52 protein-coding genes, 1 tRNA gene and 3 pseudogenes (1 of these 56 only partly in view) are annotated in these 56,835 nt (G+C 56.3%); 25 read left to right on the forward strand and 31 right to left on the reverse strand.

Annotated elements, in window-relative coordinates; all coding sequences use genetic code 11:
* Positions 1-235: 235 nt before the first annotated feature.
* The 3 genes from adk (at position 236) to IM314_RS10010 (ending at position 3,334) form a co-directional block, all read left to right on the forward strand.
* Entirely contained in the window at positions 236-880 is a 645-nt protein-coding gene (gene adk / locus IM314_RS10000) for an adenylate kinase (protein WP_006809841.1), read from the forward strand.
* A 124-nt stretch (positions 881-1,004) separates the two neighbouring features.
* Positions 1,005-1,967: a ferrochelatase gene (hemH, locus tag IM314_RS10005; protein ID WP_041911054.1), complete on the forward strand. Its 963-nt coding sequence runs from the start codon at positions 1,005-1,007 to the stop codon at positions 1,965-1,967.
* A 62-nt stretch (positions 1,968-2,029) separates the two neighbouring features.
* Positions 2,030-3,334: an inosine/guanosine kinase gene (locus IM314_RS10010; protein WP_045260696.1), complete on the forward strand. Its 1,305-nt coding sequence runs from the start codon at positions 2,030-2,032 to the stop codon at positions 3,332-3,334.
* Between the two features lie 92 nt (positions 3,335-3,426).
* On the opposite strand, the gene ybaL is transcribed toward IM314_RS10010, so the two are convergent.
* Positions 3,427-5,103 carry a YbaL family putative K(+) efflux transporter gene (gene ybaL / locus IM314_RS10015; protein WP_041911052.1) on the reverse strand — a complete coding sequence of 559 codons (1,677 nt, stop codon included), beginning with the start codon at positions 5,101-5,103 and terminating at the stop codon, positions 3,427-3,429.
* A 232-nt stretch (positions 5,104-5,335) separates the two neighbouring features.
* Positions 5,336-6,544: an MFS transporter gene (locus tag IM314_RS10020; protein ID WP_028012201.1), complete on the reverse strand. Its 1,209-nt coding sequence runs from the start codon at positions 6,542-6,544 to the stop codon at positions 5,336-5,338.
* Between the two features lie 164 nt (positions 6,545-6,708).
* Here IM314_RS10020 and ushA point away from each other — a divergent pair, with 164 nt between their 5' ends.
* Positions 6,709-8,361, forward strand: coding sequence for a bifunctional UDP-sugar hydrolase/5'-nucleotidase UshA (gene ushA, locus IM314_RS10025; protein WP_060573171.1), 1,653 nt, complete (start codon positions 6,709-6,711; stop codon positions 8,359-8,361).
* Positions 8,362-8,480: 119 nt separating this feature from the next.
* On the opposite strand, the gene ybaK is transcribed toward ushA, so the two are convergent.
* The 3 genes from ybaK to copA form a co-directional block, all read right to left on the reverse strand.
* On the reverse strand, positions 8,481-8,960 hold the full coding sequence (gene ybaK / locus IM314_RS10030; protein ID WP_008499307.1) for a Cys-tRNA(Pro)/Cys-tRNA(Cys) deacylase YbaK: 480 nt from the start codon (positions 8,958-8,960) through the stop codon (positions 8,481-8,483).
* A 198-nt stretch (positions 8,961-9,158) separates the two neighbouring features.
* Positions 9,159-9,953: a TraB/GumN family protein gene (locus IM314_RS10035; RefSeq protein ID WP_193359302.1), complete on the reverse strand. Its 795-nt coding sequence runs from the start codon at positions 9,951-9,953 to the stop codon at positions 9,159-9,161.
* Positions 9,954-10,003: 50 nt separating this feature from the next.
* On the reverse strand, positions 10,004-12,502 hold the full coding sequence (gene copA / locus IM314_RS10040; protein ID WP_041911049.1) for a copper-exporting P-type ATPase CopA: 2,499 nt from the start codon (positions 12,500-12,502) through the stop codon (positions 10,004-10,006).
* A 108-nt stretch (positions 12,503-12,610) separates the two neighbouring features.
* Between copA and cueR the strand changes: the two genes are divergently transcribed.
* Positions 12,611-13,021 carry a Cu(I)-responsive transcriptional regulator gene (cueR, locus tag IM314_RS10045; RefSeq protein WP_048957356.1) on the forward strand — a complete coding sequence of 137 codons (411 nt, stop codon included), beginning with the start codon at positions 12,611-12,613 and terminating at the stop codon, positions 13,019-13,021.
* On the opposite strand, the gene IM314_RS10050 is transcribed toward cueR, so the two are convergent.
* The 3 genes from IM314_RS10050 to IM314_RS10060 all read right to left on the reverse strand — a co-directional run bounded on the left by IM314_RS10050 (position 13,018) and on the right by IM314_RS10060 (position 15,349).
* A complete protein-coding gene (locus IM314_RS10050) occupies positions 13,018-13,470 on the reverse strand; it encodes an NfeD family protein (RefSeq protein ID WP_028012207.1) in 453 nt (150 codons plus the stop codon). The genes cueR and IM314_RS10050 overlap by 4 nt on opposite strands.
* A complete protein-coding gene (locus IM314_RS10055) occupies positions 13,467-14,381 on the reverse strand; it encodes an SPFH domain-containing protein (RefSeq protein ID WP_008499312.1) in 915 nt (304 codons plus the stop codon). The genes IM314_RS10050 and IM314_RS10055 overlap by 4 nt, the downstream gene beginning before the upstream one ends.
* A gap of 110 nt (positions 14,382-14,491) precedes the next feature.
* Positions 14,492-15,349 carry a hypothetical protein gene (locus IM314_RS10060; RefSeq protein ID WP_041911048.1) on the reverse strand — a complete coding sequence of 286 codons (858 nt, stop codon included), beginning with the start codon at positions 15,347-15,349 and terminating at the stop codon, positions 14,492-14,494.
* A 246-nt stretch (positions 15,350-15,595) separates the two neighbouring features.
* Between IM314_RS10060 and fetA the strand changes: the two genes are divergently transcribed.
* Together fetA and fetB are read left to right on the forward strand one after the other, a co-directional pair.
* The gene (gene fetA / locus IM314_RS10065) at positions 15,596-16,267 is read left to right on the forward strand and encodes an iron ABC transporter ATP-binding protein FetA (RefSeq protein ID WP_028012209.1); all 672 of its coding nucleotides are present in this window, start codon (positions 15,596-15,598) and stop codon (positions 16,265-16,267) included.
* Positions 16,260-17,042, forward strand: coding sequence for an iron export ABC transporter permease subunit FetB (gene fetB, locus IM314_RS10070; protein ID WP_045260704.1), 783 nt, complete (start codon positions 16,260-16,262; stop codon positions 17,040-17,042). Before fetA ends, fetB begins: the two co-directional genes overlap by 8 nt.
* Before the next feature lie 51 nt (positions 17,043-17,093).
* Here fetB and IM314_RS10075 read toward each other — a convergent pair whose 3' ends face one another.
* Genes IM314_RS10075 through tesA form a run of 3 tightly spaced genes read right to left on the reverse strand, consistent with a single transcriptional unit; the run spans position 17,094 to position 19,429 of the window.
* Entirely contained in the window at positions 17,094-17,948 is an 855-nt protein-coding gene (locus tag IM314_RS10075; protein WP_193359303.1) for a co-chaperone YbbN, read from the reverse strand.
* Between the two features lie 58 nt (positions 17,949-18,006).
* Positions 18,007-18,816, reverse strand: coding sequence for an SDR family oxidoreductase (locus IM314_RS10080; RefSeq protein WP_102863616.1), 810 nt, complete (start codon positions 18,814-18,816; stop codon positions 18,007-18,009).
* Positions 18,806-19,429, reverse strand: coding sequence for a multifunctional acyl-CoA thioesterase I/protease I/lysophospholipase L1 (gene tesA, locus IM314_RS10085; protein ID WP_048957352.1), 624 nt, complete (start codon positions 19,427-19,429; stop codon positions 18,806-18,808). Before tesA ends, IM314_RS10080 begins: the two co-directional genes overlap by 11 nt.
* Between tesA and ybbA the strand changes: the two genes are divergently transcribed.
* The 3 genes from ybbA to IM314_RS10100 all read left to right on the forward strand — a co-directional run bounded on the left by ybbA (position 19,400) and on the right by IM314_RS10100 (position 23,825).
* Entirely contained in the window at positions 19,400-20,086 is a 687-nt protein-coding gene (gene ybbA / locus IM314_RS10090; RefSeq protein WP_041912055.1) for a putative ABC transporter ATP-binding protein YbbA, read from the forward strand. The genes tesA and ybbA overlap by 30 nt on opposite strands.
* Positions 20,083-22,497 carry a putative ABC transporter permease subunit YbbP gene (gene ybbP, locus IM314_RS10095; protein WP_059357446.1) on the forward strand — a complete coding sequence of 805 codons (2,415 nt, stop codon included), beginning with the start codon at positions 20,083-20,085 and terminating at the stop codon, positions 22,495-22,497. Before ybbA ends, ybbP begins: the two co-directional genes overlap by 4 nt.
* Positions 22,498-22,679: 182 nt before the next feature.
* The gene (locus tag IM314_RS10100; protein ID WP_193359304.1) at positions 22,680-23,825 is read left to right on the forward strand and encodes a porin; all 1,146 of its coding nucleotides are present in this window, start codon (positions 22,680-22,682) and stop codon (positions 23,823-23,825) included.
* A 122-nt stretch (positions 23,826-23,947) separates the two neighbouring features.
* Here IM314_RS10100 and mnmH read toward each other — a convergent pair whose 3' ends face one another.
* From mnmH to ppiB, 5 genes are all read right to left on the reverse strand, one after another.
* Positions 23,948-25,018, reverse strand: coding sequence for a tRNA 2-selenouridine(34) synthase MnmH (gene mnmH / locus IM314_RS10105; RefSeq protein ID WP_193359305.1), 1,071 nt, complete (start codon positions 25,016-25,018; stop codon positions 23,948-23,950).
* 84 nt (positions 25,019-25,102) lie between these two features.
* Positions 25,103-26,170, reverse strand: a complete 1,068-nt coding sequence (gene purK, locus IM314_RS10110; protein ID WP_193359306.1) for a 5-(carboxyamino)imidazole ribonucleotide synthase — start codon at positions 26,168-26,170, stop codon at positions 25,103-25,105.
* Positions 26,167-26,676: a 5-(carboxyamino)imidazole ribonucleotide mutase gene (purE, locus tag IM314_RS10115; RefSeq protein WP_193359307.1), complete on the reverse strand. Its 510-nt coding sequence runs from the start codon at positions 26,674-26,676 to the stop codon at positions 26,167-26,169. The genes purK and purE overlap by 4 nt, the downstream gene beginning before the upstream one ends.
* A gap of 119 nt (positions 26,677-26,795) precedes the next feature.
* Positions 26,796-27,518, reverse strand: coding sequence for a UDP-2,3-diacylglucosamine diphosphatase (gene lpxH / locus IM314_RS10120; protein WP_041911038.1), 723 nt, complete (start codon positions 27,516-27,518; stop codon positions 26,796-26,798).
* A gap of 3 nt (positions 27,519-27,521) precedes the next feature.
* Complete coding sequence (gene ppiB / locus IM314_RS10125; RefSeq protein WP_000256009.1) at positions 27,522-28,016, reverse strand: peptidylprolyl isomerase B; 495 nt, start codon at positions 28,014-28,016, stop codon at positions 27,522-27,524.
* Between the two features lie 175 nt (positions 28,017-28,191).
* Here ppiB and cysS point away from each other — a divergent pair, with 175 nt between their 5' ends.
* Positions 28,192-29,577: a cysteine--tRNA ligase gene (cysS, locus tag IM314_RS10130; protein WP_041911037.1), complete on the forward strand. Its 1,386-nt coding sequence runs from the start codon at positions 28,192-28,194 to the stop codon at positions 29,575-29,577.
* Positions 29,578-29,662: 85 nt separating this feature from the next.
* Here cysS and IM314_RS10135 read toward each other — a convergent pair whose 3' ends face one another.
* The 5 genes from IM314_RS10135 to folD form a co-directional block, all read right to left on the reverse strand.
* Positions 29,663-30,184, reverse strand: coding sequence for a metal-dependent hydrolase (locus IM314_RS10135; RefSeq protein ID WP_041911036.1), 522 nt, complete (start codon positions 30,182-30,184; stop codon positions 29,663-29,665).
* Positions 30,185-30,257: 73 nt separating this feature from the next.
* Positions 30,258-31,274, reverse strand: a complete 1,017-nt coding sequence (gene malI, locus IM314_RS10140) for a Mal regulon transcriptional regulator MalI (protein WP_048957408.1) — start codon at positions 31,272-31,274, stop codon at positions 30,258-30,260.
* An 83-nt stretch (positions 31,275-31,357) separates the two neighbouring features.
* Positions 31,358-32,857: a PTS transporter subunit EIIC gene (locus tag IM314_RS10145; RefSeq protein ID WP_028012223.1), complete on the reverse strand. Its 1,500-nt coding sequence runs from the start codon at positions 32,855-32,857 to the stop codon at positions 31,358-31,360.
* A gap of 282 nt (positions 32,858-33,139) precedes the next feature.
* A complete protein-coding gene (ybcJ, locus tag IM314_RS10150; RefSeq protein ID WP_028012224.1) occupies positions 33,140-33,352 on the reverse strand; it encodes a ribosome-associated protein YbcJ in 213 nt (70 codons plus the stop codon).
* A gap of 1 nt (position 33,353) precedes the next feature.
* The gene (gene folD, locus IM314_RS10155; protein WP_028012225.1) at positions 33,354-34,220 is read right to left on the reverse strand and encodes a bifunctional methylenetetrahydrofolate dehydrogenase/methenyltetrahydrofolate cyclohydrolase FolD; all 867 of its coding nucleotides are present in this window, start codon (positions 34,218-34,220) and stop codon (positions 33,354-33,356) included.
* Between the two features lie 309 nt (positions 34,221-34,529).
* Here folD and fimA point away from each other — a divergent pair, with 309 nt between their 5' ends.
* The 6 genes from fimA (at position 34,530) to sfmF (ending at position 40,541) form a co-directional block, all read left to right on the forward strand.
* Positions 34,530-35,093 carry a type 1 fimbrial major subunit FimA gene (gene fimA / locus IM314_RS10160; RefSeq protein ID WP_028012226.1) on the forward strand — a complete coding sequence of 188 codons (564 nt, stop codon included), beginning with the start codon at positions 34,530-34,532 and terminating at the stop codon, positions 35,091-35,093.
* A gap of 68 nt (positions 35,094-35,161) precedes the next feature.
* A complete protein-coding gene (fimI, locus tag IM314_RS10165; RefSeq protein WP_028012227.1) occupies positions 35,162-35,707 on the forward strand; it encodes a type 1 fimbrial protein subunit FimI in 546 nt (181 codons plus the stop codon).
* A gap of 34 nt (positions 35,708-35,741) precedes the next feature.
* Positions 35,742-36,434 (forward strand): type 1 fimbria chaperone FimC, encoded by a 693-nt coding sequence (gene fimC, locus IM314_RS10170; protein WP_153656296.1) that lies wholly within the window; start codon positions 35,742-35,744, stop codon positions 36,432-36,434.
* Between the two features lie 14 nt (positions 36,435-36,448).
* Positions 36,449-39,010, forward strand: coding sequence for a fimbrial biogenesis usher protein (locus IM314_RS10175; RefSeq protein WP_041911034.1), 2,562 nt, complete (start codon positions 36,449-36,451; stop codon positions 39,008-39,010).
* A complete protein-coding gene (gene fimH / locus IM314_RS10180; RefSeq protein WP_041911033.1) occupies positions 39,003-40,010 on the forward strand; it encodes a type 1 fimbria D-mannose specific adhesin FimH in 1,008 nt (335 codons plus the stop codon). The genes IM314_RS10175 and fimH overlap by 8 nt, the downstream gene beginning before the upstream one ends.
* Before the next feature lie 9 nt (positions 40,011-40,019).
* Entirely contained in the window at positions 40,020-40,541 is a 522-nt protein-coding gene (gene sfmF, locus IM314_RS10185) for a fimbria assembly protein (RefSeq protein WP_028012231.1), read from the forward strand.
* A 51-nt stretch (positions 40,542-40,592) separates the two neighbouring features.
* Here sfmF and fimZ read toward each other — a convergent pair whose 3' ends face one another.
* The 3 genes from fimZ to IM314_RS10200 form a co-directional block, all read right to left on the reverse strand.
* Positions 40,593-41,225: a fimbria biosynthesis transcriptional regulator FimZ gene (fimZ, locus tag IM314_RS10190; RefSeq protein ID WP_028012232.1), complete on the reverse strand. Its 633-nt coding sequence runs from the start codon at positions 41,223-41,225 to the stop codon at positions 40,593-40,595.
* An 812-nt stretch (positions 41,226-42,037) separates the two neighbouring features.
* Positions 42,038-42,754, reverse strand: coding sequence for a response regulator transcription factor (locus tag IM314_RS10195; RefSeq protein WP_041911031.1), 717 nt, complete (start codon positions 42,752-42,754; stop codon positions 42,038-42,040).
* A gap of 24 nt (positions 42,755-42,778) precedes the next feature.
* Positions 42,779-43,477: an EAL domain-containing protein gene (locus tag IM314_RS10200; protein ID WP_047362396.1), complete on the reverse strand. Its 699-nt coding sequence runs from the start codon at positions 43,475-43,477 to the stop codon at positions 42,779-42,781.
* A 278-nt stretch (positions 43,478-43,755) separates the two neighbouring features.
* Between IM314_RS10200 and IM314_RS10205 the strand changes: the two genes are divergently transcribed.
* The 5 genes and pseudogenes from IM314_RS10205 to IM314_RS10230 form a co-directional block, all read left to right on the forward strand.
* Positions 43,756-43,832: transfer RNA gene (locus IM314_RS10205), tRNA-Arg, on the forward strand.
* 288 nt (positions 43,833-44,120) lie between these two features.
* On the forward strand, positions 44,121-46,304 hold the full coding sequence (locus IM314_RS10215) for a TonB-dependent siderophore receptor (RefSeq protein WP_193359308.1): 2,184 nt from the start codon (positions 44,121-44,123) through the stop codon (positions 46,302-46,304).
* A gap of 128 nt (positions 46,305-46,432) precedes the next feature.
* Positions 46,433-48,406 (forward strand): PhoX family phosphatase, encoded by a 1,974-nt coding sequence (locus IM314_RS10220; protein WP_028012236.1) that lies wholly within the window; start codon positions 46,433-46,435, stop codon positions 48,404-48,406.
* 102 nt (positions 48,407-48,508) lie between these two features.
* Positions 48,509-49,897: a phenylalanine transporter gene (gene pheP / locus IM314_RS10225; RefSeq protein WP_193359309.1), complete on the forward strand. Its 1,389-nt coding sequence runs from the start codon at positions 48,509-48,511 to the stop codon at positions 49,895-49,897.
* Positions 49,898-50,056: 159 nt separating this feature from the next.
* Positions 50,057-50,788, forward strand: a pseudogene (locus tag IM314_RS10230) (DDE-type integrase/transposase/recombinase); the annotation flags it as partial.
* A 442-nt stretch (positions 50,789-51,230) separates the two neighbouring features.
* On the opposite strand, the gene IM314_RS10235 reads toward IM314_RS10230, so the two are convergent.
* Positions 51,231-51,455, reverse strand: coding sequence for a hypothetical protein (locus tag IM314_RS10235; protein ID WP_193359297.1), 225 nt, complete (start codon positions 51,453-51,455; stop codon positions 51,231-51,233).
* Entirely contained in the window at positions 51,443-51,622 is a 180-nt protein-coding gene (locus IM314_RS10240) for a hypothetical protein (RefSeq protein ID WP_193359301.1), read from the reverse strand. Before IM314_RS10240 ends, IM314_RS10235 begins: the two co-directional genes overlap by 13 nt.
* Between IM314_RS10240 and IM314_RS10245 the strand changes: the two are divergent.
* A pseudogene (locus IM314_RS10245) lies at positions 51,612-51,797 on the forward strand (serine hydrolase); the annotation flags it as partial. The gene IM314_RS10240 and the pseudogene IM314_RS10245 sit on opposite strands and share 11 nt — an antisense overlap.
* Before the next feature lie 89 nt (positions 51,798-51,886).
* Here the strand turns inward: IM314_RS10245 and IM314_RS10250 are convergent.
* The 5 genes and pseudogenes from IM314_RS10250 to IM314_RS10265 all read right to left on the reverse strand — a co-directional run bounded on the left by IM314_RS10250 (position 51,887) and on the right by IM314_RS10265 (position 54,631).
* Positions 51,887-52,366 (reverse strand): type VI secretion system tube protein TssD, encoded by a 480-nt coding sequence (locus IM314_RS10250; RefSeq protein ID WP_193359296.1) that lies wholly within the window; start codon positions 52,364-52,366, stop codon positions 51,887-51,889.
* A gap of 203 nt (positions 52,367-52,569) precedes the next feature.
* Positions 52,570-53,277, reverse strand: a complete 708-nt coding sequence (locus IM314_RS10255) for a hypothetical protein (protein ID WP_060573752.1) — start codon at positions 53,275-53,277, stop codon at positions 52,570-52,572.
* A 179-nt stretch (positions 53,278-53,456) separates the two neighbouring features.
* A pseudogene (locus IM314_RS21980) lies at positions 53,457-53,633 on the reverse strand (integrase); the annotation flags it as partial.
* 227 nt (positions 53,634-53,860) lie between these two features.
* On the reverse strand, positions 53,861-54,163 hold the full coding sequence (locus tag IM314_RS10260) for a hypothetical protein (protein ID WP_060573750.1): 303 nt from the start codon (positions 54,161-54,163) through the stop codon (positions 53,861-53,863).
* Between the two features lie 9 nt (positions 54,164-54,172).
* Positions 54,173-54,631, reverse strand: a complete 459-nt coding sequence (locus IM314_RS10265; protein ID WP_193359295.1) for an Arm DNA-binding domain-containing protein — start codon at positions 54,629-54,631, stop codon at positions 54,173-54,175.
* 554 nt (positions 54,632-55,185) lie between these two features.
* Between IM314_RS10265 and IM314_RS10270 the strand changes: the two genes are divergently transcribed.
* Positions 55,186-56,421, forward strand: coding sequence for an MFS transporter (locus IM314_RS10270; RefSeq protein ID WP_193359294.1), 1,236 nt, complete (start codon positions 55,186-55,188; stop codon positions 56,419-56,421).
* 15 nt (positions 56,422-56,436) lie between these two features.
* Positions 56,437-56,835, forward strand: the beginning of a protein-coding gene (locus IM314_RS10275) for a sugar phosphate isomerase/epimerase (protein WP_193359293.1). The gene runs 627 nt beyond the window's last position; 399 of the gene's 1,026 nt are visible here — the first part of the coding sequence; the start codon lies at positions 56,437-56,439; its stop codon lies off the right edge, out of view.

Here is a 56,835-nt window from a genome sequence, read left to right on the forward strand (position 1 = left end):
CACCATGGGTAAAGGATGTTAAAAAGTGTTCACCATGTCCCCGAACACCTGTCTACCATGTCCCCGGACTGTACAGTGGGAGAGGGCCGGGGTGAGGGCACCAGACCGCACTCTCCCAAATTATCTCCCCCCATTAACCGTTTCAGCCTTCCCGCCTTCCTTGAGCCACGCCCGTTCTGGTGGTATTGTTTAGCGCTTTTGAAAAATTGAAACGACATTTGAGGGGATTTTCGCAATGCGTATTATTCTGCTTGGCGCTCCGGGCGCGGGTAAAGGAACTCAGGCTCAGTTCATCATGGAGAAATACGGTATTCCGCAAATCTCCACCGGTGACATGCTGCGCGCCGCTGTAAAATCTGGCTCCGAGCTGGGTAAACAAGCGAAAGACATCATGGACGCAGGCAAGCTGGTAACCGACGAGCTGGTTATCGCGCTGGTTAAAGAGCGCATTGCGCAGGAAGACTGCCGTAACGGTTTCCTGCTGGACGGCTTCCCGCGCACCATTCCTCAGGCTGACGCCATGAAAGAAGCGGGCATCAACGTGGACTACGTGCTGGAGTTCGACGTACCGGACGAGCTGATCGTTGACCGTATCGTTGGCCGTCGCGTGCACGCTGCCTCTGGCCGCGTTTACCACATCAAATTCAACCCGCCTAAGGTTGAAGGCAAAGACGACGTGACCGGCGAAGAGCTGACCACCCGTAAAGACGATCAGGAAGAGACCGTGCGTAAACGCCTGGTGGAATACCATCAGATGACCGCGCCGCTGATTGGCTACTACACCAAAGAAGCGCAGGCGGGTAACACCAAATACGCCAAAGTTGACGGCACCAAAGCCGTGGCTGACGTACGTGCAGAGCTGGAAAAAATCCTCGGCTAATCACGCGCCTCTCACCCGGGTTTCCGGGTGAGAAATATTCTCATCTTACCTATTACAGCAATGGGTTTCGTTTAAACGCATTTCCGCTACAATTGACAACCTATCAAATGGTTAAGAGGCGTGAATGAGTCAGGCGAAAACCGGCATCCTGCTTGCCAATCTGGGCACCCCAGAAGCACCCACTCCAGCGGCGGTAAAACGCTACCTGCGACAATTTTTAAGCGACACGCGCGTCGTGGATTTTCCGAGACTGCTGTGGTGGCCGCTGCTGCGTGGCGTCATTCTGCCGATTCGCTCTCCGCGCGTTGCCAAACTTTATCAGTCCGTCTGGATGGAAGAGGGCTCGCCGCTGATGGTGTACAGCCGTCGTCAGGAAAAAGCGCTGGCCGCCCGTCTGCCGGATATGCCCGTCGCACTCGGCATGAGCTACGGTAAACCTTCTCTGGAAAGCGCCGTCGACGCGCTGCTGGCACAGGGCGTGGATCATATCGTTGTGCTGGCCTTGTATCCGCAGTACTCCTGCTCGACGGTGGCCGCCGTCTGGGACGAGCTGGCGCGTATTCTGAAGACGCGTCGCCGCATTCCGGGCGTGACCTTTATTCGCGATTATGCGGATAACGATCTCTACATTAAGGCGCTTGCCAACAGCGCCCGAGCATCGTTTGAAAAGCACGGCGAACCGGATCTGCTGCTGCTCTCCTATCACGGTATTCCGCAACGTTTCGCCAATGAAGGGGATGATTACCCCCAGCGCTGCCGCGATACCACCCGCGAGCTGGTCTCCGCCCTTGGCCTGCCGCCGGAGAAGGTGATGATGACCTTCCAGTCGCGCTTTGGCCGCGAGCCGTGGCTGACGCCGTACACCGATGAAACCCTCAAAATGCTCGGCGAGAAGGGCGTGAAGCACATTCAGGTGATGTCGCCGGGCTTCTCGGCGGACTGTCTTGAAACGCTGGAGGAGATCGCGGTGCAAAACCGGGAATTTTTCCTTGAGGCCGGAGGCGAAAAGTATGAGTACATTCCGGCGCTTAACGACTCACCTGAGCATATCGACATGATGGTCTCGCTGGTGACGAACAGCCGCTGATCGCACTCCGGGCCGGGTTTGTGCTACCATTCCCGGCCCATATTCTTCGTACAGTTCAGACCATGAAATTTCCCGGTAAACGCAAATCCAAACACTACTTTCCCGTCGATGCCCGCGATCCGCTCCTGCAGCAAATCCAGCCTGAAAATGAAACCAGCGCGGCCTGGGTTGTCGGTATCGACCAGACGCTGGTGGACATTGAAGCGAAAGTGGATGATGAGTTTGTCGCCCGTTACGGTCTGAGCGCCGGTCACTCGCTGGTGATTGAGGACGACGTTGCCGAAGCGCTGTACCAGGAGCTGGTGCGCGAAAATCTGATTACCCATCAGTTCGCTGGCGGCACCATCGGCAACACCATGCACAACTACTCGGTGCTGGCAGATGACCGCTCGGTGCTGCTCGGCGTGATGTGCAGCAATATCGAAATCGGTGGCTACGCCTACCGCTACCTGTGTAACACCTCCAGCCGCACCGATCTTAACTATCTCCAGGGCGTAGACGGGCCGATTGGCCGCTGCTTTACGCTGATCGGCGAATCCGGCGAGCGTACCTTTGCCATCAGCCCGGGCCACATGAACAAGCTGCGCGCGGAAAGCATTCCCGAAGAGGTGATCGCGGGCGCGTCTGCGCTGGTGCTGACCTCCTACCTGGTGCGCTGCAAGCCGGGCGAGCCGATGCCTGAGGCGACCATGAAGGCGATTGAGTACGCGAAAAAGTACGACGTGCCCGTCGTTCTGACGCTGGGCACCAAATTCGTGATTGCCGATAACCCGGAGTGGTGGCAGACCTTCCTGAAAGAGCACGTCTCCATTCTGGCGATGAACGAAGAAGAGGCCGAGGCGCTTACCGGTGAAAGCGATCCGCTACTGGCGTCCGACAAAGCGTTGGATTGGGTGGATCTGGTGCTCTGCACCGCGGGTCCGGTTGGGCTGTATATGGCGGGGTTCACGGAAGAAGAGAGCAAGCGCAAAACCCAGCACCCGCTGCTGCCGGGGGCGATTGCGGAGTTCAACCAGTACGAGTTCAGCCGCGGCATGCGCCACAAAGACTGCGTGAATCCGCTGCGTATCTACTCCCACATTGCGCCGTATATGGGCGGGCCGGAGAAGATCATGAACACTAACGGCGCGGGCGACGGCGCGCTGGCCGCGCTGCTGCATGACATTACCGCGAACGCCTATCACAAAACTAACGTGCCGAACTCCAGCAAGCACAAGTTCAGCTGGCTGACCTATTCGTCGCTGGCGCAGGTGTGCAAGTACGCGAACCGCGTGAGCTACCAGGTGCTGAACCAGCATTCTCCACGCTTAACGCGTGGACTGCCGGAACGAGAAGACAGCCTCGAAGAGGCGTACTGGGACAGGTAAAAGCAAAACGGCAACCTGTGGTTGCCGTTTTTAGTATTTGTTCCCTCTCCCTGTGGAGAGGGCCAGGGTGAGGGCATCAGGCCGCAGCAAACTTACCCCGTAACCGCCTCTTCAACTGGCGGCTTCGTCAGCAGCGTCAGCATGGTGTTCGCAATCTCACGCTCGCCCATCACCACCTGATTCGCGCCGCGCTCGGTAATGTACTCCACCTCGTCGTCATAGTGCGCTCGGGCAATGATCTCAATACCGGGGCACTTCTCACGCGCGGAGGCCACAATCTCACCCGCTTCATAACCGTTTGGAATGGTCAGCAGCAGCCAGCGGGCGCAGTCCAGATGCGCCAGCTCCATGATCTCTTCGTTCGCCGCATTGCCCAGCACCGCACGAATCCCGCGCTCGCGAAGCTCATCCACGCGGGTGCGTGACGTCTCAATCACCACCAGCGGGATCCCCTGCGCCATCAGCTTCTCGCCGAGCAGGCTGCCGACGCGGCCAAAGCCCACCAGCAGGGCGTGATTACAAATATCCACCGGGATCTGCTTCTCTTCTTCCGTTGCCTCTTCCAGCGTCTGCTCTTCGAGGGTTTCGGTCTTCTCGAGGTATTTTTCCAGCAGGGCAAACAATACCGGGTTTAGCATGATGGAGAGGATTGCCCCCGCCAGCACCAGATTTTGCCCCGCCTGTGGCAGCAGGTTCAGGGCCATGCCCAGACCGGCCAGAATAAAGGCGAACTCGCCAATCTGCGCCAGGCTGGCGGCAATGGTCAGCGCCGTGCGCGGGGAGTGGCCGAACATTCGCACCAGGAAGAAAGCCGCGAGCGACTTACCAAAAATAATGATCGCCAGCGTGCCCAGCACGGCCAGCGGCTGCTGGATCAGTACCAGCGGATCGAACAGCATCCCGACGGAGACGAAGAACAGCACGGCAAACGCATCGCGCAGCGGCAGCGTGTCGTGCGCCGCACGGTGGCTCAGCTCGGATTCGTTCAGCACCATCCCGGCGAAGAACGCCCCCAGGGCAAAGGAGACATCAAACAGCTCAACGGCACCGAAGGCGATGCCCAGCGCCAGCGCCAGCACGGAGAGAGTAAACAGCTCGCGGGAGCCGGTCGCCGCGCTGCGGGACATGATCCACGGCACCAGACGGCGGCCCACCAGCATCATGATGGCGATAAAGGCCACCACCTTACCGATGGTGATGCTCATATCCAGCGCCAGCGAGGCGAAGCCGATGTTCTCTTTTTCCATCATCCCGGCGACGGCGGGCAGCAGCACCAGCGTCAACACCATCACCAGATCTTCTACAATCAGCCAGCCAATCGCGATTTGCCCGCGCTGGCTGTCTATCAACTGCCTCTCTTCAAGCGCGCGCAGCAGCACCACGGTACTGGCGGTGGAGAGGCACAGCCCAAAGACGATGCCGGTCATCAGCGACCAGCCCAGCACTGCCGAAAGCGCCATGCCCAGCAGCGTCGCCACCCCTATCTGGGCGATCGCTCCGGGTATGGCGATCGACTTTACCGCCATCAGGTCCTTCAGCGAAAAATGCAGACCGACGCCAAACATCAGCAGGATCACGCCCAGTTCCGCCAGCTCTGGCGCCAGTTTGGTATCCGCCACGAAGCCTGGCGTGAAAGGCCCCGCCAGTACACCCGCTAACAAATAGCCGACAAGAGGAGAAATACGCAGCTTATTGGCAATCATGCCAAGGATAAAAGCGAGCACAAGTCCACCAACAATGGTGGTAATAAGCGGTGTGGCGTGGTGCATTCCGTCTCCTTTCGTGGTGAGTGTTCCATTTTTGGCGTGAATACCAAAAAGCCAGGTAATAGTTTATGACAATTTTTGCCCTTATGTTTATGAATAATTGTTGAAGTTTGAATAAAACGGCAATATGCGATTAAAAAGGCGCATATTGATAAATTCAGAGTGGGGATGAAGAGGAAACCCTTATCGCATAAGGGGGGAGGGTAGCCAAAGCATAACTTTAGCTACCCGTAAATCACGCTTTATGACGATTATCAGGCAGGAATATGGTCAACATCCCAAGAAGCGGCAGGAAAGCGCAAATTTTGTAAACCAGGAAGATGCTGGTGTGATCCGCAACCATCCCTAATACGGCTGCGCCAAGGCCGCCCATCCCAAAGGCGAAACCGAAAAAGAGCCCGGAAACCATACCTATACGGCCCGGCAGCAGCTCCTGAGCATAGACCAGGATGGCGGAAAACGCGGAGGCGAGGATAAAACCGATTATCACGGTTAAAATCCCGGTCCATTCCAGACTTGCGTACGGCAAAATAAGGGTAAACGGCGCCACCCCGAGGATAGAGCCCCAAATGACATATTTACGGCCAATTTTATCCCCCACCGGCCCGCCAATGACCGTTCCTGCGGCCACCGCGAAGAGGAAAGCAAACAGGTGAAACTGCGCGTTTTGTACCGATAATCCGAATTTTTGCATTAGATAAAAGGTGTAATAGCTGCTAATGCTCGCCATATAGAAGTATTTGGAGAAAATCAGCACCAGCAGCACGGAAACCGCAAGAATGACCTTATTACGAGGCAGGGGATTGATAACCTTCGCTTTAGGTTTCCCCTTGTTCACGCGATGCTGGGCGGCGTACCAGCGGCTGATTTGTGCCAGCACGACAATGGCGAGCAGGGCGGCCAGCACAAACCAGGCCACATTGCCTTTGCCATACGGGGCGATAATCACCGCCGCCAGCAGCGGGCCGAGGGAGCTACCGAAGTTGCCCCCTACCTGGAAGAGTGACTGCGCCAGCCCGTGACGGCCACCGGAGGCCATACGCGCCACGCGGGACGATTCCGGATGGAAGACGGACGAGCCGGTTCCCACCAGCGCGGCGGCGAGCAGAACCGCTTCAAAACTGCCTGCCATGGCCAGCAGCACCAGCCCGCTTAAGGTAAAGCACATGCCTATCGGCAGCGACCACGGCATCGGGTATTTATCCGTCCAGTAACCCACCACCGGCTGCAGCAGCGACGAGGCCAGCTGGAAGGTCAGGGTGATCATCCCGATCTGTACGAAGGTTAACGAAAACTCGGACTGCAGCAGCGGGTAGATCGCCAGAATCAACGACTGGATCATGTCGTTGAGCAGGTGCGAGAGGCTGATTGCGCCTAAAACTTTAAAAGAGGTGCGCGACGCCGGCGCGCCCGGAGCGGGCTGGGTTGATTCACTGATTGCCATAAATTCCACGTCAATTTGTTATTAGAGATGCAGGGAGTAATTATTATCCGACTAACATACTCGTCCGTGACATTTGAAGAAAGTCGCAATTCTGAAAACTTATTTGTCTATTCTTGTTAGTCACTGTAATTTTTGCCTTTGTCTATTGGTCAGGGAGAGAGAAGATGAAGTTAATGAAGCGGGGCGTCGCGCTGGCGCTTATTGCCGCATGGGGCCTGGCAAGCCTGCCCGCGCAGGCGTATGAAAAAGATAAAACCTATAAAATCACCATTCTGCATACCAACGATCATCACGGTCATTTCTGGCGCAGTGAATACGGCGAGTATGGTCTGTCGGCGCAAAAAACGCTGGTGGACGGCATTCGCAAAGAGGTGGCGGCCCAGGGCGGCAGCGTGCTGTTGCTCTCAGGCGGGGATATTAATACCGGCGTGCCGGAATCGGATTTACAGGATGCTGAACCCGATTTCCGCGGCATGAATTTAATCGGTTACGACGCGATGGCCGTCGGCAACCACGAGTTTGATAATCCGCTGAGCGTGCTGCGCCAGCAGGAGAAATGGTCCAAATTCCCGTTCCTCTCCGCCAATATTTACCAGAAAAGCACCGGCGAACGTCTGTTTAAACCGTGGGCGCTGTTTAAGCGTCAGGATCTCAAAATTGCGGTCATCGGCTTAACCACCGACGATACGGCAAAAATCGGTAACCCTGAGTTCTTCACCGATATCGAATTCCGCAAACCGGCAGACGAAGCGAAGCTGGTGATTCAGGAGCTGCAGCAGAACGAAAAGCCGGACGTGATTATCGCCACTACCCACATGGGACACTACGATAACGGCGAGCACGGCTCCAATGCGCCCGGCGACGTGGAGATGGCGCGCAGCCTGCCAGCGGGCTCGCTGGCGATGATTGTGGGCGGTCACTCGCAGGATCCGGTGTGCATGGCGTCGGAGAACAAAAAGCAGGTGGACTACGTGCCGGGCACGCCGTGTGCGCCAGATCGTCAGAACGGGATCTGGATTGTGCAGGCCCACGAGTGGGGTAAATACGTGGGGCGGGCGGACTTTGAGTTTCGTAACGGTGAGATGAAGCTGGTGCGCTATCAGCTCATCCCGGTGAACCTGAAGAAGAAAGTCACCTACCCGGACGGGAAAAGCGAGCGCGTACTTTACACGCCAGAGATTGCTGAAAACCAGCAGATGCTCTCCCTGCTGACGCCGTTCCAGAACAAAGGCAAGGCGCAGCTGGAGGTGAAAATCGGCACGCTGAACGGTCGTCTGGAAGGGGACCGCAGTAAAGTCCGCTTCGTGCAGACCAACATGGGCCATCTGGTGCTGGCGGCGCAGATGGCGCGCACGAATGCGGACTTCGGCGTGATGAGCGGCGGCGGCATTCGTGACTCCATCGAAGGCGGAAACATCACCTATAAAGACGTGCTGAAGGTGCAGCCGTTCGGCAACGTGGTGGTGTATGCGGATATGAGCGGGAGAGAGGTCGTTGACTACCTGACCGCCGTGGCGCAGATGAAGCCGGACTCGGGTGCCTATCCGCAGTTTGCCAACGTCAGCTTTGTGGCGAAGGACGGCAAGCTCAACGATCTGAAAATCAAAGGCGAGCCGGTCGATCCGGCGAAAACCTACCGTCTGGCGACGTTAAGCTTTAACGCCACCGGCGGCGACGGCTATCCGCACATCGATAATAAACCGGGCTACGTAAACACCGGTTTTATTGATGCGGAAGTGCTGAAGCAGTACATCGAGCAGAATTCGCCGATTGACGTGAATGCCTATGAGCCGAAAGGTGAGGTGAGCTGGCAGTAGTGTTGTGCGGCCTGATGTCCTCACTCCAACCCTCTCCCACCGGGAGAGGGCGCGAACACAAAAAACGGTAACGCCTGTTACCGTTTTGCTTTTACCTCGTAGCCGCCACCCGGCTTTTTTTACTCCCGGCGGGCAATATCCGCAAACTTCGCATCCAGCATTTTCGCCAGATCGCCCGCGGCCAGTTCAATATCCAGCCCGCGTTTACCGCCCGAAATATAGATCGTCTCAAATTCCTGCGAAGGCGCATCGATCAGCGTCGGCAGGCGTTTTTTCTGTCCGAGCGGGCTGATCCCGCCCACCAGATAGCCCGTGGTGCGTTGCGCAACCATCGGGTCCGCCATATCGACCTTTTTCGCCCCCAGCGCTTTCGCTACCTTTTTGAGATCGAGCTGTCCGGCAACGGGCGTTACCGCCACGGCGAGGTGCTTCATATCGCCATTCACCGCGACCAGCAGCGTTTTATAGACCTGGTCAGCGTTCAGCCCCAGCTTGCGCACCACTTCATCACCAAAGTTGGTTTCGTTCGGATCGTGATCGTAGGTATGGATCCGGAAAGAAATATTGTTTTTTTCGAGTAATTTAACGGCGGGAGTCATAGCTATCCTTCTTACGACAGACAATTCATGCAGCCAGCATACGCCTGACGTTTGTCTAAAAAATAGCACCATCTTGCGCAATAGTGTTGGCAGTGATGGTCACTTTGAGCGACAATCGGCTCAGCCGAAGGTCACTTCGGTATAATAAAAACGATGAAATTCCTCTTTGACGGGCCAATAGAGATATTGGCCATTTTTTTATTTCAACAGCGACGGCAAATTCCCTTCGCCGTATAAATGCAGCGCCCCGACCGCGACCACGTACTCCCCCGCAGGTAAAGCATGCAGCGTCTCTCGCCAGGCTTTGTTGCGCGCATTCATCAGCACATCATAAAGCGATTCACTGAACGTCGACGGTAGCGCCAGCTTACCGTCCGCGGGCGGCGCATCCAGCCACCAGCCAATCATGGTTTGCAGCAGACGCGCGTTGGTGTGCCAGTGGGTCAGGGTATCATTCAGCAGCATCAGACCGTCGTCAGGAAGCTGGCGCAGGAGCGCAATCTGGCTGTCCGTCCCTTCAAGCTCGATGATGGGCATACGGCGCGCCCGCGCCACGTTCAGCAGCTGGTAATCAATGCCGTAGTCACCGCGCAGGCCCAGACGCTGCGCCTGCGTGGCCTGCAGCACCATTGCAATTTGCCACAGCGGCAGGGTGTCAATCATGGAGAGCGACACGCCGGTTTCTGCCGCCACGCGCCTCAGCTCCGCGAGCTGGTCGTCGTTCAGGCGCTCCGCCAGCGGGAGATCGCTTTCAAGCCCGGCAAACGGCGACTCGTGGCCGGAAATGTCCGCCTCGACGACCAGCGCGTCGGCGCGCTTCAGGCGTTTTATCAGACCGGATGGCAGAGGAGACATTCCCTGCGTGCCCATATGGATGCTGCCGACCAGGTGCAGGTGTTGCCCGCCGGGAAGCGAAATATTTAGGCCGGGCCAGGCATAGCGGCGGGGGAAGAGGGCGCGAAACGATGCTTTTATACGATTAAACAGACTCATACGCGCTCCATGACCGGAAAGGGTCATGCTAGCGCGTACGAGAACAAGGTTCAATCCTTCGGTTTAAACCGCAGCAGACGGTTGGCATTGCTCACCACGGTAATGGAGGAGAGTGCCATCGCCGCACCCGCAACCACCGGGTTCAGCAGGGTGCCGGTCAGCGGCCACAAAATGCCGGCAGCAACCGGAATACCGAGCGAGTTATAGACGAACGCCCCGAGCAGGTTCTGCTTCATGTTGCGCAACGTAGCTTTCGAAATGGCCAGGGCGTCGGCCACGCCCATCAGGCTGTGGCGCATCAGCGTGATGGCCGCGGTTTCGATGGCGACATCGCTCCCGCCACCCATGGCTATCCCTACGTCCGCCTGGGCCAGCGCCGGGGCGTCGTTGATGCCGTCGCCCACCATCGCCACCTGGCGACCCTGACTTTGCAGGTTCTTGATGGCATCCGCTTTGCCGTCCGGCAGCACGCCCGCAATCACCTCATCAATACCGGCCTCTTTTGCGATGGCGTTGGCGGTGGTCGGGTTATCCCCGGTCAGCATCACCAGGCGATAGCCCGCGCGGTGCAGGCGCTGTAAGGCATCCACGCTGTCCTGGCGAAGCGGATCGCGCACGGCCAGCAGCGCGGCGGCTTTGCCATCCACCGCCAGCAGAACCAGGGTGGCGCCCCGAGACGCCTGTGCTTTCAGCTCTTCTTCCAGCGCGGACGTATCAACACCGTTTTCATTCAGCAGCGCCTGGTTACCCAGCAGCAGCGCGTGGCCGTCGGCTTCACCGCTGACGCCAAGCCCGCGCAGGGTACGGAAATTGCTGACCTGCGGCAGGGCTGCATTGCCCGCTTTGTCGAGAATGGCGCGGGCCAGCGGGTGGCTGGAACCTTGCTCCAGCGCGGCGGCAAGGCGCAGCGCATCCTCTTGCGCAATGCCTGCGGTGCTCACGGCCACTACCTGCGGTTTGCCTTCGGTCAGCGTACCGGTTTTATCAAAGACAATCGTATCCAGGGTGCTCGCCCGCTGCAGGGCATCCGCATCACGGACCAGCACGCCAAACTCGGCGGCACGGCCCACGCCGGAGATAATCGACATCGGCGTCGCCAGGCCAAGAGCGCACGGACAGGCGATGATCAGCACCGTGGTGGCGATGACCAGGGTGTAGACAATCTGCGGTGCCGGGCCGAAGAAATACCAGATCGCCGCGCTCAGCAGAGCAATGCCGATCACTACCGGCACAAAAATGGCCGAGATTTTGTCAGCAAGCTGGCCAATCTCCGGCTTGCTGCTCTGGGCCTGGCGGACCATGCGGATAATACGCGACAGCGTGGTGTGGCTACCGACGGCACTGGCGCGGAACAGCACGCTGCCGTCCTGCACTACCGTACCGGCATGAACCGCATCGCCCTGTGATTTTTGCTGGGGGATCGGCTCCCCGGTCAACATCGCTTCATCCAGCCAGGCGTCGCCCTGATTGATTTCACCGTCGACGGGCACCCGGTCGCCGGTGGTCAGGCGCAGCGTCATGCCCGGCTGTACCTCAGCCAGCGGGACGCTTTTTTCCCCATCGTCCGTGACCACGCGGGCCGTCGGCGGGGTTAAATCGAGCAAGCGTTCCAGCGCTTTCGAGGAGCGCTGACGAGCGCGCGCTTCCAGCATGTGGCCCAGGTTAATCAGGCCGATAATCATGGCGCTGGCTTCATAATAGAGATGGCGGGCTTCCATCGGGAACCACTGGGGCCAGACGTTCACGCTCATGGAGTAAAGCCACGCCGCGCCGGTACCGAGCGCAACCAGCGTATCCATCGTCGCCGTGCGGTTTTTCAGGCTCTTCCAGGCGCTGGTATAAAAATGCCCACCCGCAAAGACCATGACCGCAAGGGTAACTAAACCAATCACCAGCCACAGCGTGCGGTTGTCTGCGGTGACCATCATGTTGTCACCCATCATGCCCCACACCATCACCGGAATACCGACCAGCAGGGCGACGATCGCCTGCCAGCGGAAGCGCTTCATGGTGGCAATAGCCGTTTCCTGCTGGCGTTCGCGGCGCTCGGCATCATCTTCGATGGCCTCCGCCCCGTAGCCCGCTTTTTCCACGGCCTGCACTAAATCTGCGGCGGAGGCACTGCCCATCACCAGCGCAGTACGCTCCGCAAGGTTGACCCGTGCCTGTGCGACGCCCGGTACCGCCTGCAGGGCGTTCTGCACGCGGGAGACGCAGCTGGCGCAGCTCATGCCGTTGATCAGCAGCTGTTGGCTGTCATCAATATCATCCGCTGCCGGAAGCTCAGGAGTGGCCGCTGTCAGTGCTTCCGACGGGGATGATGACTCTGCCAGCGGGTTAGCCTTTGGGTGGCTTAACTCCGCCCCATAACCGGCCTGTTTAATAGTATCAATCAGCGCGTCCGCGCTGGCGCTGCCGGTCACGGCGGCATGGTCGATAGTCACTTCAGCGCTTTCAACGTCAGGACGCTGTTCCAGGCTTTCTTTAACGCGTTTGACGCAGTGGCCGCAGGAGAGGCCGTCCAGCGTCAGGTCGATAGTGTGAGACATAACAAAACTCCCGTATAATATATTGGTCAGTTGTTGACCGGAGTAACGCTTTTCGCTAACTGTTATGAAGGTTAAACCTTCCATCAAGGGGAAGGTCAAGGGGGAAATGTGAATATCAGTGACGTGGCAAAAAAAACCGGCTTAACCAGCAAGGCGATCCGCTTTTATGAAGAGAAGGGGCTGGTAACGCCACCGCTGCGCAGTGAAAACGGCTACCGCAGCTACACGCAGCTGCATCTCGATGAACTGACGCTGCTGCGCCAGGCAAGACAGGTGGGGTTTAACCTGGAAGAGTGCGGCGAGCTGGTTAACCTGTTTAACAATCCGAAGCGCCACAGCGCGGACGTGAAAAAACGCACGCTGGAAAAAGTGGCGGAGATCGAGCGCCACATCATCGAGCTACAGGCGATGCGTGAACAGCTGCTGCAGCTGGCGGAATCCTGTCCGGGTGATGACAGCGCCGACTGCCCGATTATTGATAATCTTGCCGGCTGCTGCCATCGCAAAACCCACGTCTAGCAGGCTTTTACCCGCAGCGTAATCCCTTCCACCGCAATGACCTCAACCTGCGTTCCGGCGCTGAGGTCGTCGTCGGCCACCACCGGCCACGAGCTGTCGCCCACGCGCATGTGCCCGCGCCCGTTCACCAGCGCGGCGTCAAGCGTAAAGCGCTTGCCGACAATCTGCTGTCCGCGCTGGTTGAGATGCGCGTCCAGCGGTTTCTGCTCTTTGACCTGACGGTTAAGCCAGCGCCACCACAGCCAGGCGGCAACCAGCGTCAGCACGGCAAACAGCGCGCCCTGCCACGCCCAGCCCAGAGGAAGGATCCAGACCAGCAGGCCCGTAATGACAGCGGCAACACCGCTCCAGAGCAGGTAGCCGTTGCCGCCAAGCATCTCCGCCGCCAGCAATAAGCCACCGAGGCTTAGCCAGAAGGCATGAGGATGTGCAACGATGAGCTCAATCATTTTTTACGCTCGTTTCCGCTGTCTTTGATCAGTTCGGCGATCCCTGCGATAGAGCCCATCAGGCTGCTGGCGTCCAGGGGCATCATCACCACTTTGCTGTTGTTCGCGGAGCCGATCTCTTTCAGCGCATCGGTATATTTTTGCGCCACGAAGTAGTTCACGGCCTGGATATCACCGGCGGCAATCGCCTCGGAGACCATCTGCGTTGCGCGGGCTTCCGCTTCTGCGGAACGTTCACGCGCTTCAGCCTGTAAGAACGCGGACTGACGGTCGCCTTCGGCTTTCAGGATCTGCGACTGTTTTTCCCCTTCCGCTTTGAGGATCTCCGCCTGACGGACCCCTTCGGCTTCCAGAATATAGGCACGCTTGGTACGCTCGGCCTTCATCTGCGCGTTCATGGAGGCGATCAGCTCTGCCGGTGGGCGCACGTCGCGGATCTCAATACGGGTGACTTTGATCCCCCACGGGTTCGTTGCCTCGTCAACAATGTGCAGCAGGCGGGTATTGATGCTGTCGCGCTGGGAGAGCATTTCGTCCAGCTCCATCGAGCCGAGCACGGTACGGATATTGGTCATCGTCAGGTTGACGATCGCCAGCTCCAGGTTGCTCACCTCATAGGCCGCTTTCGGCGCATCAATCACCTGAATAAAGCAGACGGCATCAATGGTAACGTTGGCGTTATCTTTGGAGATCACTTCCTGAGAGGGGATATCCAGCACCTGCTCCATCATGTTGATCTTGCGACCAATCCGGTCCATGAACGGCACAATCAGGCTTAGGCCGGGCTGCAGCGTGTTGGTATAGCGGCCGAAGCGCTCGACGGTCCACTGGTAACCCTGAGGGACAATTTTGACACCTGCGCCCACGATAACCAGCGCGACGAATATAAGGACGGGAACAACGATGAGCATAAAAACCTCCTGTTTTGCATGCTTTGATGAGAAAAAGCGCGTGTTTGCTATTCGTAAGTATATCGGCTAATGGACTAAAATTCGCCCCGTCCGACGGGCGGGGCAGAGCGTTAGTGGTAGCTGTAGGTAAAGTCAGCGATCAGCGCATCGTCACCCGCATCGGCGATGGCTTTCGACAGGCCGTGATAGAAGGTCTCCAGCCCAATCTCTTCGACCTGGCGCAGCTGCTCGCGGATCGGCGCGCAGAACAGTTCCGCATTGCCCGCGCCCACGCGCTTGTTGTTCGGCGGAAGCTGACCGGTGATCCCTTTAAACCAGGTGCGTACCGCGCCCTTCAGAGAGGTGGGTGCGTCGTTGACGGCGTCGTGTCCCGTCAGAATTTGCAGCGTCGGGAACTGGTCTGCACAGACTGCCGTTTTCATACGCGCATAAAACTGGCTGAAGAGTTCGAAAGACTGCAGATCGGTGACTTTGGGTTTGGTCGTTTTGCCCTGAACGTTGCCGGTCTTTTTCGCCGCGGGCTGCGCGGGCGCCAGCTTATTGAGCTGCAGATCGAACAGCAGGTTCGCGTGTTCGCGTCGTTTGCTTACGTCCGGGAAGCGTTCGATAAACGCGCGGATAAATTCCGGCGTCATCAGGTCCGCAAAATCATGGTTGACCAGCCACTGGCCGCGGGCAAACTCACCGGGAGACTGGAACCAGGCCGGAACCTTGCCCGGCTCGAACTCTTTGACATTCCCTCTGCCGTCGATTTCAACGAAGCGAGTGCCGTTATCAAACGCAAAGCGGCAATTCTTCAGCTGAATGACCGGCTTCATCTTCAGCAGGCCCTTAACGAACCGGACAAGCTCTCCCCCGAACACATAAGCCGTAACGGATTCTGAAGCAATGGCGGCAAGAAGCTGATCGATGGTTTTCACGCCGGGTTCAAGTTCAGAGAACTCATAAAAAGTGTGAATATTAGACATTCTTGTACTTCCTTATTGTGTTGCGGGCAGAGCTTAACACCACTTTAACGAATGTTCTAAACCAGGGATGCGGAAGTGTCGCTAAGGTCACGGCGTAAACTGTAAAGCGAAAGTGTAAAGCATGTCTAATGAATGCACGGTAAACACAATCGGAAGTCTTGGTGGCGAAAGGGGGCGCTAAAACGCGTTGTGACGAACGTGCGGCACGGATTATGCTAATAACGCTCAGGAGTTACTGGAAAAAATATGAACAACGAAAATGCAGTTTTGCAGATAAAGGATGTCGGCTTTCGTGTCGCAAATAACACGATCCTTCAGCACGTCGGGTTTAACCTTTCTCCCGGTGAGTTCAAGCTGATAACGGGGCCGTCAGGCTGCGGTAAAAGCACCTTACTGAAGATTGTGGCCTCACTGCTGAGCCCAACGGAGGGAACCATTCTGTTTGAAGGGCAGGATATTGCGTCACTTTCCCCGGAAAGCTATCGCCAGCAGGTCTCTTATTGCGTCCAAACGCCCGTGCTTTTTGGCGACACGGTTTTTGATAACCTGATTTTTCCGTGGCAAATCCGCAATAAAACGCCGGAGCCGGAAAAATTCATCGACGATCTGGCCCGTTTTGGCCTGGCGAAGGAGACGCTGACCAAATCCATCAGTGAGCTCTCGGGCGGCGAAAAGCAGCGCGTCTCGCTGATCCGTAATCTGCAGTTCTTACCGAAGGTATTGCTGCTGGATGAGATCACCAGCGCGCTCGATGATGCCAACAAACGCAACGTCAACGAGATTATTCATCGTTACGCCCGCGAGCAGAATATTGCCGTGCTGTGGGTGACGCACGACTCAAACGAAATTACCCATGCGGATGACGTGATTACGCTCCAGCCGCACGGCGGGAAAATGCAGGAGGCCAACCGTGGGTGAGCATAACATTACCAATGAATCTCTGGCGTTTTCGATGGTTCTGGTGCTGATTGCTATCGTCGTCAGCTACCGGGAAAAGCTGGGCCTGGAAAAAGATATTGTCTGGAGTATCTGCCGCGCGGTGGTTCAGCTCATCATCGTCGGCTATGTGCTGAAGTATATTTTCAACGTCAACCACGCGGTGCTGACGCTGCTGATGGTGCTCTTCATCTGCTTTAACGCGGCGTGGAACGCACAGAAACGCAGTAAATATATTGATAAGGCGTTTATCTCGTCATTTATCGCGATTACCACCGGGACGGCGCTCACCCTGGCGGTGCTGGTACTCTCTGGCTCGATTGAGTTTACGCCGATGCAGGTGATCCCTATCTCCGGGATGATTGCGGGAAACGCCATGGTGGCCGTTGGCCTGTGCTACAACAACCTCGGCCAGCGTTTCAGCAGTGAACAGCAGCAGCTGCAGGAGAAGTTAAGCCTGGGGGCGACGCCAAAAGTGGCTTCAGCGCGGCTGATTCGTGAGAGCATTCGCTCATCGCTGATCCCGACCGTGGATTCTGCCAAAACGGTGGGGCTGGTGAGCCTGCCGGGCATGATGTCGGGGCTGATCTTTGCCGGTATCGATCCGGTAAAAGCGATTAAGTATCAGATCATGGTGACGTTTATGCTGCTTTCCACGGCGAGCCTGTCAACCATCATTGCCTGCTACCTGACCTATCGGAAGTTCTACAACCCGCGCCACCAGCTGGTGGTGACGCAGTTGAAAAAGACGGGGTAATATCGGTTTTTTGTAGGCCCGGTAAGCGTTAGCGCCACCGGGCATTTTTTGTTAGTAGAGCAGCGCGTACAACTGACGACGATACTTCGACGCCAGCGCGTCTCCGGTGCCCAGCGCGGCCAGGATCTCCTGGAACATCTTGCGCGCCTGACCGTCTGCGGCAGCCAGATCTTTCTGCAGGTGGCTGAACAGCAGCTCCAGCGCCTCTTCGTTACGTCCCACCTGATGCAGCTGGAGCGCCAGCTGGCTTGCCAGCGCGGCATCCCCCGGGTTGTCGGCCACCTGCTGCTGCAGCTGCTGAATTTCCGGAGTGTCCGCCGCCTGCTTTAGCAGCTCAATCTGCGCCACCAGCCCCTGATAGCGAGTATCCTGATCCTGCATTGGTACCGTCTTGAGCACGGCTTCCGCGTCTTCTGAACGGTGCAGGGCGATCTGCGTTTCCGCCAGCAGCAGGCCGATCTGGCTGTTCTGGTTCGACAGCTGCCACGCCTCTTTCAGCAGCGGCAGCGCCTCGTCGTATTTGCCTTCCTGCATCAGCGCCATCGCTTCCTGCGCTTTCAGCTCTTCTTCGCGCGGCAGCACTTTATCCAGCAGGGCGCGAATCGCCTCTTCCGGCTGGGGTCCCTGGAAGCCATCGACAGGCTGGCCGTTCTGGAACAGATAAACGGTTGGAATGGCGCGCAGACCAAACTGCGACGCCACCATCGGTTCGGCGTCACAATCCAGTTTCGCCAGAATGAACTGACCGTTGTACTGCGCGGCAAGGTTTTCCAGCAGCGGCGTCAGCTGCAGACAGTGCTGGCTGCGCTCAGACCAGAAGTAGAACAGCACCGGTTTAGCCATCGACTGTTCGAGGACCTGTTGCAGGTTTGCTTCTGTAATATTGACGATATTCTGTACGGACATGCGGCTTTCTCTTTTGTCGGTTTACTCTTTACATGGGGATGAGCGTCGTCGCTTCAACTCAGCCGTGCAAAATTTTGTCCATTATCCTGCCCGGCAGCAGGCGCTTTAACCAGCCGACGGCATGGGTGACCAGCGTCACCGGATAGCGCATTTTGGGATGCTCGCTCTCAAAAGCATGGCGCACTTTGGCAACCACCGCCTCTGGCCCGAGGGTAAAACGTGCGGCGATGCCGGGGTTTTCGACCGGCTTGTCCGCCTGGGTCTGGTTCACGTTTTCGGTAAAGCGGGTGCGGATCGGGCCGGGTTCAATCAGGCTGACCTTGATGCCGCTATGGCGCAGCTCCATGCGCAGGGCGTCGGACCAGGCTTCCAGCGCATATTTGCTGGCGGCGTAGGCGCCGCGGCCCGGGGTGGAAATCAGCCCCATCACTGACGATGTCATTACGATGCGCCCTTCGCCGTGCGGCAGCATGGCCGGGAGCAGACGCATGGTGAGCTGATGGACGCCGAAGAAATTGGTTGAAAACTGCTTCTCCAGCGTTTCGCGCGAGAGCGTATCCAGCGGGCCATACACGCCGTAACCGGCATTATTAAAGAGACCGTACAGACGGCCTTCGGTCAGGGCTATCACCTCGTCGGCGGCGCGTTCAACGCTCTCCGGCGAGTCCATATCCAGCTGTATGCCGGTAAAGCCCAGCCCGTTCATGCGCTCGACATCGTCAGGCTTGCGGCACGCTGCCAGCACCCTAAATCCCTGGCGCTTTAGTTCAAGCGCGCTCTCAAGGCCGATTCCGCTGGAACATCCTGTAATTAAGACCGATTTTTGCATAACTTTACCTGTCAGGAACTCCGCTGAATTACGAGTCATGTTTAACTAAAGGAGCCAGCCGCGTTGCCATCCAGTCGGCAATAAACGGCTGCGCATCGCGATTGGGGTGGATACCGTCGTCCTGCATCCACTGAGGTTTGAGATAGACCTCTTCCATGAAAAATGGCAGGAGCGGAATATCAAACTCTTTGGCAAGCTTAGGGTAGATCGCGCTAAAGGTCTCATTATACCGACGACCGTAGTTGGCGGGCAGGCGAATTTGCATCAGCAGCGGCTGGGCGTTTGCCGCCTTGATGTCCCGCAAAATGGTGCGCAGCGTTTGCTCGGTTTGCTGCGGCTGGAAGCCACGCAGGCCGTCATTACCGCCAAGCTCAACCAGCACCCAGCGCGGCTGATGCTGCTTAAGCAGCGCAGGCAGGCGCGACAGACCCTGCTGCGAGGTATCGCCGCTGATGCTGCCGTTGATAACGGTCGTCTTGCTTTGCCATTTGTCATTGAGCAGAGCCGGCCAGGCCGCGCTGGCCGCCATGCGGTAGCCCGCGCTCAGGCTGTCGCCAAGAATCAGTAACGTGTCCGCTGCCGCCGCGCGGAAGGTCATCAGCATCAAAAACAGGAAGGGCAAATGCCAGCGGAAAACAGTGTTGAAGTTCATCGTCTTAAGAAGTCCGTCGGTCAGGGGGAGCAGGAGCTTTCAATCCTTACCGGAGTTGAACTCGTTGTCAAACGCGCCGAAACCATCGCGCTGATTGGCGAATCCGGTTCCGGCAAGTCTACGCTGCTGGCGATTCTGGCCGGTCTGGACGACGGCAGCAGCGGCGAAGTCCACCTGGTCGGGCAACCGCTGCACCAGCTTGATGAAGAGGCGCGAGCCGCGCTGCGCGCGCGGCATATCGGTTTTGTCTTTCAGTCTTTTATGCTGATCCCGACCCTGAACGCGCTGGAAAACGTCGAGCTCCCGGCGCTGCTGCGCGGCGAAAAGAGTCGCGAAAGCCGCACGCATGCGAAGGCGCTGCTGGAACAGCTCGGCCTGGGCAAGCGCCTCGACCATCTTCCGGCACAGCTTTCCGGCGGCGAGCAGCAGCGCGTGGCGCTGGCGCGGGCGTTTAATGGCCGCCCGGAAGTGCTGTTTGCCGATGAACCCACCGGCAACCTTGACCGTAAAACCGGCGACAAAATTGCTGATCTGCTGTTTTCGCTTAACCGCGAACATGGCACCACGCTGATCCTCGTGACCCACGATCCGCAGCTGGCCGCCCGCTGCGACCGCCGCCTGCGGCTGGTGAACGGTATTCTTCAGGAGGAAGCATGATCGCCCGCTGGTTCTGGCGCGAATGGCGCTCGCCCTCGCTGCTGATTGTCTGGCTGGCGTTAAGCCTGGCGGTGGCCTGCGTGCTGGCGCTCGGCAGCGTCAGCGACCGTATGGAAAAAGGGCTCAGCCAGCAGAGCCGCGAATTTATGGCCGGGGACCGGGCGCTGCAAAGCTCGCGTCCTGTGCCGCCAGGCTGGATTGAGGAAGCGCGCAAGGAAGGGCTAAAGGTGGGGGAGCAGCTCACTTTCCAGACCATGACCTTCGCGGGGGACACCCCGCAGCTCGCCAGCGTGAAGGCCGTGGACGACATCTACCCGATGTACGGGGAATTACAAACCAGCCCGCCGGGGCTAAAGCCGACGCCCGGCACGGTGCTGCTGGCATCGCGCCTGATGGCACTTCTCAACCTGAAACCCGGCGACAGTATTGACGTTGGCGATGCCACGCTGAAAATCGCCGGGGAAGTGGTGCAGGAGCCCGACTCCGGCTTTAACCCGTTCCAGCTCGCGCCGCGCCTGCTGATGAACACCGCCGATGTCGCGAAAACCAACGCCGTCCAGCCGGGAAGTCGCGTCACCTGGCGCTACAAGTTTGGCGGCACGCCCGCGCAGCTGGAGGCGTATGAAAAATGGCTTCTGCCGCAGCTCAAGCCGGAACACCGCTGGTACGGGCTGGAGCAGGACGAAGGGGCGCTCGGCAAATCCCTCGAACGTTCCCAACAGTTCCTGCTGCTGTCGGCGCTGTTAACCCTGCTGCTGGCGGTGGCGGCGGTTGCCGTGGCGATGGGGCACTACTGCCGCAGCCGCTACGACCTGGTGGCGATCCTTAAAACCCTCGGCGCGGGGCGGGCGCAGCTGCGCAAGCTGATCGTCGGTCAGTGGCTGATGCTGCTGGCCCTCTCTGCGCTCACCGGCGGAATAATAGGCCTGCTGTTTGAAAAACTGCTGATGGTGATGCTGAAACCGGTGCTGCCGGCCGCTTTGCCCCCGGCAAGCCTCTGGCCGTGGCTGTGGGCGATGGGCGCGATGACGGTGATCTCGGTGCTGGTGGGGCTGCGCCCGTACCGCCTGCTGCTCGCGACGCAGCCGCTGCGGGTGCTGCGCAATGATGTGGTGGCGAACGTCTGGCCGCTGAAGTTCTATCTTCCGGCGATTATTGCTGTTGCGGTCGGGCTGCTGGCCTGGCTGATGGGCGGCAGCACCCTGCTGTGGGCCGTGCTGGCCGGCGCGGTGGTACTGGCGCTGCTGTGCGGCGTGCTGGGCTGGATACTGCTCAACGTCCTGAAAAGGCTGACGGTAAAATCCCTGCCTGTGCGGCTGGCGGTCAACCGCCTGCTGCATCAGCCCTGGTCAACGCTCAGCCAGCTGTCGGCCTTTTCGCTGTCGTTTATGTTGCTGGCGCTGCTTCTCGTGCTTCGCGGAGATCTGCTGGATCGCTGGCAGCAGCAGCTTCCGCCGGAAAGCCCGAACTATTTCCTGATCAACATCGCACCGGAACAGGTGACGCCGCTGAAGGGTTTCCTGTCGGAGCATCACATTATCCCCGAGTCGTTCTATCCCATCGTCCGCGCGCGTCTGACGCAGATCAACGGTCAGTCAACCGAGGGGAACAAGGATGAGTCGCTTAACCGCGAACTCAACCTGACCTGGCAGGAGAAACGTCCCGACCATAACCCGATTACCGCCGGTAGCTGGCCGCCGAAAGCGGGAGAGGTGTCGATGGAAGAGGGACTGGCGACGCGCCTGAACGTGAAGCTCGGGGACAGCGTGACCTTCACCGGTGATACCCAGGATTTTACCGCCAAAGTCACCAGCCTCCGTAAAGTGGACTGGGAAAGCCTGCGGCCAAACTTCTTCTTCATCTTCCCGCCGGGCGCGCTGGACGGGCAGCCGCAGAGCTGGCTGACCAGCTTCCGCTGGGAAAACGGCAACGGCATGCTGACGCAGCTTAACCGGGAGTTCCCGACGGTGAGCCTGCTGGATATTGGCGCGATCCTCAAACAGGTCGGGCAGGTGCTGGAGCAGGTGAGCCGCGCGCTGGAGGTGATGGTGGTGCTGGTGACAATCTGCGGCATATTGCTGCTGCTGGCGCAGGTGCAGGTGGGCATGCGCCAGCGTCATCAGGAACTGATAGTCTACCGCACGCTCGGCGCGGGTAAGCGGCTGCTGCGGGCGACGCTCTGGAGCGAGTTTGCGCTGCTTGGGCTGGTGGCGGGTCTGGTCGCGGCGATTGGCGCGGAGACGGCGCTGGCGGTGCTGCAGACAAAGGTCTTCGACTTCCCGTGGGAGCCTGACTGGCGTCTCTGGCTAGTACTCCCTCTCTGCGGCGCGGTGCTGCTCTCCCTCTGCGGGGGCTGGCTCGGGGCGCGATTGTTAAAGGGCAAGGCCCTGTTCCGGCAGTTTGTGAATTGATTTGGCATGGTAATCATTACGCACCGGTTTTTATGCCGGTGCGTAATGCTTAAATAGCACAAAGCGATAATGCCAACGCATTTAGTAGCACAAAACATTAAAAACCCGCCCACACAGCCCGAAAATTTCCGGTTAATATTCACCAGCTAAATATTTAGCAGCGTGTCTATTAAGGAAAAATAATGACTATAAAAAAATCAGCGCTGGCGGCAACGATCGGCGCGGCAGTGGCATTGACTACTTTTGCATCTCAGGCAGAAATCACCGTACTTAAGCAGGATCCTCAGGCGGGTAACCCGCTGAGCCGCCTGAACTTCACCGTTGGCGGCAGCATTCGTCCGCAATTCCAGAACATGACCGGCGATGACGGCAAAAACGGCTACAAGCGTAACGGCTTTGACGGCGGTACCCGCTTCCGTTTCGCGGCAGACTACTACCTGTTCGATGACATCAGCTGGATCAGCTACTACGAGCTTGGTGTGAACATTCCGGCGCAGTTTAACTGGGATAACCACTACGCCGACGGCGCGCACGACACCTCACGCCGTATGCTCTACACCGGCCTGAAGAGCGATACCTGGGGTACGCTGACCTTCGGCCAGCAGAACAGCGTGTACTACGATGTGGTGGGCGCGAAAACCGATATCTGGGACTACGACATGATCGGCCAGGCGCCGGGTAACGGGATCAACGGCGACTACGACGGCTCTTACCGTTCACGCCAGATGCTGAAATATAAGAAAACCGTGGGCGATGCGGACATCTATGCATCCTACCTGTTTGAAGACAGCGAATACCTGCCGGGCAACGGCCTGCGCTACAAGCGTAAAGGCGGCGGCTCACTGGGTATCGATTACCACCTGACCACCGATCTGACCTGGGGCGCTGCGTGGAACTACACCCGCGCGGATATGCGTAACCCGGACAACGGCGACAGCAAATCCTACGACCAGAATATTGTCGGTACTGCGCTGAGCTGGACGCCGGACAACTGGACCTTCTCCGCTGGCGGCGGCTGGTACCAGAACTTCCTGATCACCAAAAAAGTGTCTGTTAACGACTACTTTGCGGGCGACGCGTGGGGTATTGAATACTTCGCAGGGTACAAATTCCCAATCGGTCAGTACGCGGTGAAATCCATCCAGCCTTACTTCATGGGTGACCGCATCGAGTACGTGAACGGCCGTAACTACCAGCGCATCGACAACGGCGTGGGTATCAGCTTCCAGCTGGATTACGGTTTCCGCGTGGATTACGAACACGTGTTCACCTCCAGCACCGACAACCTGGGCGACATGAACCTGGTGCGTCTGCGTTACGACTTCTAAGCGGTCTTGTAGGTTGCGGGCTGATGCCCTCACCCTGACCCTCTCCCACCGGGAGAGGGAACAAACATTAAAAACGGCAACCAGGTTGCCGTTTTGCTTTTACCTCTCCACCCGGCTTTCTTTTAGCGGTTAAGCCAGTCAGCGACCTCGCCGTACGTCCCGCGATAGACAATCTTCTCCGCCTTTTTCTCCAGCTGATAGCCGTACATCGGGTCGTAATAGTCCTTCAGCAGCGGTACAAGCCAGCTGAAGTGCGCGTCGGTGCTGCCCGTTCGCTGTTGTTCGGCAAGTGCCGCGTCCAGTAGCGCCGTAAATTCCGCAAAACGCTGTAGCCCAAGCCGACGGCGAATGGCAAACAGGCCGTGGTGCAGGTACTCGCTGTACTCCTTCCAGCCCGCCTCCTCACCGTACGCGGCAGTAAAATCCGCCCACATGTGGTCAAAATACTCTTCGCGCAGGCGCTCAAGACGGGTTTCAAACGGGTCTTCGACGACAACGATAGGGGCGTCAACCATGCGGTCGCGCAGGCACTCCGGCAGGTGGTTGGAGCCAATCATCCGGCCCTCGTCCTCCAGCACCCAGCGCGCGGCGTCTTTTTTCAAAAGCTCAACCGCAAGGTGATTCTCAAAGCTCGCCTGGGAAAGCTGCGGCGTAAGCGTGCGGCCAAACGACGAGCCGCGATGGTGCGCCAGCCCTTCCAGATCGATGCCCTGCGCGTGCTGCTTCACCAGCAGCGTTTTACCGTTGCCGGTACAGCCGCCAATAAGCACCATCGGCTTTTGCGACTGCTCAATGGTGACCTGAATTGCCGTCTGGCGCAGGGCCTTATAGCCGCCGCGGATCAGCGGGTAGTCGATGCTAGCCTCTTTCAGCCAGGCCTGAGAGATATGCGAGCGCTGACCGCCGCGCGCGCAGCAGAGATAGCCCTCGGGGTGCGCAAGGCTGGCTTCACGCCAGGCGTTAATGCGCGACTCCCGCGTCTCGCCGCTCACCAGGCTATGGCCGAGCGCCAGCGCGGCGTCGGGTCCCTGGCGCTTATAGCAGGTACCGACGGCGGCACGCTCGTCGTCGTTCATTAAGGGCAGGTTGAGTGCGGCGGGCATCGCACCCTGGGCAAATTCGATCGGCGCGCGAACGTCGATTAAAGGGGTATCAGACGCGAGGATCGCGCGATAGTCCGTTCCATCGTTCATGGTGATTCCAGAAGAAAACTCAGCAGCAATGGGCGGGGATTGTACGCCGGGGAAGGGGAAGGTCAACTCCCCGGCGCAGATGTCTTACTTGAGCTTTGACTGTGCCCAGACAATTCCGCTCGCGTATTCTGGCGGCAGGAGAGGAACGATCGCCTCCAGGGTGGCGCTCAGGCGGTCGGTATCGCTGTCGTTCAGGTTGAGATGACCCACTTTACGACCCGCGCGAACCTCTTTGTCATACCAGTGCAGATGCACCAGCGGCAGCTTCAGCCAGTCGTAGTTCAGATCGGTCCCGATCAGGTTGATCATCACCGACGGGCTGTTAACGACGGGCTGTGGCAGCGGCAGGTCGGTGATGGCACGCAGGTGCAGTTCGAACTGGCTGATGGAGGCGCCGTTTTGCGTCCAGTGGCCGCTGTTGTGCACGCGCGGCGCCAGCTCGTTGACCAGCAGGCCCGACGGCGTGACGAAGCACTCCATCGCCATCACGCCCACGTAGTCCAGCTCGTGCATGATGGCAGAAAGCATCTCTTCCGCCTGCGCCTGCTGGTCGGCATTGGCGTGCGGGAAGGCGACGCTGGTGCGCAGAATGCCGTCCTGATGCAGGTTATGCGTCAGCGGGTAAAACACCGTGCGCCCATCGTGCCCGCGTGCGCCAACCAGCGACACTTCGCCGCTGAAGTTGATGCCCTGCTCAACGATGCACTCGCCGTAGCAGTCGTCCGGCAGCTCGGCGGTGTCGCCTGCGCGCAGGCGCCACTGGCCGCGGCCGTCGTAGCCACCCACGCGGCGCTTCACAATCGCCAGCTCGCCCAGCATGGCGAAGATGTCGTTCCACTCGCTTTTATCAGACAACAGCTGCCACGGGGCGGTTGCGAGGCCCAGCTTGTCGAACAGCTGCTTCTGCGTCAGACGGTCGGCAATGATCGGGAACACGTCGCGGTTCACAAAGGCGTTATGGCGCGCCAGCTCGCGGGTCAGGGCGGTTTCCGGCCAGCGTTCAATTTCGGCGGTGATTACGCTCTGATGGAACGGCACGGCTTCCGGCTCGGCGTCCAGCCCGACGGGCCAGACGGCAATCCCCAACGGTTCGCCAGCCTGACGCAGCATGCGGCCCAGCTGGCCGTTGCCGAGGACGCAAACCTGCTTCATGCCGCACCCCGCGGGTCCGGATTATCCAGCACCTCGTCGGTCTGGGCTTTACGCCACTCCGCCAGGCGTTGGTGTAAATCTTTGTCGTGCGTTGCAAGAATTTGCGCGGCCAGCAGGGCGGCGTTCGCCGCGCCCGCTTTGCCAATTGCCAGCGTGCCGACAGGAATACCGCGCGGCATCTGGACGATGGAGTAGAGGCTATCGACACCGCTTAACGCGGCGCTTTGAACTGGGACGCCCAGAACCGGCACCAGCGTTTTGGCGGCAATCATGCCCGGCAGATGTGCTGCGCCGCCCGCACCGGCAATAATCACCTCATACCCGTTCTCTTCGGCGTTTTCGGCGAAGCTGAACAGTTTGTCCGGCGTACGGTGTGCGGAAACCACTTCAACGTGGTGCGGAACATTCAGGATTTCAAAGATTTCGGCGGCGAACTGCATGGTAGCCCAGTCGCTTTTGGACCCCATCACGATGGCGACACGCGCCGGATTATTGCGGGAAGACATGCGTCTTAAAACTCCTGTGGTGCGAAACACACTGCTTTCGAGGGCACAGAGAATAGCATGTTATACGGGCAAGGAAAACGGTTGCGTGGCTGAGAAACAAGCGAAACGACGAGAAAACGTTAAAACGGAAAAGCGATCAGTTCGACACCGTCGGGAGTGACTTTGACCATCGAACCCTCAGTATGCCATGCGCCCAATACCACGCGATGGGCCGGTTCACCGTTGGCGCTCAGAGAATGCACGTCAGGGCGATGGGTATGACCGTGGATCAGCCACTGAACGCCATGCTTTTCCATCACGCTCACCACAGCTTGCGGGTTGACGTCCATGATGGTCAGGGATTTGCTGCTGTTGGCGGCTTTGCTGCCCGCACGCATTCTGGCGGCGATGCGGTTGCGGATAAACAGCGGCAGGGCAAGGAACACCTTCTGGATCCACGGGGTGTGGACCTTGGCGCGAAACGCCAGATAGCCGGTATCGTCGGTGCAGAGCGTGTCGCCGTGCATGATGAGTACCTTGCGGCCATAGAGATCGAGCACCTGTTCTTCCGGCAGCAGCGTCATACCGCTTTCGCGGGCATAGCGCTTGCCGAGCAGGAAATCACGGTTGCCGTGAATGAAGTAGCAGGGGACGCCAGAATCTACCAGCGTTTTAATGGCGGCAGCCATTTCACGATGCAGCGGGTTAGGATCGTCGTCGCCAATCCAGGCTTCAAACAGATCGCCCAGGATGTACAGCGCGTCGGCGCTTTTCGCTTCACCGCGTAAAAAACGCAGAAAACCGGCGGTTATCGCCGGTTCTTCTGTTTGCAGATGCAGATCCGCAATAAAGAGTGTCGCCACGAATTACTCGCTGACGGTCACGCTTGTAATCACAACGTCTTCTTTAGGAACGTCCTGGTGCATGCCGCTGCGGCCGGTAGAGACGGCTTTGATCTTGTCGACCACGTCCATACCTTCAACCACTTCTGCGAACACGCAGTAGCCCCAACCCTGCAGGCTTTCGCCGGAGAAGTTCAGGAAGTCGTTGTCCGCTACGTTGATGAAGAACTGCGCGGTGGCAGAGTGAGGCGCCTGAGTACGGGCCATTGCCAGCGTACCGCGGGTGTTTTTCAGGCCGTTGTTCGCTTCGTTTTTGATCGCCTCTTTGGTCTCTTTCTGGCGCATGCCAGGCTCGAAACCGCCGCCCTGGATCATAAAGCCGTTGATCACGCGGTGGAAAATAGTGTTGTTGTAGAAACCTTCGCGGCAGTAGTCCAGGAAGTTTTTAACTGTTTCAGGCGCTTTGTCATCAAAGGTCTTGATTACGATATCGCCATGATTAGTGTGGAAAGTAACCATTTTTGCATCCTGTTCCGTTATTGTGGTACGTCGACCCGCCTTCGGGTCATATATAGGGGCTTGTTATAGCATAACCACAGGACGCGATCACCTTGCATTGTGTGCTGATCCTATTCCGAATTATGGGTATTATATGGAACAAACAACTCACACACGTGTTTACATGGAATCTTCGATGTTAAAAATCTTTAATACAATGACGCGCCAGAAAGAGGAATTTAAACCTATCCATGCCGGGGAAGTCGGCATGTACGTGTGTGGTATTACGGTTTACGATCTCTGTCATATCGGCCATGGCCGCACCTTTGTCGCGTTCGACGTGGTCTCTCGCTACCTGCGCTTCCTGGGCTATAACCTGAAGTACGTGCGTAACATCACCGACATCGACGACAAAATCATCAAGCGCGCTAATGAAAACGGCGAAAGCTTTGTTGCGCTGGTGGATCGCATGATTGTTGAGATGCACAAAGATTTTGACGCCCTCAATATTCTGCGTCCGGACAGCGAGCCGCGTGCGACCCACCATATCCACGAAATTATCGAGATCACCGAAAAGCTGATCGAACGCGGTCATGCGTACGTAGCGGAAAACGGCGACGTGATGTTCTCCGTGCCGACGGATCCAACCTACGGCGCGCTTTCCCGTCAGGACCTGGACCAGCTGCAGGCCGGCGCGCGCGTGGACGTGGTGGACGTGAAGCGTAACCCGATGGACTTCGTGCTGTGGAAAATGTCCAAAGAGGGTGAACCAAGCTGGCCATCCCCGTGGGGCGAAGGCCGTCCGGGCTGGCACATTGAATGTTCAGCGATGAACTGCAAGCAGCTGGGCAACCATTTCGACATTCACGGCGGCGGTTCGGATCTGATGTTCCCGCACCACGAAAACGAAATTGCGCAGTCCACCTGCGCCCACGGCGGCGAGTACGTTAACTACTGGATGCACTCCGGGATGGTGATGGTTGACCGCGAGAAGATGTCGAAATCGCTGGGCAACTTCTTCACCGTGCGCGACGTGCTGAAGTATTACGATGCGGAAACCGTGCGCTACTTCCTGATGTCTGGCCACTATCGTAGCCAGCTGAACTACAGCGAAGAGAACCTGAAGCAGGCGCGCTCGGCGCTGGAGCGTCTGTACACCGCGCTGCGTGGCACCGATAAATCTGTGCCTGCGGCGGGCGGCGAAGCGTTCGAAGCGCGCTTCGTTGAGGTGATGAACGATGACTTCAACACCCCGGAAGCCTACTCCGTACTGTTCGACATGGCGCGCGAAGTGAACCGCCTGAAGTCAGAGGACATGGCGGCGGCGAATGCGCTGGCATCTCATCTGCGTAAGCTCTCTTCCGTGCTCGGCCTGCTGGAGCAGGAGCCGGACGCGTTCCTGCAGAGCGGTGCGCAGGCGGACGACGGTGAAGTGGCGGAGATTGAAGCGCTGATTAAAGCGCGTCTGGAAGCGCGTCAGGCCAAAGACTGGGCGGCGGCGGATGCGGCGCGTAACCGTCTGACCGAGATGGGCATCATTCTGGAAGACGGCCCGCAGGGGACGACCTGGCGTCGTAAGTAAGTCTGTAACGCCCGGTGGCGCTAACGCTTACCGGGCCTACGGGTAAAAGTAGGCCGGGTAAGGCGCAGCCGCCACCCGGCTTTTTTTACCTTCTTTTCCACCACAACATCCCCATCAGCACCACCCCCGGCAGCCACACCCACAGCAGTTCCGAGGTAATGACCTCATGCCCGTACGGCGTGGCGTAGCGCGACAGCGCAAACGGCGCGACCTTAATCACCTGCCACGGCGCAAAGAAGCGCTCGTCTGACCACGGCCACAGCCAGCCGACGCCTTTTCCGCCGGTGGTAACGGAATCCAGCAGGCTGTGCGACAGCAGTGAAACGGTTAAGAACAGCCAGCAGCGCGTCAGGCTGGCCCGGAACCATCGTCGGCCAATCAGCACGCAGAGTATCGGTACCGCAAAGGCAAACAGCAGCGAATGGGTAAAGCCGCGGTGGCCGAAAATATTCCCGTAGGCGACGCCGAATTTGAACGCCAGCACGTCGGCGTCCGGCAGCATGGCGAGCACGATCCCGGCAAACAGCAGGCGGGGAGGGATGACTTTCGTTCCCAGACCTAAGCCCAGGCAAAGGGGAACAGCAGCGTGAGTGATAACGGTAGGCATTGCAATTATCCATGGCAAATCACAGCAATATAGCAGCGAATTCGCTGCAGCAAACCTGTGTCAAATTCTGATTTTACGCCGACTCGCGGGCGATAAGCTGCCCGGACAGCGTAATGCGCTGGGTTTGCAGATCCGGCTCCTTCAGCTTGCGGATAATCAGCCCCGCCGCCTGTCGTCCGGTTTCATCGCTGGCCGAGGAGACGTAGGTGAAGGAAGGGGAGGTGAGGTTGACGTGAAGCATATCTTCAAAACCGATCAGCGCCACCTGCTGGGTCAGGAACACGTCTTTCCCCACGGTGCGGCCCACCTGATGAATGCCGGAAATGGAGCCGATCATCGCATCCGGGGAGTGGCAAAGCAGGGCGGTGATGGAGCTGTTTTTCTCCAGCAGCTGGCGCGTTGCCATCGCGGCGGCCTGGGTGTCGTCGCTGCAGGCCGGTGAATAATCATCGCGCCAGACCAGCCCGTTTTGCGTCATCGCGCTGCGAAAGCCGAGCAGGCGCTGCTCGCGGATAAGACAGCCCTCGCGTCCGCCAATGTAGGCGATCGTGCGGTGTCCGCGTTCGATAAGATAGCGTGCGGCCAGATTCGCCGCCTGGCGATTATCGCGCATGACCAGATTGCATTTTTCGTCCAGCAGAGACTGCGAGACCGCCACCAGCGGCAGCGGGCACTGGCGGATCTGCTCCGGTAAAGCGTCGTTACGGGTGTCAGACGCCAGATAAATAACGCCCGCGACGCCCTGCTGCTTAAACGACAGCAGGGTCCGTTCCAGATGTTCCTGGTCGTTCAGCGGCTGGCCGAGAAACACCATATAACCCTGCTTCTCCAGCTCCTGAACGATGCTCGCCATCACCTTGATGGAAAAGCTGTCGCTGAAGTCGCGCAGGATCAGGCCGATAAGATTGGAGGTGTTGGCGCGGAGGTTGGCAGCGGCAACGTTATGAACATAGCCCAGCGTCGTGATGGCGGCATTGACCTTCTCGATCGTCGCCTCTGAGATTTTCCCTTTCTGACGTAGCACCAGCGACACGGTAGAGACCGAGACGCCCGCGTGCTTTGCGACATCAATGATGCTGACTTTCTTCAAAACCGCTCCCTGAAATTTACCGATTATCAGCCGGATAAGACACGTCTCCCAGCGTACAGGAGACGTGTCGTTCAGGCATCTTATTATTTGCCGATCATGGTGGACATGGTCTGGGCGATAAACTGTGCTCTGGCACCGAAAATCACCTGGATCCCGTTGTCGCCGACGAAGACCACGCCGCGCGCGCCGAGCCCGTTCAGTCCGTCCCTGTCCACCGCATCGCTCTTCGCCACTTCCAGACGCAGGCGGGTGATGCAGGAGCCGACGGAGTCAATGTTCTGCGCGCCGCCCAGCAGGCCGATGATTTCGGTGGCAAGTTCGGAATCGGACTTGTCATTCGCGCTGGCGGTCACCTCCGTACGGCCCGGCGTTTTCACGTCGAAACGACGGATCACGAAGCGGAACGTGAAGTAGTAAATCAGCGCCATCGGAATGCCGATGATAATGGCACTCAGGAAGTTGGTCTGATAGCCGTTAAACGACGGCAGGATCCCGAACGACAGGTAGTCGATAAAGCCCGCCGAGAACGATTTGGCGATATGCGCGTGCAGCAGGTACATGGTCATGTACGCCAGGCCCGCCATGATGGCGTTGAAGACGTACAGAATCGGCGCCACGAAGATAAAGGTGAACTCTACCGGCTCGGTGATCCCCGTCAGGAAGCAGGTGAGGGCAGCGGAGAAGAGAATACCGGCCGCGATTTTCTTATTCTTCGTATGCGCTTCGTGGTACATCGCCAGGCATGCCGCGGGCAGCGCGAACAGCATCAGCGGGAACTCGCCCTGCATGAACTTACCGGCGTTCTGGTAGGTGTCGCTGCTGAAGGATTTCACCCCCTCTTCGAGCATTTTGAACCAGATGGTCTGGTCGCCGTGGATCACCTGGCCCGCCTGGGTGGTGTAATCCCCGAACGAATACCAGAAGGACGGATACCAGATGTGGTGCAGGCCGAGCGGGATCAGCGCGCGCTCCACCAGCCCGAAGATAAAGGTTGATGCCGCCTGGTTATCACCGTTTACGATCACGGAGAGCGCGTCGATACCGGCCTGAATATGCTGCCAGACGTACGGTAGCAGCAGCCCCATCAGGAAAGAGAGGAACGCCGTGGCGATCGCCACAAAGCGCTTCCCGGAGAAGAAGCCGAGGAACTCCGGCAGCTGCATGGTGTGGAAGCGGTTGTAGCACCAGGCTGCGAGAATGCCGCAGATAAGCCCGCCGAAGACGCCCATCTGCAGCGTCGGGATGCCGACCACCATGGCATATTTTCCGCCCTGTGAGGCCATTTCCGGCGTAATGCTCAGCACGGTGCTGATGGTGATGTTGGTGACAAACACCGACACCGCCGCCGAGAGCGCTGCAATGCCGGATTCCGAGGCCAGACCGACAGCAGAGCCGATGGCAAACAGCATCGGCAGGTTATCAAAGATAACCCCGCCGGCGTTCATCATCAGCGGCAGGTGGAACTTATCGCCGAAGGCCAGCAGGAGGCCCGCAGCGGGAAGCAGTGAAATTGGCAGCATTAAGGCGCGACCAATCATCGATAACTTAGACAGCGATTTAACAAATCCTGATATCAGACTCATGCTGATTTCCCCCGAGTAGCGCTTTTTAAGCGCTGTTATTGTAAGTAGAACGTTTTAGTAGAACGTTCTACTTATCGTGGGGAAAGAGTGAAAAACGCGCAACTGAAATCTCACCTTTCAACAGATGAAATAGTGATTATTTGAAGTTGATCGATAAATAACCGTGATGGGTGTGAGGGGATAGAGATAGAAATTGCCGGGTGGCGGCTTCGCCTTACCCGGCCTACAAACGGAGACAGTACGTAGGCCCGGTAAGCGCAGCGCCACCGGGCAACAAACGGCTTACGCCGTCACGGTCACGCTCTGCCCTTCAAAACTCACGGTCTGGCCGGCGACAATCTTGCAGCGCTTGCGGGTTTCCACCACGCCGTCTACTTTCACCTGTCCGTCGGCGATAACGATTTTCGCCTGCGCGCCGCTTTCGCTCCAGCCTTCGAGCTTGAGCAGATCGCACAACTCAACGTGCGGGTGTTTGCCTAATGAAAATGTGGCCATCTTATGCTTCCTCTACATCGTGGTACTCTTCGCATGCCTGCAAAGTATTCTGAATCAGCGTTGCTACAGTCATCGGGCCAACGCCGCCCGGCACTGGCGTAATGTAAGAGGCGCGAGCCGCCGCATCTTCGTACACCACGTCGCCGACTACTTTGCCGTTTTCCAGACGGTTAATCCCGACGTCCACGACAATCGCGCCCTCTTTGATCCACTCGCCCGGAATAAAGCCCGGCTTGCCGACCGCGACGATCAGCAGATCGGCGTTTTCAACGTGGTGACGCAAGTTTTTGGTAAAGCGGTGGGTCACGGTGGTGGTGCAGCCGGCCAGCAGCAGCTCCATGCTCATCGGACGGCCCACGATATTGGACGCGCCGATGACCACGGCGTTCAGGCCGTAGGTGTCGATGTTATAACGCTCCAGCAGCGTCACGATGCCGCGCGGGGTGCACGGGCGCAGACGCGGCGCGCGCTGGCACAGGCGGCCTACGTTGTACGGATGGAAACCGTCGACGTCTTTATCCGGCGCGATACGCTCCAGTACCTTCACGTTGTCGATGCCCGCAGGCAGCGGCAGCTGAACCAGAATGCCGTCGATCTCTTTATCGGCATTCAGGGTGTCAATAAGTTCCAGCAGTTCCGCTTCGCTGGTGGTTTCCGGCAAATCGTAAGAGCGGGAGACGAACCCCACCTCTTCACACGCTTTGCGTTTGCTGCCGACATAAATCTGTGATGCCGGGTTGCTGCCAACCAGCACAACGGCCAGCCCGGGAGCGCGTTTTCCGGCGGCTTTACGCGCCTTCACTTTTTCCGCGACCTCAGAGCGCACCTGCTGCGCAATCGTTTTACCGTCAATAATCTTTGCTGCCATCAGAGAGAAGATTCCGTCTGTAACGTTTGAAGGGGGGATTGCCTGTATTTTGTCAGAAGCGAGCGCCGCTGTCAGTCACCCTTTACGAGTTTTCATCCGTGAGGCGTAAAAACCCTTCTTAAGGGATGGTCAATTTCTTAGACGGGATTAGGATGTGACCTGGCGAAATGGCAGTGTTTTGACATATTTAAAAATTACATCCTGAGCTACTTTGTCTCCTCCGAAATAAGTTTTCAATTATGCAATTGAACGTATTTCTTATTCCCGATTTTTCGCGGGAAGGGTTATTTACATTTTAAAGGAATAGACATGAAACTCAGCAACATTGCTTCTTCTGTTATTGCAACACTGGCCCTGGTCGCGGGTGCCGCTAATGCAGCCGATCCCGTTACGCCGGTTACCGTAAATGGCGGTACCGTGCATTTTAAAGGTGAACTGGTTAATGCTGCTTGTTCAGTAAATACCGATTCTTCCGAGCAGACGGTTAATCTCGGTCAGTATCGTACCGCGAAATTCACCAAAGTGGGCGACACCACCTCTAATATTCCGTTCAACATTGAACTGAATGACTGCGATCCGCTGGTTGCGAAAACCGCTGCCGTTGCTTTCACCGGCCAGATCGACGCGACCGACAAAACCCTGCTGGCCGTGACGTCCGGTAATAACGACAACACCGCGAAAGGCGTGGGTATCGAGATCCTCGACAGCAAATCCAGCGTGCTGACCCCGGACGGTGCCACCTTCTCTGCCGCGAAAGACCTGATTAAAGGGACTAACACCCTGCAATTCACCGCGCGCTACAAATCAACGGCTGCAACCACCGAGCCAGGCCAGGCGAACGCTGACGCCACCTTCGTAATGAAATACGAATAATACCCTCGCACAGGGATGTTCAGGCCTCAGGGACGAGGCCCGTCATACGCTACTGCCAGGAACGAAGGATGACAAGGACTGGAACACTACTGCTGTTAACCCTTGCGATGGCCTGCCCGGCATCGGCGCATACCGTGGTGATCGAAGGCGGCAAGGTGCATCTTCGTGGGGAGCTGGTAAACGGCGGCTGCGCCGTGGCGCCCGACAGCCAGAATATGCGCATCGACATGGGGCAGTACCGAACCAATTCATTTTCCGGTGTGGGCAGCTTTTCAACGGTTAATGTGCCGTTCACCGTGCGGCTGCTGGACTGCAGCGTGGATGTCTCCCGCATCGTGGGGATCCAGTTTCAGGGCGTGACGCCCGCGGAAGATCCGCAGGTTTTTCTGGCGACATCGCGGCCAGGTGAAACGCCTGTCAGCAGCGGCGTAGGGCTGGCGCTTTTTGATGAGCAGCAGCGTCAGATTATCCCGAATGCGACGGCCGTCAGCTGGTTGCCCGTGAATACCAGCGAGCTCGCATTTCATTTTAGCGCCCGCTATCGCGCTATTTCCGAACACCTCGTGCCAGGCAATATTCAGTCGGATGTCTGGTTTACGTTGATTTATCCATAACACCTGCGAACACATTATTAAAGGTACGGTTTTGATGAATATGCTAATTAAACCAGGACTGTTTTTATCGTTTATTTTAATGATGGTTTCTGCTTGCGCGAATGCTTCCGGCGGTATTGCGCTGGGGGCCACGCGCGTTATTTATCCGGCGGATGCGAAGCAAACGTCGCTGGCGATCACCAACAGCAATAAACAAGAACGCTACTTAATTAACGCGTGGATCGAAAATGCCAGCGGGCAAAAGGAAAAAACCTTTGCCGTCACGCCGCCGCTGTTCGTTAGCGAGCCGGACAGCGAAAACACGCTGCGTATTATTTACGCCGGGCCCGCGCTGCCCGCCGATCGCGAATCGCTCTTTTACATGAACGTGAAGGCGATCCCGTCAGTGAACAAAGCGAAAACGGAAAATAATAACGTGCTGCAGCTGGCGATCCTTTCGCGCATCAAGCTGTTTGTGCGCCCGAATAACCTGGCGATGCAGCCGGATGAGGCGCTTTCCCAGCTGCGCTTTGAGCGCGTGGGGAACCATCTCAAAGTCAGCAACGCCTCGCCCTATTACATCACTCTGGTCAACCTGAAGCTGGGCGGTCAGACGCTGGAAAACCTGATGGTCGCGCCGAAAAACTCGGCTCAGCAGGTGCTGCCCGCCGGGGCCGGCGGTACGCTCTCCTGGCAGAGCGTGAATGACTACGGCGCCATTACACCGGCGCGCAGCGTCAACCTGTGAGCAGAGTCAGGGCGATGAAAAACCACCAGGGACGTTACTGCCCGGTTGCACTGGCGCTGATGGCCGCGCTCTGGCCGCAGGCTGGCTGGAGCGAAAGCTACTTCAACCCGGCCTTCTTATCCGACGACACCGCCAGCGTGGCGGATTTGTCGCGTTTTGAACAGGGGCACCAGCAGGCACCCGGCATCTATCGCGTGGATATCTGGCGTAACGATGAGTTTATCGGCACCCAGGACGTGCGTTTTGAACAGGCCGAGAACACGCCGCCGGTGGCGGGCGGCCTGTCGCCGTGCATTACGCGCGCGATGCTCGATCGCTTTGGCGTCAACGTTGCCGCATTTCCCGAGCTGGCGAAGGTGCAGGGTGAAACGTGCGTTCCATTGACCACGGCCATTCCCGGCAGCGAAACGGTATTTAACTTTGCTTCACAGCGCCTGAACGTCAGCCTGCCGCAGGTGGCAATGCAAAACAGCGCGCGCGGCTATATTCCGCCTGAACAGTGGGATGAAGGCATTCCCGCCGCGCTGGTGAACTACAGCTTTACGGGCAACCGGGGAAGCGAGGACGACAGCTATTACCTGAACCTGCAGAGCGGGCTGAACTATGGCGCCTGGCGTTTACGCAACAACGGCGCATGGCGCTACACGCAAAATAACGGGAAGCGGCGCAGCGAGTGGCAGAATATTGGCACCTGGGCGCAGCGCACCGTTATCCCACTGAAAAGTGAGCTGGTGCTGGGCGACAGCAACACCGGGAATGACGTTTTCGACAGCGTCGGTTTTCGCGGCGGGCGGCTCTATTCGTCTGACAGCATGTACCCCGACAGCCTGCAGGGTTACGCGCCGACCGTGCGCGGTATTGCCCGTACGCCTGCCAAAGTGGTGGTTCGCCAGAACGGCTACGTTATCTATCAAAGCTACGTCCAGCCCGGCGCGTTCGCCATTACCGATCTTAACCCGACCTCCTCCAGCGGTGACCTTGACGTCACGGTGGAAGAGAAAGACGGCAGCCAGCAGCGCTACACCGTGCCGTACTCCACCGTGCCGCTCCTGCAGCGTGAAGGGCGCTGGAAATATGACCTCGTGGCGGGGGATTACCGCAGCGGTAACAGCGACCAGGATACACCGTTCTTCGCCCAGGGCACCCTGATTACCGGCCTTGCTAACGGCTTTACGCTCTATGGCGGTACCCAGCTGGCGTCACGCTATACCGCAGTGGCCGTCGGTGCCGGGAAAAACCTCGGTGACTGGGGCGCAGTTTCCGTCGATATCACCCACGCCCGCAGCCAACTCGCGGACGACAGCAAACATGAAGGTCAGTCCCTGCGTTTTCTGTATGCAAAATCGCTGAACGGGTTTGGCACCAACTTCCAGCTGCTGGGCTACCGCTACTCAACGAAGGGGTTTTACACCCTGGACGACGTGGCCTGGCGCTCAATGGAGGGCTACCAGTATGCCGATAGCCAGGACGATAACGATGTGCCGGACGTGCAGAGCTATCACAACCTGACGTGGAATAAAAAAGGCCGCTTCCAGCTCAATATTTCCCAGTCGCTGGGGGATTACGGCTCGGTCTATATCTCCGGGAGTGAGCAAACCTACTGGGGGACGGACGAAACGAACCTCTGGTATCAGCTGGGCTACGCGGGGGGCGTTAAGGGGATCAACTACTCCCTGTCATGGTCGTGGAACAAATCCGTCGGGATCGACGGTACCGACCGGATCGCGTCGTTTAACGTCTCCGTGCCGTTTAGCCTCTTTACCCGCCAGGGCTATCGCCGGGACAGCGCGATCGATCGCGCCTATGCCACCGCATCCGCCAGCCGAAACAGCGATGGCGACACGAGCTGGCAAACCGGCGTCAGCGGCACGCTGCTTGAGGACCGCAACCTGAACTACAGCGTGACCCAGGGACACGCCAGCACCAACGGCTCAAGCGGAAGCGCCAGCGCCAACTGGCAGGCAACCTACGGCACGCTGGGCGTGGGCTACAACTATTCCCGCGATCAGCACGATCTCAACTGGCAGCTCTCCGGTGGGGTAGTTGGCCATTCAGACGGCGTGACCTTCAGCCAGCCGCTGGGCGATACCAACGTGCTGATTAAGGCGCCGGGGGCATCAGGCGTCAGCGTGGAAAACCAGACCGGCGTGAAGACCGACTGGCGAGGCTACGCGGTCATGCCGTATGCCACCGTCTACCGCTACAACCGCGTGGCGCTGGATACCAATACCATGAGCAACAACACCGACATCGAAAACAACGTGAGCAGCGTGGTGCCGACCAAAGGCGCGCTGGTCCGCGCCAGCTTTGATACCCGCATTGGCGTGCGCGCCCTGCTGACGGTAACGCGCGGCAACCAGCCGGTGCCGTTCGGCGCCGTGGTGCGCGAAACCCAGAGCGGCGTGACCAGCATGGTGGGGGATGACGGGCAAATTTACCTGAGTGGGCTGCCGCTGGAAGGCGAACTGCTGGTCCAGTGGGGTAACGGGGCGCAGTCCCAGTGCCGTGCGCCTTACAGCTTGCCTGAAAAGAGCCTGCAACAGGCGATCACACTTAAGGGGATCCGCTGTGATTAAAATCCATATCTTTGCCTTGTCGCTTCTGGCACTCCTGCCCGCGACAAACGCGTTAGCCACCGTGTGCGTCAATGAAAAGGGCGTGCCGACGGAGGTGCATTACGACCTGACGGATAAATTCAACAGCTCGAATAACCAGGTTGGGCAGGTTGTCACCCTCAGCGAGAAATCGCAGTGGGTGGGGGTAAACGCCGTCTGCCCGAAGGGCACCGTCGGGAATACCACCAAGCGCAGCTACGTGACGGATTACCCGATCACCGGGACCAGCGATGGCTATCAGTATCTGAAGCTTAACGACTATCTGGACGGGGCGATGAAGATCACGGACAGCTATGCTGGCGCGTTTTATCCACCCAAAAACTATATCCAGATGGGGAGCCATCCGAACGTTTCAAAAAACAAACCGTTTGGCGTGCAGGATTCCAGCCTTATTTTCCGTCTTAAGGTGACCCGACGCTTTATTAATATGGTGGTGATCCCGCGTGCCACCATGTTCCGCGTTTACGTCACCACCACCTCCTCCGATCCGTTGACCACGCCGGTCTACACCATCAGCTACAGCGGAACCATTCAGGTGCCGCAGAGCTGCGCCATCAACGCCGGCAATGTGGTTGAATTTGATTTCGGCGACATTGGCGCCTCCCTGTTCAGCAAGGCGGGCGTGGGTAACAAGCCGGAGGGCGTCTCATCGCAAAGTAAAACCATCGCGATTAAATGCACCAACGTGGAGGCAAACGCCATGCTGACGATGCGCGTCGAGGCTGAAAAGGTCTCCAATAATGTGGTGGTGTCGGATAACCCGGATGTGGGGTTTATCATTGCCAACGAGAGCGGTGCGCCGCTCACGCCTAACAACCTGACGAGCAAAATTCCGTTCCGCCTGGACGACAGCGCGCAGGCGCAGGTGGGGATCCGGGTCTGGCCGGTGAGCGTGACGGGCAACAAGCCAGCGGAAGGACGCTTTACCTCGCGCGGATATTTGCGTGTGGATTACGACTAAGGAGCAGACATGCGAAACGGGATCCGTTTTATCACCGTGGCGCTCTTTGCGCTTTGCACCCAGGCTCAGGCGGAAACCGCATTGGGCGAAATTAATATTCGGCTCTACGGCAATATCGTCGATTTTACCTGCGTGGCAGAGGGTAACGATAGCGACAAAACGGTCACGCTGGGCACCTGGCCCACGAAGCAGCTCAACACCACGGGGAGTCGCACGCAGCCTATGCCCTTCACGCTGAAGCTGACCGGCTGTCCGCCCGGGGCGGCGTCCATTACGTTCTCGGGTAAGGCAGACGGGAGCAATAGCGGGTTGCTGGCGCTGAATGATGCCAGTACAGCGAGCCACGTCGCCGTCGAGATCAGGGATGCGGATAAAACGCGTCTGGCGCTTCAGCAGGCCAGCCAGCCGGTCACGGTTGATGCACAGGGGAATGCGACCCTATCATTTTATGCCAATTATATTGCCACGGCCGATAACCCTCAGCCCGGACGGGCTGATGCGGATGCTACCTTCATGATTAATTATAATTAGCGCTGACCGCACTCCCTGCAGCTCGGATAAACTGCAGGGAGTGAATTCAGGTTATAGCAGCTCGTGCGCTTTGGCGTAATCTATTAATTCCACGATGCTTTGTACGCCAAGCTTGGAATAAATATTGGATTTGTGCGCACTGATGGTCTTATTGCTCAACAGTAACTGTTCAGCAATCTCCTTATTGGATAATCCATTCGCCAGATAACGTAATACCGTGACCTCGCGATTCGATAATGGCATATCCGCTGCCATCCCTTTTCCCGAACCCATATGGTTTATAAAATTCAGCGTTTCCGACGGGAAAAAAGAATAACCCATCAGAATCATCTCTACGGCGTTGTAGATCTCACCCAAATCTTTTCGTTTACTGACGAAGCCGTTGGCCCCGGCGCGAATCGCACGACCCGCGTAAAATAACTCTGATTTAGAAGAGAGGAACAGAATCTTGATGTCTTTGTTTAAGTTTCTGATTCTCTTCAGCAAAGCGAAGGCATCTGTGCCCGTAAGTTCGATGTCAAGGATCACCAAATCGATAGGATGATTACGAATACAGTCAAGAACTTCATGGCTATCGCCAGACTTAAGCTTGACTGTGATATTTTTATTTTTCTGTAGCAGGACCTCTATCGACATTCTGACGATAGGATGTTCGTCCATAATGATAACGGATGCCGGTTTCATTTTTAATGCCTCAGATTGTTAAAAGCGTTATGTAGAGTTTTGTAAAACTCTCGAAATGCCGGAAGGATATAAAGTGCAGATCCCTATACCGTAGTATTTCCCTGGAAAGAGCGAAAGCATCCTTGTTTACGTAATGAAAAGAACAGTGCCTCAGCGCGGTCATCTCATTTGGCTGGTGTTGGCAAAAAGATTTTTCTTATTCAGATTTGGTACGCATCTTATTATACAGAGTAAGTTTTTTCCGAAAACCCTGTAAATTAGTCTCCGCTTATTGGTTTGTATTATCTTCTGGATCTTAATGGCTATGTTTTTAAATTTAGCGGAAATATCCTGTTATCCCATTTACCGCATCTTTTCATCTTTATGTAATAACAAAAAATAACAGATGTCTCTTTATGTTGCGTAATTGTTAATAAAAAAGACCGTCGATTCGGCGGGCGACCCAGGGTCAAAGAGGCGAAAAAGTGCCCTCGCAAGGTGTCAAACCTTCATCTGAAAGTGCTTAAGGCGCATCAACGTCACGCCATCATCGCGCAGGAGAACATGCTATTCACTTTGCTTTCCACTCCTGGAGAGTGAAGCGAAGCTGCTTGTTTTTACATCATTATCATCTTATTAACGCCTTCTGCATTCACTTAACGGATGGAGGAAAGTGCTGCCTTTGGTTCATTCTGTGACATTTCACATGGTTCCGAACCATAAATTAGGAATAGTTATAAAATCGAATACATTGTTAAAATTTAACCATTTCATAACATGCGTGGTAAGTAAATTCCTAAAGCGCTTTAGGAAATAAGAAGTTAGTGCGTAAGTTAAAACGTGCAGTCAGAGAGGTTATTAAGAAGGTGTAACAATTCCTGGCGATGGCTCAGCCCCAGCTTAAGCAGGATGCAGCTGAGACGATAGATAATGCGGCTATAGGGGCGATTCTGCAGAAGGGCAATCTGACGCAGCGTCTTACCGCGGGCAAGCTCCTGCAAAATGGGCCATTCATTGCGGGAAAACCAGTCTTTATCGGACCCCTGCGGTGGGCGGGCATCCATCAGGCTGTGTTGAAGCCCTGCCGCGTTCATCTGACGTTCCAGCACGTGAAAAGGCCCCGCCGCTTTGCAGAAGAGGCGGGTATCATAATTATCTGCCCGGACCAGTAGCCACGGCGTCAGGAAGGGGGGATACAGGCTATGCCTTCTTAACTGATCCAGTTGATCAATCAGCCCGGTGGAACGGCTTTCTACATCCACCACCAGACGCGCTGAAGGCCATTGTGCCTGAGCGCCGAGCGCATCATCCAGCGAGATATAGTCGCAACAGCTGCTCAGGGGAAACTGTCCATTGAGAAAACCGGTGCGCAGAAAATGATCCTCCGTGACCAGAATGATAAACGGAGCGTCGGTTTTTCGGGGCTGGCTGATGGACTGGCTCAAAAACTCGAGCCGGTCGAAAAAGGGGGGAGCAAAAGGTGAGTGCGTAAATCCCAGTGCATCACTTCCTGTACGCCGCCGCCGGTAACGGCGCACTGTCATTCGCATGGTCTCCCTCCTGGAAATGGCTCTTTAATCCTCCGGCCATGTCCAGGACGGCCAGTAATATCCCTGGCCGAGATCTGCGCCTGCCTGCAGTGCCCAGGTGCGATCGCGTTCAGTCTCAATACCTTCGATGAGCACGCTCCCGGCCAGCTGAAAGCAACGTGAAACCAGCTGCCTCAGCGCGGGTGTAGCGCGTAAACGCCAGAATGCGCCCTTATCAATTTTGATGCCGTTCAACGGTAATCGACAAAATAAAAACGGCTGAATGACCGTTTCGTCGATGTCATCCAGCCATATACTGTGCCCCTGTTCCCGGAGTTTCGACAGGTTTTGAATGACGCGCTGCTTCTGTGCGGCAGAGAACGCCAGAAAGGCAGAGAGGTCAACAATCTCGATATTCAGCGGCGTGTTTTTCAGATTGATGAGCCGCTGAAAAGACGCTGGCTCTGTCAGAACGGTTATCGGCAGATTAATAAAAAGGTTATTACCGTGCGGCGTCTTTTTTAGTGCGGCAAGCTGCGCTTCAAGCAGCGTCATTGACCAGCCTGCCGACTGATGGCGGAAAAAATCCTCGCTGTGCTGCGTTTCGGACAGAATGCTAAGCACCTCCACGCCAACCTGACGCTGAGAGGTGAGGGCGACGACAGGCTCCAGTTTGATGCCGACGATGTCCTGAGAAATAAACTGTAACCGGGGGGGCGTATCGAACGGGTTTTGCGCTGTCACTCCATTGTCCTGTTGTCTGTCAGCCTCCAGGTGGCCGGGAAACCTCGCTCTAGTGTGACGAGCCGACGAGCAGGAAAACAGCAGGCGTTACTTAAATGCAACTAAGCCTTTTCGCAGCGCTAAATTTTACGATGAAACAGTGAGAAATGTTGAGAAAATAGCCGTATTTACAATCGGCTAGCGGTAATTGCCCCCGAAAACGGAAAAGGCATTGACTCACCTGACATTGACCGTATAATTCTTCGCGTTTCACCACCGCGAAGTTCACTCTTCTCAGTGCGCCCTTAGCTCAGTTGGATAGAGCAACGGCCTTCTAAGCCGTAGGTCGTAGGTTCGAATCCTACAGGGCGTGCCATTTAGAAACAGGCATTTACGCCAGTTTCAAACCAGCCTGATTTTCTCCTTCTGTCGTATTTGCGTCATGTTTGCCAAAATGGTATCAATTTTCCGTGCGTGTTCACTTAAATGGTTCAGCGCAAGGTGAGCATCCCCTTTTATCACGCATTAACTTGAGCAGGATCCTGCAAAGATTTGCGCTTGCCAAAGCATAGATAATGCGTATAGTTCTCATTTGCATTGCAACCAATATATTCTAAGGCCCGTCCACGGGCTATTTTTGCGCGCACTTTCAAACGAGTTAACGATGAACAACACCAAAATGCACAAAACGCTGCTGGCGCTCGCCATTGGCGCGGTTACACATTCCGCCTGGGCGGCAGAGGATAAAAAAGAAGACACCATCGTTGTGCAGTCTGCACCTGCCGGCGACTTTAAACCCGGTGGCGACCAGCTGGTGCCGGCCTTCCTTGACGGGCAGGTGGCGAACGGCGGGCGAATGGGGATGCTCGGGCAGCAGAACGCCATGGACGTGCCGTTCAATATCATCAGCTACACCTCAAAACTGGTGGAAGATCAGCAGGCGAAAACCATTGCTGACGTGGTCGCCAACGACGCGGGCGTTCAGTTTGTGCAGGGTTACGGCAACAGCGCGGAAACCTTCCGCATTCGCGGCCTGAAGTTTGACGGCGACGACATGACCTTCGGTGGCCTCTCCGGCGTGCTGCCGCGTCAGGTGGTGGATGCCCAGATGGTTGACCGCATTGAGATCTTCAAAGGGGCCAACTCCCTGATGAACGGCGCGGCAAGCTCGGGCGTGGGCGGGATGATTAACCTTGAGCCAAAGCATGCCGGGGAAACGCCGCAGGCGAAAGTGGGCGTGGACTACACCTCGGATTCCCAGATTGGCACCACGCTGGATGCGGGGCGTCGCTTTGGCGATAACGACCAGTTCGGCGCGCGCGTGAACCTCGTGCATCGTGAAGGGGAAACCGGCGTACCGAACGACCGCCGCCGCACCACGCTGCTCTCCACCGGCCTGGACTACAAAGGCGACCGCTTCCGCACCTCGCTGGATCTGGGCTATCAGAAAAAAACCTTCCACGGCAGCCCGACCAGCGTCAACATCTCGGCGGTGGACTTCGTGCCTGAACTACCGAAGAACGATCGTAACTTCTCGCAGAAGTGGGCCTACAGCGATATCGAAAACGAGTTCGGGATGTGGCGCAGCGAGTACGACATCACCGACAGCTGGACGGCCTATACCGGCCTCGGCGCGCAGCACGCGCACGAAGAGGGGATCTACAGCGCGCCGAAGCTGGTGGACAAGAGCGGTAACGCAACGGTCAGCCGTCTGGATACCAACCGCATCAGCGATTCCGTCAGCGGGATGGCGGGCATTCGCGGCAACTTCAACACCGGCTTCGTCTCGCACAAGGTCAACGTCGGGTACTCCGCAATGACCAAAAACGAAAAAATCGCGTGGAAAATGTCGGCGGCGAAGGATAACCCGACCACCAACATCTACCACAACACCGGCGTGGATATGCCGGACAGCACAAACTTCAACGGCTCCGGCGGTAAATACAGCGATCCGCTGACCAGCGGGCGCACCCGCACCCAGGGCTGGCTGCTGAGCGATACCCTGGGCGTGCTTGATGACAAGCTGCTGTTCACCGCAGGCGCGCGCCATCAGAAAGTGGTCGTTCGCGGGTATAACAAAATTACCGGCGCAGAGAACGACGCGGACGGCTTCGACGGCAGCCGCTGGATGCCAACCTACGGCGTGGTTTACAAACCGTGGGAAGAAATTTCCCTCTACGCCAACCACACCGAAGCGCTGCAGCCGGGCAAAACCGCACCTAACACCGCCACCAACTACGGCCAGAGCACCGGCATCGTTCACTCTAAGCAGAACGAAGTGGGCGTGAAGGCGGACTTCGGGCGCGTGGGCGGTTCTCTGGCGCTGTTTGAGATTAAAATGCCCTCGGCGATCCTCGATGCTAACAATCACTACGGCCTGGATGCGGAGCAGCGTAACCGTGGAGTGGAGCTGAACGTCTTCGGCGAGCCGATGCTCGGGATGCGTCTGAACGCCAGCGCCACCTGGCTGCAGGCGGAGCTAACCAAAACCAAAAACGGCGTGAACCAGGGCAACGATGCGATCGGTATTCCGAACTTCTACGCCGTGCTGGGCGCGGAGTACGACATCAAGCCGGTTGACGGCCTGACAGCGACCGCGCGCGTGAACCACTCCGGCACGCAGTATGCCGATCTCGCGAACAACAAAAAGCTGGATAGCTACACCACGCTGGATCTGGGCATGCGCTATCGCTTCGCGGTGAACCACAACGCAAACCAGATGACCGTGCGCGCGGGCATCGACAACGTGACCAATGAGAACTACTGGGCCAGCGTGGACGATTCCGGTACCTACATCACTCAGGGCGAACCGCGAACCTTTAAGGTCTCGGTGGGCTACGAGTTCTAAGCGTTCCAACTCGTTATCCGGGGCACGGATGCCCCCATCCTTCCGTCATCGTGTTATAAAATTGTAATAAAAGCTTCTTACACTGGTCGCCAACTCTTTTACCTCTTGGCCAATGACAGGAAGCCGCTATGGGCAGACCCCTCAAATCCGTTTTTAAAAAAGAACATCGCGACGACATCGCTAACCGCAGCGCAAACCCGGTATTCTCCGAGGTGGCAGAGGTGTTTCTCTCCCGCCGCCGTTTTCTCCAGATGGGGGCCGTTGCGGGGGCCGCCGTATCATTCCCGTTTCTGATCAAACCTGAGAACGCCATTGCCGCGGTATCGAAGCCTTCCGCGCTGGCAAAAGCGGTTTCCCTGGGCTTTACCAGCATCGACGTCTCCACCGAAGATACGGTCAGGGTGCCGGAAGGCTATATTGCCCGCCCGTTCTATCGCTGGGGTGACCCGACGGGGATCAAAAACAACATGCCGGCCTTTAAGCCGGACGCCAGCAACACCACGGACGAACAGGCCGTGCAGGCGGGCATGCACCACGACGGCATGGCGTGGTTTAGCCTGCCGCAGGGAGAGCAAAACCCGGAGCATGGCCTGCTGGCGATGAACCATGAATACATCGACAACGGGATGCTGTTTACCGACGGTACGGCGAACTGGAGCCTCGACAAGGCCCGCAAGGGGCAGAACGCGATGGGCGTCTCGGTGGTGGAAGTGAAAAAAGCGGGCAGCGACTGGCAGGTGGTACGCCCGTCTTCATATGCCCGCCGCATCACCGTCAATACGCCGATGCAGCTTACCGGCCCGGCGCGGCATCAGGACTTAATGAAAACCGCCGCCGACCCGCAGGGGGAGCGCGTGCTGGGCACCATGCAAAACTGCGCCAACGGCCACACGCCGTGGGGCACCTATCTCACCTGCGAGGAAAACTGGTCGGATATTTTTGTCAAAAAAGCCGATCTCAATCCGCTGGAAAAACGCTACGGCATCAGCGACAGCGATGAATCCTACCGCTGGAACGAGGTGGACGAGCGGTTCAGCGTCGATAAAACTCCTAACGAACCCAACCGTTTCGGCTGGGTCGTGGAGATCGATCCCTACAACCCCACCTCCACACCGCGCAAGCACACCGCGCTCGGTCGCTTCAAGCATGAGGGGGCAGCCGTCACGCTCGCCGCCGATAACCGCGTGGTGGTCTACATGGGGGACGATCAGAAGTTTGAGTACATCTATAAGTTTGTCTCGGACAAAAAATACGATCCCGCGAACCGTGAAGCCAATATGCAGCTGCTGACCTCCGGCACGCTGTACGTCGCCAGGTTCAACGAGGACGGGAGCGGAGACTGGCTGCCGCTGATCTTCGGGCAAAATGGCCTGGATAAGAGTAAAGGGTTTGAAAGCCAGGGCGATCTGCTGATTAAAACTCGCCTGGCGGCCGACGCGGTGGGGGCGACCAAAATGGATCGCCCCGAATGGATAGCCGTCGATCCGCACGCCAGCGGCAGCGTCTACTGTACGCTCACCAACAACAGCGATCGCGGGAAAGAGGGGAAAGCGCCGGTGGATGCCGCCAACCCGCGCGCCAACAACGTGTTTGGGCATATCATGCACTGGCACGAAGACGGCGCGGACCCTGCTGCCGCACGCTTTAAGTGGGATATTCTGGTCATGGCCGGACGCACCGACGGCGACGATCCGAAGGCCAAAGGCTCCATGCAGGGCGCGGCATTCGGCAGTCCGGACGGACTCTCTTTCGATCATCAGGGCGTCCTGTGGATCCAGACCGACGTCTCCTCCAGCACCATCAATAAGAAAGCGTACGAGGGGATGGGCAATAACCAGATGGTGGCGACCATTCCGGGCACCAACGAGTATCGCCGTTTCCTGACCGGGCCGCGCGGGTGTGAGATCACCGGCATTGCGTTTACGCCGGACAACCGCACGCTGTTTATCAACATTCAGCACCCAGGGGAGGGCGGGGATGATATTACCGACCCGGCCAATCCTCGCGCCGTCTCTAACTGGCCGGACGCCAGCCCGAACGGACGCCCGCGATCGTCCACGGTGGTGATCGTGAAAGCGGACGGCGGAATTATCGGGTCGTGACGTTTATCCGCCGGGCGCACGCGCTGGCCCGGCGTTAAGCTTGCTACCACCAGCATGAAGTGTTAAAACGTGCCCCTTCTAAAAAAGAGACAGGGGTAGGGCGTGAAAGACGCGTCATCCGCTTCAGGCCATGGTCGCGCTGAAGCCTCGTCGGATCAGAATCCGACGCTGCAACGTGGTTTGCAAAATCGACATATTCAGTTAATTGCCCTCGGCGGCGCAATCGGTACCGGGCTGTTTCTCGGCATCGGCCCCGCCATTCAGATGGCCGGCCCGGCGGTTCTGCTGGGTTACGCTATCGCCGGGATTATCGCCTTCCTGATCATGCGCCAGCTCGGCGAGATGGTCGTTGAAGAGCCGGTGTCAGGCTCCTTCGCGCACTTTGCCTATAAATACTGGGGCCCGTTCGCAGGCTTCCTCTCCGGCTGGAACTACTGGGTGATGTTCGTGCTGGTGGGGATGGCGGAGCTGACCGCTGCAGGCATCTACATGCAGTACTGGCTGCCGGACGTGCCCACGTGGATCTGGGCGGCGGCCTTCTTCATCATCATTAACGCCGTTAACCTCGTCAACGTGCGCCTGTACGGTGAAACCGAGTTCTGGTTTGCGCTGATTAAGGTGCTGGCGATTATCGGCATGATCGGCTTTGGCCTGTGGCTGCTGTTCTCCGGCCAGGGCGGCGAGCGGGCCACTATCGACAACCTGTGGCAGTACGGCGGCTTCCTGGCGACTGGCTGGAAAGGGCTTATCCTCTCGTTGGCGGTGATTATGTTCTCCTTTGGCGGTCTGGAGCTGATTGGCATTACCGCGGCCGAAGCGCGCGACCCGCACAAAAGCATTCCGAAAGCGGTCAACCAGGTGGTGTACCGTATTCTGCTGTTCTATATCGGCTCGCTGGTGGTGCTGCTGGCGCTTTACCCGTGGGTGGAAGTGAAGTCCGACAGCAGCCCGTTCGTGATGATTTTCCACGATCTCAACAGCAACGTGGTGGCTTCGGCACTGAACTTTGTCATTCTGGTGGCCTCTTTGTCGGTGTACAACAGCGGGGTCTACTCCAACAGTCGTATGCTGTTTGGCCTCTCCGTACAGGGCAACGCACCGAAGTTCCTCACCCGCGTCAGCCGCCGCGGCGTGCCGGTCAATTCGCTGTTCCTTTCCGGCGCGATTACGTCTCTGGTAGTGCTAATCAACTACCTGCTGCCGAAACAGGCCTTCGGCCTGCTGATGGCGCTGGTTGTCGCCACGCTGCTGCTGAACTGGATCATGATCTGCCTGGCGCACCTGCGTTTCCGCGCGGCGATGCGCCGTAAGGGACGTGAGACACAGTTCAAAGCGCTGCTCTATCCGGCGGGGAACTACCTCTGTATCGCGTTCCTGGCGCTGATTCTGGTGCTGATGTGCACCATGGATGAGATGCGGCTTTCAGCAATGCTGCTGCCGGTATGGGTGGTGTTCCTGTTTATCGCGTTTAAGCTCTCACGCAAAAAGTAGCGCGGTTTTCTCCCTCTCCCTGTGTGCTGAGGGATCCCCAGTAAATAATGCCAGCACGGACGACCCCCTCTCCCTTAGAGGGTGTACGGTCCGGGGACATAGTGAACACTTATTCGGGGACATGGTAGACACTTACAACTGAGGCATAAGAACCCGTTTATGGAGTCGCTTATGCCCTGGGATGCGAGAGATACCATGTCATTACGTACCGAGTTTGTACTGTTCGCCTCGCAGGACGGGGCGAACATCCGTTTCCTCTGCCGTCAGTTCGGCATTTCTCCTGCCACCGGCTACAAGTGGCTTCAGCGCTGGGCTGAGGAAGGTGCCTCCGGTCTTCAGGACCGCTCCCGCGCACCTCATCATTCCCCGAACCGCTCATCTGACGACATCACGGCCCTGCTGCGCATGGCGCATGACCGTCATCAACGCTGGGGCGCCCGCAAGATTAAGCGCTGGCTTGAAGACCAGGGGCACCGTATGCCCGCCTTCAGCACCGTTCATAACCTGATGGCCCGTCACGGCCTGCTGCCGGGCACTTCACCGGGCATTCCCGCCACGGGACGGTTCGAACACGACGCGCCGAACCGGCTCTGGCAGATGGATTTTAAGGGCCACTTTCCCTTTGGCGGTGGCCGCTGCCATCCGCTCACCCTGCTGGATGACCACTCCCGTTTTTCCCTGTGCCTGGCACACTGTAACGATGAACGGCGCGAGACCGTGCAGCAGCAGCTGGTCAGCGTGTTTGAACGCTACGGCCTGCCGGACAGGATGACGATGGACAACGGCTCACCGTGGGGCGACACCACCGGCACCTGGACGGCGCTGGAGCTGTGGCTGATGCGCCACGGTATCCGGGTGGGGCACTCCCGGCCTTATCATCCGCAGACGCAGAGATTAACCCGCCCCTCTCCCACTGGTCGCGAAAAGGTATCTTTTCTGACCCGATATCAGGCAACCGGATTTTTTCCTCTATAGGCCCTCTCAAAGGGTTGTCTCAGTTGTCTCAAAAAGCATCTTTGCATTTTAAATCAGCCTGTTACGGGAACTTTCTGAGACAACACAGCCCGGTTTTGAGACAACACGTTAACATTTCTGAGACAGCTGCGGTGTGGGGGACCTTGTTGCTTAAAAAAAAAGCCAGCCAGAAACAGATAAACGGAAAACGGAAAACAGATTTTTATGTTGGTTCAGAATAGCCCTTTGTTGTCTCAAAAACACCTGATGTTGTCTCAGTGTTGTCTCAATAAAAAAGATAAATAATTAATAATAAGGAATTATTTATTTTATCTCTTCTCTGAACCAACATAAAAACGGGGCTGCTAATGTGAATGCGCTATTCTGGCTTGCTGTCATCCACCAGCAGCACGGCATAGGCCTGTAGCTGTCGGTTGTTCATATGCTGGATGCGGGGCGTACGGCTCTGCCAGCTTCTGCCGCTGGCGGGCATTTTGAGCATCCCGGCTTCATACAGCACACGGGCGGCCTGGTTCACGTCAAACCCGTTCGCCAGTTCATCCTTAAACGGCGCGGGGAGCACGTAGAACGTTACAGGCTCCACGGTCTGGCGCCCTTGTCCTTATATCCGGCAAGGCTGTGAACGTTAAGCTGGCTCAGTTCGTCAAAATCAACGGGAATAAAGCGGCTGATGCTGTTTGCCATCAAAAAGGCGGTGGCCTGTTCAATAATCTGTTCATGCTCCTTGTTGCCTGTGCCAAATGCATCCACGACACCGACATTCGATGTCTTAGCCAGCAAAGAAACGTATGGGCACACAGGATGGACAGGAACGCTAACGGCTATCGATCCTGTAAATCATATGGCTATCGTTATTCTTGGCAATAGACCGCATTCCCCGGTAGCTGACCCCACAAAAAATCCTAATGTATTTGTAAGTGGATGATTATCCGCAGCCACATACGGCTGGATAGTTGATCAGATATACGGCGCACTGAAGTAAATAAGAAAAGGGACTCTAATGAGTCCCTTATTTTATGCTATAGCCCGTTCATTCCATGAATCTTTAAACATTATATTCCCATCACAATATTTCCATTCGATAGATTCATAGCGAATCTCAACTTCTTCCATATGTTTACCTGCTACACCAAGTGGAAATATTACTGGAGAAATCCTTGTTATCTTTACATTTTCCAATATTATATTAAAATATTCTACCTCTATTCCTGCCTCATTAATCTTGTACATTTTAATCAGGGCTGACTTAAATATTCTACCCTGGCATACTCCTCTGAATAAGTAGGGGGTGAGTCGGTCAATTTCTTTTTCAAAATTAATCGGGACATGTAGACGTGTTCCTGTAAGTTTTCCAGTGTTATGATCTGTGGGAATCCATATAGAATGATTGAAAGATTTGAGTTCTGTGGAACCCAATCGTGTAGGCATTAAACATTCACCGATTAAAGGTGAATCATTTTCATCGGTAAGCCAAATATGTGCTGGTATAGACATTTATTTTTTTCTCTCATAAAAAAATGAAAAATATAGGACAATAACAATTATAATCCCGACTACGGAAGTTGTAATAGCAGGATTATCAATATACTTTACAGGTATATATGATAATAAAATTATAACTAAAATAGTTAAGTACGTTTTCAATTGGAGGGTTAAATCATCAAAGATAAGCCTAAATATTTCTTTTAATATCTTTTTCATAGGCCAGCCATTCGTTTTAATGCATTAATTATATCAGCATTAGATGCTGTGCTTATATTTAAATAACCAACATCTAAAACTACTGGCTCTATTAGAAAGTACATCATTTCAAGGTTTTCCGAGTAAAGAGCATTATAGAACAGTGGCAGAAAATATTTTAAATTGTGTGCACTATCAGCAGCATGTTGAACCGTACCGTATGTACTTAATGCTATTAATCCCCCTGATGTAAGGCCTCCAATTTTTTTCATCATTGCACTTTGTATAACTCCATTGATTTTACTCCCGTAGCAAATGTATTTAACAACTGAATAGACTAGTGCAAACCTTGAAGCTTGCATAACTGAATAGTGTGTTGTAGGCGGCACAACTTTTCTAAGAATAATGTCTTTTTCACTTTCATTTTTACTTTTAAGCAACGTTTGCACATAAATTAATATCATCCTAAAAATTATATTTCTATGCTTAACAAGTTCATACAAACCTAGTAAAAAACGCTTATCCTCATTTCCAAGCTGTTTACAAACATCTTTATAATTTTCTGTAAAGCAGGAAGTGTAATAAAGTGCTCTTGTTGCACCATCACCGAGATTATTTACATATTCGATAAAACCATCTTTCACACCAGCCATAGCCTTATCTAATCTCACGGCTAATTCTTTGTCGGTTCCTATTTTGTTTATAATATCTTCACTGTAATACATAGTATACCCCTTGGATTCGATACATTGATCATCTTATACATAACGCATTGCTTATAGTGATCACGATCTCAATTCCAGGATGTATATAAAAAAAGCCACCTTTATATTGCCCGGATAAATAGGTGGCTTGAAATAATTAACCTGATGAATGTAATGCTTAATTAATTGTTGTTCATTATCTATTTTAGCTTATATTCCCATTTCACAAGAGCTTCCAACTTTTCTTCACTATAATCATATCTATCATAATGGACTGATGATACGTCATGTAAAGCATGATGCTGTATTCTATCACGAATCTCTTTTGTAATTTTAATTTGCCCGGCCAAAGTTTTGAACGTCCTTCTAAAATCGCGGGGGACTGAATTCATCAATATTATTATTCATACAGTATCGCTTAATGTTATCTAACAGCAAGTCACTGGACATAAACATTGTATATCCGTTTGAAAACTTACCCTGTTTTCCAAGAGTTACTTTCCTCTCCAGGTTAGTTAATTTCTTTTCATGGTTATGATTGGGGAAAATATACTCATGTTCTGGATAACGTGAAATCATTATATCTAGTAACTTAATTGCCGTATCACAAAGGATAAAATGATACCATTTTTTGTTTTGTAAAATGAAGGTGGAATAGATAAAACCATGTTTGTTTTGTCGTAATATTTCTTCGGTAAAGCCATAATCTCATACGGGCGCTGGCCTCCACAGAAAAAATTAACTGTATGAGAACAGTAATATCGGGATTAAAGAAATCAACCTGTGTTTGTTTAAGCAACAAAGAAAGATCATCAAAGCTAAGGAATATTTCACCGATATATGATTCATCTTCTGAAACTTCGAGCACTGGTATAGCAGAAACCGGATTGAAGGGAATATCAAACATAACGTTCGGTTAATCCAGTAAATGTAATTTGCCGCACTTCACTCCCCATGAAAAGAGAGTGTGCATGTAAGAACGAATCTGGTTTACCCAGGGACGCTTTTGAGTGCGTTTATGAACGTAATTTAGGATCGCGCGTATATCATTTGTTGTGATTTTCTTTGCAATAATGGTCTCCGGTAGCATTCCGCTGTCAGAAATCACAGATCGCAGGGTTTCATAGTGATGATAGCTACGTTTGCCTGAAGCAATAGGATCTGTTTTATGCGCTTCGAAGAGATCAGCAAGCGTCCCGTATTTTGAAGAGACTTTGATAACGTCCTGACATGAAGAAAGGCTTTCGAACTTCTCAACAGCGCTACTGATTGACATAGCCGGGTAGTCACCCAGTGTCTGAAATTTTGCTGCTTTGCCCACAAAATGAGGGTACACGAAAGTCTTGCGTCCAGAAGGGTAAACACGTACATCCACACGACCCGTCCCGCGCTCGCCGCTTGCTTGATAAGCTATGTAAGCGGCGGCTTTTGGGGGAAGGCTATCAAGAGCTTTAGCAGTAAAGTTTATTTGCTTTATTCATATCCTTTGCATAATGAGCGCATACATATTCGCAGTTCAAGCTCATAAACTAGTGCAAAATAAACTGTTTCTTAAACTATGCGGTAATAAGCAAGGCTAACTCAAGCTACGGATAAAAAATCAATAAAATCAATGTCTTTTAACTTGAATTACCACGCTTTTTTTCAATTATTTTGACATTTTTTTATGTGGGAGAGGGCCGAGGTGAGGGCACCAGACCGCACCCGCCTTCACGCCCGGTGGCGCTGCGCTTACCGGGCCTACATGTTCGGGGCCGTTATTATTTCGCAGGTCGGGTAAGGCGCAGCCGTCACCCGGCACCTCCCCTTCACCTTTATCGTGACTCCCCTCCCAATTCTGTTTCGATCCACAGGATCTTTTATTTGTAATCGATTACTTTTCATTTGAGTGATTTTGTAATCGATTACTTTTTCCGGGTGAGGCTTATCATGGTGTCAACTGAAAGTAGTGAAAAGGCGATAACACAGCACCGGCTACTGGTGCCGCGGCTGTCGCTGATGATGTTTCTGCAATTTTTTATCTGGGGTAGCTGGTCGGTCACGCTTGGCCTGGTGATGACCCAGCACAACATGTCTCTGCTGATTGGCGATGCGTTCTCCGCCGGGCCCATCGCCTCCATTCTCTCGCCGTTCGTACTCGGGATGCTGGTGGACCGCTTCTTCGCCTCGCAGAAGGTGATGGCGGTGATGCACCTCGCGGGCGCGGCGATCCTCTGGTTCGTGCCGGGGGCGCTGATTGCCGAGAACGGCGCGCTGCTGATTGGCCTGCTGTTTGGCTACACGCTCTGCTACATGCCGACGCTGGCGCTGACCAACAACATCGCGTTCCATAGCCTGGCGAACGTGGATAAAACCTTCCCGGTGGTGCGCGTGTTCGGCACCATCGGCTGGATCGTGGCGGGCATTTTCATCGGCGTCACCGGCGTGGCGTCCAGCGTTACCATTTTTCAGGTAGCGGCGGCCAGCTCCGTGCTGCTGGCGCTTTACAGCCTGACGCTGCCGCACACGCCTGCGCCCGCGAAAGGCCTGCCGGTGAAGGTGCGCGATCTCTTCTGCGCGGATGCCTTTGCGTTGCTCAAAACCCGCCACTTTTTCGTCTTCTCCGTCTGCGCGATGCTGATCTCCGTCCCGCTCGGCACCTATTACGCCTACACCGCCTCGTATCTGGCGGATGCAGGAATTGCCGACGTCAGCACCGCCATGTCCTTCGGGCAGATGTCCGAGATCTTCTTCATGCTGGTCATTCCGCTGCTATTCCGCCGCCTGGGGGTGAAGGTCATGCTGCTGATCGGCATGCTGGCGTGGTTTGTGCGCTACGCCATGTTCGCGCTGGGCGTCGGCGAGGAGGGGCGCATTCTGCTGTATCTCGGCATTCTGCTCCACGGCGTCTGCTACGATTTCTTCTTTGTCGTCGGCTTTATCTACACCGACCGGGTGGCAGGCGAAAAGGTCAAAGGCCAGGCCCAGAGCATGATCGTGATGTTCACCTACGGCATCGGCATGCTCCTCGGCTCGCAGATTTCCGGCGCGCTCTATAACCGCCTGGTGGCAGGGCAGACCGTGCCGCAGGCGTGGGTGACATTCTGGTGGATCCCGGCGGTGGCGGCCGCGGCGATCGCGCTGATTTTCCTTCTCACGTTTAAGTATGACGATGACAAGGCGTAACGTTCAGGAGGTGGTATGAGGACGATGAAAGGACCCGGCATTTTTCTGTCGCAGTTTATTGGCACAGAAGCGCCGTTTAATTCGCTCGACGGGCTGGCTGAATGGGCGGCAGGTAAAGGTTATAAGGCGGTGCAGATCCCCTGCAACCATCCGCACATCTTTGACGTCGAGAAAGCCGCAGAGAGCCAGGCCTACTGCGACGACATCACCGCAAAGCTGGCTGCGCACGGGCTGGCGATCAGCGAGCTGTCGACCCATCTGGAAGGGCAGCTCGTGGCGGTGAACCCCGCTTACAGCGACGCGTTTGACCACTTCGCGCCCGCATCAGTGCGCGGTAACGATGCTGCGCGTCGGGCGTGGGCCACGGAGAAGCTGAAGCAGGCGGCGGTCGCCTCGGCAAGATTAGGTCTGAAA

Origin of the sequence: Enterobacter cloacae complex sp. P42RS (assembly GCF_014930595.1) — a bacterium.
GTDB lineage: Bacteria > Pseudomonadota > Gammaproteobacteria > Enterobacterales > Enterobacteriaceae > Enterobacter > Enterobacter bugandensis.

What these genes read in the sequence shown, in the direction of transcription:
- purK (WP_193359306.1), bottom strand. Translation starts at nt 26,170, where the DNA reads ATGAAGCAGGTTTGCGTCCTCGGCAACGGCCAGCTGGGCCGCATGCTG.
- ybbP (WP_059357446.1), top strand. Translation starts at nt 20,083, where the DNA reads ATGATCGCCCGCTGGTTCTGGCGCGAATGGCGCTCGCCCTCGCTGCTG.
- IM314_RS10220 (WP_028012236.1), top strand. Translation starts at nt 46,433, where the DNA reads ATGGGCAGACCCCTCAAATCCGTTTTTAAAAAAGAACATCGCGACGAC.
- IM314_RS10250 (WP_193359296.1), bottom strand. Translation starts at nt 52,366, where the DNA reads ATGTCTATACCAGCACATATTTGGCTTACCGATGAAAATGATTCACCT.
- IM314_RS10035 (WP_193359302.1), bottom strand. Translation starts at nt 9,953, where the DNA reads ATGAGTCTGTTTAATCGTATAAAAGCATCGTTTCGCGCCCTCTTCCCC.
- ushA (WP_060573171.1), top strand. Translation starts at nt 6,709, where the DNA reads ATGAAGTTAATGAAGCGGGGCGTCGCGCTGGCGCTTATTGCCGCATGG.
- IM314_RS10195 (WP_041911031.1), bottom strand. Translation starts at nt 42,754, where the DNA reads ATGCGAATGACAGTGCGCCGTTACCGGCGGCGGCGTACAGGAAGTGAT.
- IM314_RS10055 (WP_008499312.1), bottom strand. Translation starts at nt 14,381, where the DNA reads ATGCTCATCGTTGTTCCCGTCCTTATATTCGTCGCGCTGGTTATCGTG.
- IM314_RS10145 (WP_028012223.1), bottom strand. Translation starts at nt 32,857, where the DNA reads ATGAGTCTGATATCAGGATTTGTTAAATCGCTGTCTAAGTTATCGATG.
- fimA (WP_028012226.1), top strand. Translation starts at nt 34,530, where the DNA reads ATGAAACTCAGCAACATTGCTTCTTCTGTTATTGCAACACTGGCCCTG.
- ppiB (WP_000256009.1), bottom strand. Translation starts at nt 28,016, where the DNA reads ATGGTTACTTTCCACACTAATCATGGCGATATCGTAATCAAGACCTTT.
- IM314_RS10215 (WP_193359308.1), top strand. Translation starts at nt 44,121, where the DNA reads ATGAACAACACCAAAATGCACAAAACGCTGCTGGCGCTCGCCATTGGC.
- IM314_RS10075 (WP_193359303.1), bottom strand. Translation starts at nt 17,948, where the DNA reads ATGTCCGTACAGAATATCGTCAATATTACAGAAGCAAACCTGCAACAG.
- IM314_RS10080 (WP_102863616.1), bottom strand. Translation starts at nt 18,816, where the DNA reads ATGACTCGTAATTCAGCGGAGTTCCTGACAGGTAAAGTTATGCAAAAA.
- hemH (WP_041911054.1), top strand. Translation starts at nt 1,005, where the DNA reads ATGAGTCAGGCGAAAACCGGCATCCTGCTTGCCAATCTGGGCACCCCA.
- IM314_RS10260 (WP_060573750.1), bottom strand. Translation starts at nt 54,163, where the DNA reads ATGTTTGATATTCCCTTCAATCCGGTTTCTGCTATACCAGTGCTCGAA.
- purE (WP_193359307.1), bottom strand. Translation starts at nt 26,676, where the DNA reads ATGTCTTCCCGCAATAATCCGGCGCGTGTCGCCATCGTGATGGGGTCC.
- IM314_RS10270 (WP_193359294.1), top strand. Translation starts at nt 55,186, where the DNA reads ATGGTGTCAACTGAAAGTAGTGAAAAGGCGATAACACAGCACCGGCTA.
- ybaL (WP_041911052.1), bottom strand. Translation starts at nt 5,103, where the DNA reads ATGCACCACGCCACACCGCTTATTACCACCATTGTTGGTGGACTTGTG.
- ybaK (WP_008499307.1), bottom strand. Translation starts at nt 8,960, where the DNA reads ATGACTCCCGCCGTTAAATTACTCGAAAAAAACAATATTTCTTTCCGG.
- adk (WP_006809841.1), top strand. Translation starts at nt 236, where the DNA reads ATGCGTATTATTCTGCTTGGCGCTCCGGGCGCGGGTAAAGGAACTCAG.
- ybbA (WP_041912055.1), top strand. Translation starts at nt 19,400, where the DNA reads ATGCCAGCGGAAAACAGTGTTGAAGTTCATCGTCTTAAGAAGTCCGTC.
- IM314_RS10255 (WP_060573752.1), bottom strand. Translation starts at nt 53,277, where the DNA reads ATGTATTACAGTGAAGATATTATAAACAAAATAGGAACCGACAAAGAA.
- mnmH (WP_193359305.1), bottom strand. Translation starts at nt 25,018, where the DNA reads ATGAACGATGGAACGGACTATCGCGCGATCCTCGCGTCTGATACCCCT.
- IM314_RS10020 (WP_028012201.1), bottom strand. Translation starts at nt 6,544, where the DNA reads ATGGCAATCAGTGAATCAACCCAGCCCGCTCCGGGCGCGCCGGCGTCG.
- tesA (WP_048957352.1), bottom strand. Translation starts at nt 19,429, where the DNA reads ATGAACTTCAACACTGTTTTCCGCTGGCATTTGCCCTTCCTGTTTTTG.
- copA (WP_041911049.1), bottom strand. Translation starts at nt 12,502, where the DNA reads ATGTCTCACACTATCGACCTGACGCTGGACGGCCTCTCCTGCGGCCAC.
- IM314_RS10050 (WP_028012207.1), bottom strand. Translation starts at nt 13,470, where the DNA reads ATGATTGAGCTCATCGTTGCACATCCTCATGCCTTCTGGCTAAGCCTC.
- fetA (WP_028012209.1), top strand. Translation starts at nt 15,596, where the DNA reads ATGAACAACGAAAATGCAGTTTTGCAGATAAAGGATGTCGGCTTTCGT.
- ybcJ (WP_028012224.1), bottom strand. Translation starts at nt 33,352, where the DNA reads ATGGCCACATTTTCATTAGGCAAACACCCGCACGTTGAGTTGTGCGAT.
- sfmF (WP_028012231.1), top strand. Translation starts at nt 40,020, where the DNA reads ATGCGAAACGGGATCCGTTTTATCACCGTGGCGCTCTTTGCGCTTTGC.
- fimI (WP_028012227.1), top strand. Translation starts at nt 35,162, where the DNA reads ATGACAAGGACTGGAACACTACTGCTGTTAACCCTTGCGATGGCCTGC.
- IM314_RS10060 (WP_041911048.1), bottom strand. Translation starts at nt 15,349, where the DNA reads ATGTCTAATATTCACACTTTTTATGAGTTCTCTGAACTTGAACCCGGC.
- IM314_RS10010 (WP_045260696.1), top strand. Translation starts at nt 2,030, where the DNA reads ATGAAATTTCCCGGTAAACGCAAATCCAAACACTACTTTCCCGTCGAT.
- IM314_RS10175 (WP_041911034.1), top strand. Translation starts at nt 36,449, where the DNA reads ATGAAAAACCACCAGGGACGTTACTGCCCGGTTGCACTGGCGCTGATG.
- cysS (WP_041911037.1), top strand. Translation starts at nt 28,192, where the DNA reads ATGTTAAAAATCTTTAATACAATGACGCGCCAGAAAGAGGAATTTAAA.
- fimC (WP_153656296.1), top strand. Translation starts at nt 35,742, where the DNA reads ATGAATATGCTAATTAAACCAGGACTGTTTTTATCGTTTATTTTAATG.
- IM314_RS10135 (WP_041911036.1), bottom strand. Translation starts at nt 30,184, where the DNA reads ATGCCTACCGTTATCACTCACGCTGCTGTTCCCCTTTGCCTGGGCTTA.
- folD (WP_028012225.1), bottom strand. Translation starts at nt 34,220, where the DNA reads ATGGCAGCAAAGATTATTGACGGTAAAACGATTGCGCAGCAGGTGCGC.
- IM314_RS10100 (WP_193359304.1), top strand. Translation starts at nt 22,680, where the DNA reads ATGACTATAAAAAAATCAGCGCTGGCGGCAACGATCGGCGCGGCAGTG.
- fimZ (WP_028012232.1), bottom strand. Translation starts at nt 41,225, where the DNA reads ATGAAACCGGCATCCGTTATCATTATGGACGAACATCCTATCGTCAGA.